General features: G+C 45.9%; 48 protein-coding genes and 10 pseudogenes. 27 read left to right on the top strand and 31 right to left on the bottom strand.

Annotated elements, in window-relative coordinates; all coding sequences use genetic code 11:
- Positions 1-220: 220 nt before the first annotated feature.
- Positions 221-574 (top strand): annotated as a pseudogene (locus KT99_RS22780) (hypothetical protein); the annotation flags it as partial.
- Positions 575-746: 172 nt separating this feature from the next.
- On the opposite strand, the gene KT99_RS07855 reads toward KT99_RS22780, so the two are convergent.
- The 5 genes and pseudogenes from KT99_RS07855 to lptF all read right to left on the bottom strand — a co-directional run bounded on the left by KT99_RS07855 (position 747) and on the right by lptF (position 5,418).
- Positions 747-1,097: a hypothetical protein gene (locus tag KT99_RS07855; protein WP_040571740.1), complete on the bottom strand. Its 351-nt coding sequence runs from the start codon at positions 1,095-1,097 to the stop codon at positions 747-749.
- Positions 1,098-1,210: 113 nt separating this feature from the next.
- A pseudogene (locus KT99_RS07850) lies at positions 1,211-2,471 on the bottom strand (ammonium transporter).
- Between the two features lie 12 nt (positions 2,472-2,483).
- Positions 2,484-2,819, bottom strand: coding sequence for a P-II family nitrogen regulator (locus KT99_RS07845; RefSeq protein ID WP_005498709.1), 336 nt, complete (start codon positions 2,817-2,819; stop codon positions 2,484-2,486).
- 431 nt (positions 2,820-3,250) lie between these two features.
- Positions 3,251-4,309, bottom strand: a complete 1,059-nt coding sequence (lptG, locus tag KT99_RS07840) for an LPS export ABC transporter permease LptG (protein ID WP_005498707.1) — start codon at positions 4,307-4,309, stop codon at positions 3,251-3,253.
- Positions 4,306-5,418 carry an LPS export ABC transporter permease LptF gene (gene lptF, locus KT99_RS07835; RefSeq protein WP_040571730.1) on the bottom strand — a complete coding sequence of 371 codons (1,113 nt, stop codon included), beginning with the start codon at positions 5,416-5,418 and terminating at the stop codon, positions 4,306-4,308. Before lptF ends, lptG begins: the two co-directional genes overlap by 4 nt.
- Positions 5,419-5,639: 221 nt before the next feature.
- On the opposite strand from lptF, the gene pepA reads away from it, so the two are divergent.
- A complete protein-coding gene (pepA, locus tag KT99_RS07830) occupies positions 5,640-7,148 on the top strand; it encodes a leucyl aminopeptidase (RefSeq protein WP_005498702.1) in 1,509 nt (502 codons plus the stop codon).
- Positions 7,149-7,244: 96 nt separating this feature from the next.
- Here pepA and KT99_RS07825 read toward each other — a convergent pair whose 3' ends face one another.
- Entirely contained in the window at positions 7,245-7,652 is a 408-nt protein-coding gene (locus tag KT99_RS07825) for a VOC family protein (RefSeq protein WP_005498700.1), read from the bottom strand.
- A gap of 210 nt (positions 7,653-7,862) precedes the next feature.
- Positions 7,863-8,252, bottom strand: coding sequence for a DCC1-like thiol-disulfide oxidoreductase family protein (locus KT99_RS07820; RefSeq protein WP_005498698.1), 390 nt, complete (start codon positions 8,250-8,252; stop codon positions 7,863-7,865).
- Between the two features lie 337 nt (positions 8,253-8,589).
- Here KT99_RS07820 and KT99_RS07815 point away from each other — a divergent pair, with 337 nt between their 5' ends.
- From KT99_RS07815 to KT99_RS07800, 4 genes are all read left to right on the top strand, one after another.
- A complete protein-coding gene (locus KT99_RS07815) occupies positions 8,590-8,793 on the top strand; it encodes a hypothetical protein (protein ID WP_040571729.1) in 204 nt (67 codons plus the stop codon).
- 481 nt (positions 8,794-9,274) lie between these two features.
- Positions 9,275-9,895 (top strand): hypothetical protein, encoded by a 621-nt coding sequence (locus tag KT99_RS07810; protein WP_005498696.1) that lies wholly within the window; start codon positions 9,275-9,277, stop codon positions 9,893-9,895.
- 896 nt (positions 9,896-10,791) lie between these two features.
- Positions 10,792-11,256, top strand: a complete 465-nt coding sequence (locus KT99_RS07805; RefSeq protein ID WP_005498694.1) for a DNA polymerase III subunit chi — start codon at positions 10,792-10,794, stop codon at positions 11,254-11,256.
- A 21-nt stretch (positions 11,257-11,277) separates the two neighbouring features.
- Complete coding sequence (locus KT99_RS07800; RefSeq protein WP_005498693.1) at positions 11,278-14,193, top strand: valine--tRNA ligase; 2,916 nt, start codon at positions 11,278-11,280, stop codon at positions 14,191-14,193.
- Between the two features lie 146 nt (positions 14,194-14,339).
- On the opposite strand, the gene amrS is transcribed toward KT99_RS07800, so the two are convergent.
- The gene (gene amrS, locus KT99_RS07795; RefSeq protein ID WP_005498691.1) at positions 14,340-15,491 is read right to left on the bottom strand and encodes an AmmeMemoRadiSam system radical SAM enzyme; all 1,152 of its coding nucleotides are present in this window, start codon (positions 15,489-15,491) and stop codon (positions 14,340-14,342) included.
- Positions 15,492-15,969: 478 nt separating this feature from the next.
- On the bottom strand, positions 15,970-17,703 hold the full coding sequence (locus tag KT99_RS07790; protein ID WP_005498689.1) for a methyl-accepting chemotaxis protein: 1,734 nt from the start codon (positions 17,701-17,703) through the stop codon (positions 15,970-15,972).
- Between the two features lie 167 nt (positions 17,704-17,870).
- Between KT99_RS07790 and KT99_RS20660 the strand changes: the two are divergent.
- Positions 17,871-18,732 (top strand): annotated as a pseudogene (locus KT99_RS20660) (ISAs1 family transposase).
- A gap of 287 nt (positions 18,733-19,019) precedes the next feature.
- Positions 19,020-20,552, top strand: a complete 1,533-nt coding sequence (locus KT99_RS07780) for an MFS transporter (RefSeq protein WP_005498682.1) — start codon at positions 19,020-19,022, stop codon at positions 20,550-20,552.
- A 76-nt stretch (positions 20,553-20,628) separates the two neighbouring features.
- Here KT99_RS07780 and KT99_RS07775 read toward each other — a convergent pair whose 3' ends face one another.
- The gene (locus KT99_RS07775; protein ID WP_005498680.1) at positions 20,629-21,201 is read right to left on the bottom strand and encodes an acetate uptake transporter; all 573 of its coding nucleotides are present in this window, start codon (positions 21,199-21,201) and stop codon (positions 20,629-20,631) included.
- 825 nt (positions 21,202-22,026) lie between these two features.
- Between KT99_RS07775 and KT99_RS07770 the strand changes: the two genes are divergently transcribed.
- From KT99_RS07770 to istB, 4 genes and pseudogenes are all read left to right on the top strand, one after another.
- Positions 22,027-22,731: an IS1595 family transposase gene (locus KT99_RS07770; RefSeq protein ID WP_005498678.1), complete on the top strand. Its 705-nt coding sequence runs from the start codon at positions 22,027-22,029 to the stop codon at positions 22,729-22,731.
- 9 nt (positions 22,732-22,740) lie between these two features.
- A pseudogene (locus KT99_RS07765) lies at positions 22,741-23,112 on the top strand (ISAs1 family transposase); the annotation flags it as partial.
- A gap of 132 nt (positions 23,113-23,244) precedes the next feature.
- Entirely contained in the window at positions 23,245-23,655 is a 411-nt protein-coding gene (locus KT99_RS07760) for a hypothetical protein (RefSeq protein ID WP_005498676.1), read from the top strand.
- 264 nt (positions 23,656-23,919) lie between these two features.
- Positions 23,920-24,687: pseudogene (gene istB, locus KT99_RS07755) on the top strand (IS21-like element helper ATPase IstB).
- A 181-nt stretch (positions 24,688-24,868) separates the two neighbouring features.
- On the opposite strand, the gene KT99_RS07750 reads toward istB, so the two are convergent.
- Both KT99_RS07750 and KT99_RS20655 read right to left on the bottom strand, forming a co-directional pair.
- Positions 24,869-25,570, bottom strand: a complete 702-nt coding sequence (locus KT99_RS07750) for a pseudouridine synthase (RefSeq protein WP_005498671.1) — start codon at positions 25,568-25,570, stop codon at positions 24,869-24,871.
- Between the two features lie 21 nt (positions 25,571-25,591).
- Positions 25,592-25,936, bottom strand: a pseudogene (locus KT99_RS20655) (transcriptional regulator); the annotation flags it as partial.
- A 212-nt stretch (positions 25,937-26,148) separates the two neighbouring features.
- On the opposite strand from KT99_RS20655, the pseudogene KT99_RS22775 reads away from it, so the two are divergent.
- Positions 26,149-26,258, top strand: a pseudogene (locus KT99_RS22775) (VOC family protein); the annotation flags it as partial.
- 90 nt (positions 26,259-26,348) lie between these two features.
- Here KT99_RS22775 and KT99_RS07740 read toward each other — a convergent pair.
- Positions 26,349-26,597, bottom strand: coding sequence for a hypothetical protein (locus KT99_RS07740; protein WP_005498668.1), 249 nt, complete (start codon positions 26,595-26,597; stop codon positions 26,349-26,351).
- 571 nt (positions 26,598-27,168) lie between these two features.
- Positions 27,169-27,504: a DUF1971 domain-containing protein gene (locus KT99_RS07735; RefSeq protein WP_005498665.1), complete on the bottom strand. Its 336-nt coding sequence runs from the start codon at positions 27,502-27,504 to the stop codon at positions 27,169-27,171.
- 175 nt (positions 27,505-27,679) lie between these two features.
- Between KT99_RS07735 and KT99_RS07730 the strand changes: the two genes are divergently transcribed.
- On the top strand, positions 27,680-28,150 hold the full coding sequence (locus KT99_RS07730; RefSeq protein WP_005498664.1) for a hypothetical protein: 471 nt from the start codon (positions 27,680-27,682) through the stop codon (positions 28,148-28,150).
- 134 nt (positions 28,151-28,284) lie between these two features.
- On the opposite strand, the gene KT99_RS07725 is transcribed toward KT99_RS07730, so the two are convergent.
- From KT99_RS07725 to KT99_RS07715, 3 genes are all read right to left on the bottom strand, one after another.
- A complete protein-coding gene (locus KT99_RS07725) occupies positions 28,285-29,391 on the bottom strand; it encodes an ACP S-malonyltransferase (RefSeq protein WP_005498662.1) in 1,107 nt (368 codons plus the stop codon).
- A 1-nt stretch (position 29,392) separates the two neighbouring features.
- Entirely contained in the window at positions 29,393-31,636 is a 2,244-nt protein-coding gene (locus KT99_RS07720; protein ID WP_005498660.1) for a thiamine pyrophosphate-dependent enzyme, read from the bottom strand.
- Positions 31,637-31,715: 79 nt separating this feature from the next.
- Complete coding sequence (locus tag KT99_RS07715; protein WP_005498658.1) at positions 31,716-32,891, bottom strand: acyl-CoA dehydrogenase; 1,176 nt, start codon at positions 32,889-32,891, stop codon at positions 31,716-31,718.
- A 165-nt stretch (positions 32,892-33,056) separates the two neighbouring features.
- Between KT99_RS07715 and KT99_RS07710 the strand changes: the two genes are divergently transcribed.
- The 5 genes from KT99_RS07710 to KT99_RS07690 all read left to right on the top strand — a co-directional run bounded on the left by KT99_RS07710 (position 33,057) and on the right by KT99_RS07690 (position 37,458).
- A complete protein-coding gene (locus KT99_RS07710; RefSeq protein ID WP_005498657.1) occupies positions 33,057-33,761 on the top strand; it encodes a LysR family transcriptional regulator in 705 nt (234 codons plus the stop codon).
- Positions 33,762-34,117: 356 nt separating this feature from the next.
- Positions 34,118-34,999 (top strand): MipA/OmpV family protein, encoded by an 882-nt coding sequence (locus tag KT99_RS07705; RefSeq protein ID WP_005498653.1) that lies wholly within the window; start codon positions 34,118-34,120, stop codon positions 34,997-34,999.
- Positions 35,000-35,022: 23 nt separating this feature from the next.
- The gene (locus KT99_RS07700) at positions 35,023-35,436 is read left to right on the top strand and encodes a DUF3019 domain-containing protein (protein WP_232504266.1); all 414 of its coding nucleotides are present in this window, start codon (positions 35,023-35,025) and stop codon (positions 35,434-35,436) included.
- Positions 35,436-36,149 carry a response regulator gene (locus KT99_RS07695; RefSeq protein ID WP_005498649.1) on the top strand — a complete coding sequence of 238 codons (714 nt, stop codon included), beginning with the start codon at positions 35,436-35,438 and terminating at the stop codon, positions 36,147-36,149. The genes KT99_RS07700 and KT99_RS07695 overlap by 1 nt, the downstream gene beginning before the upstream one ends.
- A gap of 28 nt (positions 36,150-36,177) precedes the next feature.
- Positions 36,178-37,458: an ATP-binding protein gene (locus KT99_RS07690; protein WP_005498647.1), complete on the top strand. Its 1,281-nt coding sequence runs from the start codon at positions 36,178-36,180 to the stop codon at positions 37,456-37,458.
- A 10-nt stretch (positions 37,459-37,468) separates the two neighbouring features.
- Here KT99_RS07690 and KT99_RS07685 read toward each other — a convergent pair whose 3' ends face one another.
- A complete protein-coding gene (locus tag KT99_RS07685) occupies positions 37,469-37,750 on the bottom strand; it encodes a DUF1289 domain-containing protein (RefSeq protein ID WP_005498645.1) in 282 nt (93 codons plus the stop codon).
- On the opposite strand from KT99_RS07685, the pseudogene KT99_RS22770 reads away from it, so the two are divergent.
- A pseudogene (locus KT99_RS22770) lies at positions 37,743-37,907 on the top strand (DUF4136 domain-containing protein); the annotation flags it as partial. The gene KT99_RS07685 and the pseudogene KT99_RS22770 sit on opposite strands and share 8 nt — an antisense overlap.
- Positions 37,908-38,240: 333 nt before the next feature.
- Here the strand turns inward: KT99_RS22770 and KT99_RS07675 are convergent.
- The 8 genes and pseudogenes from KT99_RS07675 to KT99_RS07640 form a co-directional block, all read right to left on the bottom strand.
- Positions 38,241-38,456: a hypothetical protein gene (locus tag KT99_RS07675; RefSeq protein WP_420038535.1), complete on the bottom strand. Its 216-nt coding sequence runs from the start codon at positions 38,454-38,456 to the stop codon at positions 38,241-38,243.
- A gap of 166 nt (positions 38,457-38,622) precedes the next feature.
- Positions 38,623-39,756 (bottom strand): annotated as a pseudogene (locus KT99_RS07670) (HlyD family secretion protein).
- A gap of 118 nt (positions 39,757-39,874) precedes the next feature.
- Positions 39,875-40,150, bottom strand: a pseudogene (locus tag KT99_RS07665) (DUF3302 domain-containing protein); the annotation flags it as partial.
- A gap of 380 nt (positions 40,151-40,530) precedes the next feature.
- Positions 40,531-41,502: a D-2-hydroxyacid dehydrogenase gene (locus tag KT99_RS07660; RefSeq protein ID WP_040571736.1), complete on the bottom strand. Its 972-nt coding sequence runs from the start codon at positions 41,500-41,502 to the stop codon at positions 40,531-40,533.
- A 38-nt stretch (positions 41,503-41,540) separates the two neighbouring features.
- A complete protein-coding gene (locus tag KT99_RS07655) occupies positions 41,541-42,170 on the bottom strand; it encodes an outer membrane beta-barrel protein (RefSeq protein ID WP_005498633.1) in 630 nt (209 codons plus the stop codon).
- Between the two features lie 50 nt (positions 42,171-42,220).
- Positions 42,221-43,000: a co-chaperone DjlA gene (gene djlA, locus KT99_RS07650; protein ID WP_005498631.1), complete on the bottom strand. Its 780-nt coding sequence runs from the start codon at positions 42,998-43,000 to the stop codon at positions 42,221-42,223.
- A gap of 64 nt (positions 43,001-43,064) precedes the next feature.
- Positions 43,065-43,751 carry an N-acetylmuramate alpha-1-phosphate uridylyltransferase MurU gene (gene murU / locus KT99_RS07645; RefSeq protein WP_005498629.1) on the bottom strand — a complete coding sequence of 229 codons (687 nt, stop codon included), beginning with the start codon at positions 43,749-43,751 and terminating at the stop codon, positions 43,065-43,067.
- Entirely contained in the window at positions 43,748-44,767 is a 1,020-nt protein-coding gene (locus KT99_RS07640; RefSeq protein ID WP_198402005.1) for an aminoglycoside phosphotransferase family protein, read from the bottom strand. Before KT99_RS07640 ends, murU begins: the two co-directional genes overlap by 4 nt.
- Positions 44,768-44,920: 153 nt before the next feature.
- On the opposite strand from KT99_RS07640, the gene lptD reads away from it, so the two are divergent.
- The 7 genes from lptD to KT99_RS07605 all read left to right on the top strand — a co-directional run bounded on the left by lptD (position 44,921) and on the right by KT99_RS07605 (position 53,982).
- On the top strand, positions 44,921-47,245 hold the full coding sequence (gene lptD, locus KT99_RS07635) for an LPS assembly protein LptD (RefSeq protein WP_005498626.1): 2,325 nt from the start codon (positions 44,921-44,923) through the stop codon (positions 47,243-47,245).
- Positions 47,246-47,369: 124 nt separating this feature from the next.
- A complete protein-coding gene (gene surA / locus KT99_RS07630; protein WP_005498625.1) occupies positions 47,370-48,674 on the top strand; it encodes a peptidylprolyl isomerase SurA in 1,305 nt (434 codons plus the stop codon).
- A 5-nt stretch (positions 48,675-48,679) separates the two neighbouring features.
- Positions 48,680-49,666: a 4-hydroxythreonine-4-phosphate dehydrogenase PdxA gene (gene pdxA, locus KT99_RS07625; RefSeq protein ID WP_005498624.1), complete on the top strand. Its 987-nt coding sequence runs from the start codon at positions 48,680-48,682 to the stop codon at positions 49,664-49,666.
- Between the two features lie 11 nt (positions 49,667-49,677).
- Positions 49,678-50,496, top strand: coding sequence for a 16S rRNA (adenine(1518)-N(6)/adenine(1519)-N(6))-dimethyltransferase RsmA (gene rsmA / locus KT99_RS07620; protein ID WP_005498623.1), 819 nt, complete (start codon positions 49,678-49,680; stop codon positions 50,494-50,496).
- A gap of 99 nt (positions 50,497-50,595) precedes the next feature.
- Positions 50,596-50,976, top strand: coding sequence for a Co2+/Mg2+ efflux protein ApaG (gene apaG, locus KT99_RS07615; protein ID WP_005498622.1), 381 nt, complete (start codon positions 50,596-50,598; stop codon positions 50,974-50,976).
- Between the two features lie 19 nt (positions 50,977-50,995).
- On the top strand, positions 50,996-51,820 hold the full coding sequence (locus KT99_RS07610; protein ID WP_005498620.1) for a symmetrical bis(5'-nucleosyl)-tetraphosphatase: 825 nt from the start codon (positions 50,996-50,998) through the stop codon (positions 51,818-51,820).
- Between the two features lie 134 nt (positions 51,821-51,954).
- Complete coding sequence (locus tag KT99_RS07605) at positions 51,955-53,982, top strand: methyl-accepting chemotaxis protein (protein WP_005498615.1); 2,028 nt, start codon at positions 51,955-51,957, stop codon at positions 53,980-53,982.
- A gap of 150 nt (positions 53,983-54,132) precedes the next feature.
- Here KT99_RS07605 and KT99_RS07600 read toward each other — a convergent pair whose 3' ends face one another.
- The 5 genes from KT99_RS07600 to cgtA all read right to left on the bottom strand — a co-directional run bounded on the left by KT99_RS07600 (position 54,133) and on the right by cgtA (position 57,614).
- The gene (locus KT99_RS07600) at positions 54,133-54,522 is read right to left on the bottom strand and encodes a DUF3718 domain-containing protein (protein ID WP_005498613.1); all 390 of its coding nucleotides are present in this window, start codon (positions 54,520-54,522) and stop codon (positions 54,133-54,135) included.
- Between the two features lie 101 nt (positions 54,523-54,623).
- Positions 54,624-55,106 (bottom strand): type 3 dihydrofolate reductase, encoded by a 483-nt coding sequence (gene folA, locus KT99_RS07595; RefSeq protein WP_005498611.1) that lies wholly within the window; start codon positions 55,104-55,106, stop codon positions 54,624-54,626.
- Between the two features lie 33 nt (positions 55,107-55,139).
- The gene (locus KT99_RS07590; protein WP_005498609.1) at positions 55,140-55,619 is read right to left on the bottom strand and encodes a threonine/serine exporter family protein; all 480 of its coding nucleotides are present in this window, start codon (positions 55,617-55,619) and stop codon (positions 55,140-55,142) included.
- Positions 55,619-56,380 carry a threonine/serine ThrE exporter family protein gene (locus KT99_RS07585; protein ID WP_005498607.1) on the bottom strand — a complete coding sequence of 254 codons (762 nt, stop codon included), beginning with the start codon at positions 56,378-56,380 and terminating at the stop codon, positions 55,619-55,621. Before KT99_RS07585 ends, KT99_RS07590 begins: the two co-directional genes overlap by 1 nt.
- A gap of 61 nt (positions 56,381-56,441) precedes the next feature.
- Positions 56,442-57,614 carry an Obg family GTPase CgtA gene (cgtA, locus tag KT99_RS07580; RefSeq protein WP_040571725.1) on the bottom strand — a complete coding sequence of 391 codons (1,173 nt, stop codon included), beginning with the start codon at positions 57,612-57,614 and terminating at the stop codon, positions 56,442-56,444.
- Between the last annotated feature and the right edge of the window lie 57 nt (positions 57,615-57,671).

Here is a 57,671-nt window from a genome sequence, read left to right as displayed (position 1 = left end):
AATAAACTCACTCCGGCTATCGTTAAAACAGACTTCTCTCAATTGCGCTACTAAGTTCAATTTATCCAGTATCCACCCATAATGCAACAAGATATAGTCATGAACAATAAATAATAAACAAGTATTTGTTATATAAAGATAAAAGATAAACTAGTTTTCAATTAAAGAAGAGGATAGCCGGCAGAAATACCGAGTTAATTAAAATAAACCTAGGTGTTTTATTTTAATTATCCATGGCACCGGTAATCAAACCTATGCCGCAACGGATTATTGGTCCAGGGAATGTATCGACGGTAATTTCGATCAATACATGTGGGATCAAGCCGCCGCGGGTTGTTTGGCCAACCAGCTGCACACATTTATTCAGCATAAGAATATCGATGATCTCATCATGCTCACCCACTCCAATGGCGGCAATATTGTCAGTTGGATGAGCGACTACAACAGCACCAGGCTTAACGGCACTGTTTGGTTCACCGATAAGCAAAAAATGGCAGGAAGAGAACCCCTGAGTCACCAACAAAGCAGACGAGCTTATTTCAATTTCGACAGCTTGATCCGCAACCATATATAGGAGTCAAACATGAAAAACTTGCCATTAAGGTTAGTGACAATATCGAAGTGTTCATCATAGGTCTCAAGCCTTAAGTTTCGATATCCTTGGTGTAGCTTATGTCATGATGACAAATGATGCAGAAAATAAAAGTTACAAGAAGTTAACAAGTCCGTTGTTTTTAACAGCAATATCACTTGATAATTTGCCCAGCCGGATCGCCAACCGCATCCACCTGAATATAGACATCCCGATTCTGATAAGGCCGATAAAATAAGCCTTGGCAGGAATAATAAGTGTAGGGTCTAGCCAGTAAGATACATCCTGAGGGAAGGGCTTGTAAGATCTGGATCTGTTGCTGCATTCTCAGTACTTCTTGCCATTGATGATCCTGTAAAACCTGATCTCTCACGGCAAAGGCATCGAAGGGCTCGCTGGACTTGCGGACCACGACTTGTCCGCCATGGCTTAGCGCCGACAAGCATAGTGCACCTAAGGTGAAGAAGGCTAAACTCGTCTTACCAAGACTGTTAAAAAATATCATCTCTGGCTGCCCCATTCATGTTTACTCTTCTATTCATGATACAAAAAACAGGGCATTATTCCCTGTTTGATTTATGACGAGTCGCGTCTTACAAGTATAAACTCTTGCCTAATTTAACGGGCACTCTTGACTGAAACGAATTCAGGGTAGGCATCTATGCCACAATCTGCAGCATCCATTCCTTTATACTCGTCCTCTTCGGTAACACGGATCCCCATGGTCAACTTAAGTAGATACCAGACCACGAAAGAAGCTGAGAATACCCATGTAAAGATGACGCCAGCCCCATAAAGTTGACCTAAGACAGTCGCATCGGCATTAGACAGCGGCACTAACATCAGACCGAAGAAACCCGCCACACCATGAACCGAAATAGCACCCACGGGATCATCAATTTTCAGCCTATCTAACGCCACAATGGAGAAGATGACCAGGCCACCGGCAATCAAGCCTATCACGGCCGCGAAGGAAATTGAAGGTGATAAGGGATCGGCAGTAATGGCCACGAGTCCGGCTAATGCACCATTGAGTATCATGGTCAGATCTGCCTTTCCCCACACCAGTTTACAGACGACGAGTGCCGACACTGCGCCAAATGCCGCCGCAGAATTGGTATTAAGGAAAATTTTAGCCACCGCGGTTGCATTTTCAGTATCGGATACCAGTAACTGTGAACCACCGTTAAAGCCAAACCATCCCATCCCATCCCATCCACAGAATAAACATACCCAGAGTCGCCATAGGTAAGTTTGAACCCGGAATTGGGTTTACTTGGCCATTTGGACCATATTTACCCTTACGGGCATCCAACAGAATAACACCGGCAATCGCTGCCGCCGCACCAGCCATATGAACGATACCACTACCGGCGAAATCGACAAATCCAGCTTCAGACAGGAAGCCACCGCCCCAGGTCCAATAACCCTCAACTGGATAAATAAAGGCTGTCATTACGACAGAAAATGCTAAGAAAGCCCATAGTTTCATGCGCTCGGCTACCGCACCGGAAACGATGGACATAGCGGTAGCGACAAACACCACCTGGAAGAAGAAATCAGACTCGAGTGCATGATCTGCGTCATCGGCCTGACTGCCAATAAATGTACCAATAGCAGGTAACCATCCAGCTTCACCGTTATCGACATACATGATGTTATATCCCACGATCAGATACATCACACAGGCAATCGAATACAGACACACATTCTTGGTGAGAATTTCTGTGGTGTTTTTGGAGCGTACGAGTCCGGCCTCCAACATGGCAAAACCGGCCGCCATCCACATGACTAACGCACCCGAAATCAAGAAGTAAAAGGTATCCAGAGCGAACCTTAACTCAGAAACTGTCACCCCTAATTTGGCTAAATCTTCCATCACGCTTCTCCCTTATAATGCTTCACTATCGGTCTCGCCCGTACGGATACGGATAACCTGTTCTAGATCGGTGACAAAAATTTTGCCATCTCCAATCTTGCCAGTACGGGCAGCATTGGTAATAGATTCAATTAACAACTCCAGATTTTCGGCCTTGGTCGCAATGTCTAATTTAACCTTTGGAAGGAAGTCCACCTGATACTCGGCGCCTCGATACAGCTCTGTATGCCCTTTCTGACGACCGAAACCTTTCACTTCGGTGACGGTCATCTCGATACCCACTGCAGCGATTGCTTCGCGGACATCGTCCAATTTGAACGGTTTAATGATAGCGCTGACCAGTTTCATGCTGACCTCCAAGGTATGTTGGTTATTTATTTCTACTTTCACCTATTCAATCATCAGACCAAGAAAACAAACCATTAACTTTTAATGAGTTAATAAAGATTAGGTAAACACCATCGAATACAAATGCACCAAACGAGTGCAAATATTCACAGTTCGCACAAATATAGCGCAGACAAATATTCGGGCTTGTCATGGTTATAGCCAGCCTGTAACGGGAGTTAAATTGGATAAATGAGGTGGTATAAAACATTAGATGACTAGGTGACGGATGTAATACGGGGGAGTTTTAGAGTGTTTGATTTTAAAATGTGGATGTTGAAATAGAGATTTTACATGACTCGATACTAATGACACCTTACCGCTTACATAAGGTGTCACATCACACTTATAGCTTATAGCTTATAGCTTATAGCTTAAGACTATTCTGCTAACTATTTCCTAATAAAATAAATCGCTACGCTACTGAATATCAGTGCCGGCATCACGGCGCCGAGGAAGGCTGGCAAGCCATAGACCAGAGTCAGAGGTCCGAAAATTTCACTGCTGATATAGAAGGTGAAACCGGCAATAACACCCAACAATACACGAGCCCCCATGGTCACGGATCTCAGTGGACCGAACACGAATGAGAGCGCCACCAACATCATCACAGCAACGGTGACGGGCTGCATGATTTTACGCCACAGCGCCAACTCATAACGGCCAGAATTTTGGTTGTTCGCCTCGAGATAGTCCAGATAGCCCAGCAAGCCTTGAATAGAGAGAGATTCTGGCTTGACCGAGACAACGCTCAACTTATCTGGTGTCAGTGTTGAATCCCAGCGATACAGGGTCAGGTCGGTCAGTGTCACCTTGTCCTTGGTCAAATCTATTTGCCTGACATCGAGAAGGCGCCAGTGATCATTTGAGTATACGCCGCGCTCTGCATGAATGGTCTTCACTAAGGTCAAGGTGCTATCAAACTCATACAAGGTAATATTACGCAGGCTGTTAATATTTTCCACTTCGCCGATATTAACGAATAAATCACCATCTTTTGCCCAGATCCCACGACTTGATTTGATCAGACTGCCACCGGACACCTTGAATGCTTGCAGTTCATTAGCACGCCTTTCTGCAGCGGGTGCTCCCCACTCACCCAGCACCATAATCATCAGCATGAGTGGCACGGCAGTCTTCATTGCCGACAGAGTGATTTGAAAGCGAGACAAGCCAGCAGACTGCATCACCACGAGTTCCGACCCGGATGCCAGCATACCCATGCCGATCAAGGCACCGAGCAATACCGCCATAGGGAAGAATATCTCGATATCACGAGGAATAAGAAACAGTACATAGATGCCTGCATCGAGCATGGTATAGTTGCCACGGCCAACGACGCGAAGCTGATCCACCCACTTAATGATGCCGGATAGACCGGTGAGGATAAGCAGACACAGGGCTGAGCTGCTGACTAAAGTTCTGGCGATATATAAGTCTAATATTTTCACGCTTTGACTCTCTTGCGCTTAAATATTCCGCTTAGTTTAGCACCGGAAGGACGCTCTTTCCCTAAGAGTAGTATCCCCATGCATAAGGCGGATGCATGTATCCACCACATCCCTAGATACTCAGGTATCACGCCGTCTTCCAGCGCTTTACGCCCGGCAATCATCAGACAGAAATAACCCAGATAAAGTAGCACCGCCGGGAACATCTTGGCGAACTTGCCCTGACGCACATTAACCCTAGCCATAGGCACGGCAATAAGCGTCATTAAAGGAATCGCTAAGGGAATGGCCAGACGCCAATGAAATTCAGCCGTTGCCGCGGGTCCCTCTATATCCATCAACTCATTAATAGGCATCGCGGAAAGCTTACGGCGGCGCTCATCGACCGGTTGCTCCTTGATCTGCATCTGGTAGCTACCGAACTCGATGATCTGAAAATCCACTTTTTTAGGCGTCGCCTGATATTGTACACCATCACTCAGTTGCAAGCGCTGGCCACCGGTTTCATCCTCGATGACCTTACCGCCTTGGGCAACGACGATATTACTGATACCGGATTCATCATCAGGATCTGGTAGTTGTGCTACGAACACCTTGTACAGTTCGTTATTTCGGCCAATTCGTTCGACAAAAAGCACGGCTCTGCCATTGGGGCTGGTTTGAAATCGTCCCTGAGTGATGGCTGCCAGCCCGGCTTCTGACTGAGCATGCTCGAGTACCTGGTTCTGCTTCTCTTCGGCCCAAGGTGTCACATAAACCGACAGAATACCGGTAAAAATCATATTACCTACGGCCAACAACAGGGTCACTCGAGTGATATACCACTCACTCACTCCCACGCCGTGAAGAATAACCATTTCACTGTCGGCATACATTCGGCCATGAGCCATTAAGATACCGAGAAATAAACTCAGCGGTATCACCAAAACGGCCAGATAAGGTAAATTAAGACCCAATAGGGTCATGACTAATGAAGCAGGAAATTCTCCGTCAGATGCATCTGCGAGTACACGAACAAAATGTTGGCTTATAAAAATAGCTAAAAGTACTGCAAGAACGGCTATTTGTGCCTTGAAAACTTCTCGAATCAAATATCTAAATACAATCACAGGCTGGATCCGGTCCTTAAACTTATAATTATGCTGGTAACAGGTTAACTTTCATGTAAACTGTCTACTTTTGGTAGTTTTATAACCAACCATTAACTAAATACGGTATAGAAACACCTAAAAAAACAAACTTCGATGTATCAAATTTAGGCCCGTTTTGGGTATAAGCAGACATTATCTAATAAATAATAAAATTTGTCTTTAAGAATCTAGGAGAGCTCATGGAGTTTAGCGTTAAGAGCGGCAGTCCGGAAAAACAGCGTTCAGCCTGCATAGTGGTTGGCGTATATGAACCAAGACGCCTATCGGGTATTGCTGAGCAGCTCGATAAGATCAGCAAAGGCTACATTAGCAATTTACTTCGTCGTGGGGATCTCGAAGGCAAGCCAGGGCAGATGCTTCTTTTACATCATGTACCTAATGTTCTCAGTGAACGTGTGCTTTTGGTTGGTTGTGGTAAAGAACGCGAGCTCGATGAGCGTCAATACAAGCAGATCATCAACAAAACCATCACTACGCTTAACGAAACTGGTTCCATGGAAGCCGTTTGCTTCCTGACTGAACTGCACGTGAAGGGTCGCGATACTTACTGGAAAGTTCGTGAAGCCGTTGAAACGACACGGAACAGCCTTTACAACTTCGATGTATTGAAAACCAATAAAGAGGAGACTCGCCGTCCGCTACGCAAACTAATCTTCAATGTACCGACACGCCGTGAACTGGCTGTGGGTGAGCGTGCAATCGAACACGGTATGGCCGTGTCAGCCGGTATGCATCTTTGTCGTGATGTTGCCAACATGCCGCCTAACATATGTAATCCAGCCTATTTGGCATCACAAGCTCGCCAAATGGGTGAAGTCTGTGAAAAGCTCACTGTGACCACCTTAGGCGAAGAGCAGATGGCCAAGTTGGGCATGGACTCATACCTGGCTGTGGGCCGTGGCAGTGCCAACGAATCCATCATGACTGTGATGGAGTACAAGGGCGCGGTCGACAGCACTCAGAAGCCGATTGTGCTTATTGGTAAAGGTCTGACATTCGACTCCGGTGGTATCTCACTTAAGCCTGGCGAAGCCATGGATGAGATGAAGTACGACATGGGCGGGGCCGCCGGTGTTATCGGTACAATGAAAGCCCTTTGTGACCTCAATCTTAAAATCAATGTAATCGGTATTCTTGCAGGCTGTGAAAACATGCCATCGAGCAATGCATACCGTCCCGGTGATATCCTCACCACTATGTCGGGCCAAACTGTCGAAGTGTTAAACACAGATGCAGAAGGTCGCCTGGTATTATGTGATGTATTGACCTATGTTGAGCGTTTCGACCCTGAGTTAGTGGTTGATACTGCGACTCTGACGGGTGCCTGTGTTATCGCACTGGGTAAGCACGCTTCGGGTCTGTTTTCTAGTCATAACCCGCTGGCACACGAGCTATTAAATGCTGGTGAGCAGAGTGGCGATCGCGCATGGCGCTTGCCATTGTGGGATGTGTATCAAGAGCATCTTGAAAGCCCATTTGCCGATATGACTAACCTTGGCGGTCGTCCCGCTGGTGCCATCACGGCAGCTTGCTTCCTGTCTCGCTTCACCAAGAAGTACAACTGGGCACACTTAGATGTTGCTGGTACCGCTTGGAACAGTGGCGCGAACAAGGGCTCTACCGGACGTCCTGTACCGCTATTGACTCAGTTTCTAATTAACCGAGCGGGGGTTCCTCAAGGGGAATAAGCTCAGCCTTGATCACTAAGTAATACACTAAAGGGCGAACACATACGTGTTCGCCCTTTTATTTTGTGGTTTCAGTAGCGCTATACTTTCCCCAATTCAGGGAGCGCCTGGCCCAAGTGGCTGACCATAGCTGAACTCGACAAAATTGCCGTCGGGATCCCTGACACCACAATAGTAACCTGCAGGATAACTATCTTCCCGCACACCCCAAACCAAGATCCCCTCTTCCTCGGCACGCATGGCAATTTTATCTACGGCTGCTTTACTCTCCAGTGCAAAACCTAAGTGGGAAAAATCATTCATCTGCTGCTGATGGCCTTCCCCTCCTGGGAGCATCACAATAATAAATTGCGACTCCTGTCCCGGCTCGCAGAGCCAAACGATACGCTTTTCTCCGCTTGGTCGCTCATGTATGACATTCATGCCAGCGTAGGAGCAGTAAAAATCGACACAAGCTTCAAAGTCCATGACGTGCAAAGCGATATGGGTCAGTGCGATCGCCATCTATAATCCCCTTCCGCAATAAAGCCGACGGTTAACGCTTATACGATAAAGCTCAATAACATTCATGACATGCAAGCAGACATAATGGGTCAGTGTAATTGCCATCTATAATCCCCTTCCGCAATAAAGCCGCCGGTAAACGCTTATACGATAAAGCTCGATAACATTCATGACATGCAAGCAGACATAATGGGTCAGTGTAATCGCCATCTATAACCTGCCTTCACATTTAAGCCGCCTGTAGACAGCCTTGCGATACAGCTTTGATAATAGCGGACGCACTAACTTTCGCCCCATCAACCAGGCCAATGGTTTAAGTATCGGCACCCTTAGCATCAGGACTATGTAGGCATCAAGCTCAGATACGACTCTAGGCTGGTTAACATTCTCACATTCGCCAATGATCACATGCAATTCGGTCAACGCCTTATATGGGGCGATTCCCCAAGCCTTTAACTTCTCGTCCTGATCTGTAATATCGAACCAGTAGACCCCATCGGCATGGCGTCCCGCGATACGTGAATACTTGCCTCTATCCTTGATGCATCGGGGGCAGCCACCATCGTAGAGAACATATAAATTTGGCTTATTTTCGTTCATCTATTGAGTTTAGTCGATATATATGGCCCACATCTAATACCATTCCATATAAGTATCTGGTCAGTTCAGATACTTACTCGGAATGGTATAAGTAAAAACTTAGGGTGAAAGTAATCAAAATGTCCTATCTTTAAATTCTGGCTTTATTAAAGATTCAACATAGGGCCTATGCAGTTTTAATTAAGACCTATCAATATTGAACCAGCATCATTAATCCTTATGTTAAGCCTTCTCAAGGTTAAAGGGTTCATTGCTCCACTTCGATATCTTCAAGATTGTTATGCGTTCATTTACTGTGACAAGGCCCTTGATCGAAAGGGTGAATAGGAGAAGTCTTATGGAAAAACTTAGAAAAGGTCCATTGACCATAGAGTTAGGCGGCAAGAAATATCCTGAGTGGGTTGAAAATTCAGCAGGCTACTGGGACTTCCACCGTGCTTTTAGCAACAACAGATATATTGACTCACCCAACAGCCAAATAGGACAAGATGAATGTGTCCTCTCTGAAGCTGGGATATATCGATTAAGGATAACCCACTAAATCCTGCTTACATAAAGTGTATTAGCTTGGAATGAAGCTTGATTACATTTTCTAATCTTGGCTCTATTTATATTGGTATTTGGTAGATTGCCTGAATGTTTTACATTCATAGTAACCTACCGCCTGCCCGGCGAGGATTGTGCACCACCTTCTTTGACAAGGGTCTGCGAAACGCCGGCTCTTGATTGCATAAGAGTACATCTGACCTCCAAGGTCTTAAGTATTCCAGACGCTTTTAAGACATTCCCCATTTTCCTATGAGCCAGCGGTGGAAATGCCGAAAAATGTAGGGAACATTTTCGGCCCGGTTTCGAAAGCTCGCAGCCGCATCTACACCTGGTTATTCACAAGCAACTATTCTCTTCGATTTATCCGCATCACTAATAAATAACGGTGTTGGAGTTGATGAAATATTGTCTTGACCCTCCTTTTATAACAAAGTAATAATTAGCTGTGTTTACTAATCATACAGGGATAGAAAATGGATTTTGATTGGGTAGAGTGGTTTGGTTATCTGGCGTCGTTAATCGTCCTCGTTTCTCTGACGATGACATCAATCATAAAGCTGAGGCTGATCAACCTAGTTGGTTGCCTTGCCTTCGCAGGCTTTGCTTATCTTATAAACTCTTACCCGACGATGTTTATGAACTTTGGTATAGCAGGAATAAATATTTATTTTTTATGGCGATTTTATTCAACAGATGAGCAGTTTAAGCTAATTGCAGCATCGGTCAATACTGAATATTTTGACCATTTCATCTCAGAAAACTTGGCCGATATTGAGACACAGACATCCATCGAGGAGCTCAGAAAGGCCAATACTGTGTTTTATATGCTTAGAAATAACAGTATTGCTGGGGTATTAGTGGGCAACAATAATGAAAAGGGTGAACTGTCTATTTTGCTCGATTATGTCACACCACAATACCGTGACTTTAAGCTAGCAAACTATTACTTTGTATCACACCCCGATGAAATTAAACAGCGTGGTATTAATACGCTCATAGCTAAAGCGGCAACAGTGGAGCACAAAAACTACCTATTCAACATAGGTTTTCAAGTCACCGATGCAGCAGAAGGTATTTATCAGAAACAGCTTTAAAACTGGCCTCAAATAATAGGCCGGCTTCGAATGAAACTAGAGTACATTTTTGTCTTGATTCATTTGATAAAGGTAGCTATTTCCAGTCATTCCGGCAGACCTTTTGAGCCGAAATCCAGCGGCCTTGCTATTGGGATGCGTCATTGAAGGTCGTACCTTCATCGCCACCTACCGCCTGCCCTTATGTGCACTATTTAATTAGAGATGGTTCTGCGAGTCGTTGTAAAGCCTCCCGTGACCGCTCTGCGGCAGCGGCATCTACACTGACTGATTTACAATAAAGGTGCCTCTTAGATTTGAGCTTGATTGCTAGCATGCTGTAACTCATTTTGCCCAAAGCGTGTTAGTTACGAATGAAACTTGAGGTAGTTTTACCTTATTCGCTCCGACCCTGAGGGATCCCCACGAATTTAATAGCATGCTTGTGGATCTCTGACTAAATCTTGCAGTGACTTAATCGCTGCTCGCCAATGAGATTCAAATCGAAGAAGCAACTTTCTCGAAACCAGAACAGGTGTGAACGCGGCTGTGACCTTCGACATCAGGGATGATGTCGCAGAGCCCACAGGGACTGTGCTTGCGGCGTGTCACAGAAGTGTTTGCACTAAAAGGTCGTTCTGTCACATCCTGTGATCACGACATTGGTGCATCTGACCTACTAGGCTATAGGAAATGTCTTATGTATGTCTGGAATATACAAGACCATGCACGGCACCCACGGCAGGCAATAGATAACAATACCGCTAAAAGTCACCATGAACTCTCATGACACAAAACTAAGCTTAACGCTGCACAAAAAGAGGCTGATAACTAACATCCGTTTAGTGTAAAATCCCTCCTTTCGACAGTAAATTAAGCCTATTCACTAAAACTGAAAGCCAAGACTAAGCCTTACTATGCCAAATGCCCTATTTTACGTGATGCCTGATGAGGCCAATAGCCCCACCGAGGCGACGCTGCAGGTACACAGATTAGCCTGTGAGCTTGCACAAGATGCATATGTTAATCAGCAACTGGTTTATGTCCATACTCAGGATAGAGAACAGGCATATGCTGTCGATGAATTGTTATGGCAATTTGAGCCAAATTCTTTTGTGCCCCATAACCTCAAGGGTGAAGGCCCTCTCACAGGTGCGCCGGTGGAAATCGGTTTCGATAGCTTAGGGCCCAATAAAAATCGCCATCTTCTGATTAATCTTGCAGACCAAGTACCCTCATTTGCGGTAAACTTTGGCCAAATTATCGATTTCGTTACCAACGATGCCGGGCATAAGACGATCGCACGCGATCGTTACCGCCAGTATAAGAGCCTTGGAGTGACTTTAAGCACTCGAGACTTAACGAAACAACCACTTAATTAAGTTTGAGAAGCACACACTCCCATGGAAAAAACATACAACCCGCAGTCTATTGAACAGTCCCTCTATCAAGAATGGGAAGAGAAAGGTTACTTCAAGCCACATGGCGACGAGTCCAAAGGCAACTATTGCATCATGATCCCGCCACCAAATGTGACGGGCAGCCTGCACATGGGCCACGCCTTCCAAGATACCATTATGGATACTCTGACTCGTTATCAGCGTATGAAGGGCAAAAACACCCTTTGGCAGGTAGGTACAGATCATGCGGGCATCGCGACTCAGATGCTAGTTGAGCGTAAATTGGCAGCCGAAGAAGGCAAGACACGTCACGATCTTGGCCGCGATAAATTTATCGATAAGATCTGGGACTGGAAGAAAGAATCCGGTGGCACCATCACTAAACAACTGCGTCGTCTCGGCGCTTCTGTGGATTGGGATCGCGAACGTTTCACCATGGACGAAGGCATGTCTGAAGCCGTTCAGGAAGTGTTCGTGCGCTTGTATGAAGATGACCTAATCTACCGTGGTAAGCGCCTGGTTAACTGGGATCCGGCTCTGCACACGGCGATCTCAGATCTCGAAGTCGAGAGCAAAGAGAAACAAGGCAGCATGTGGCATTTCCGCTACCCGCTGGCCGATGGCGCATTGACTGCCGACGGTAAAGACTATTTAGAAGTGGCCACCACTCGTCCCGAAACCATGTTAGGTGACAGCGCGGTTGCGGTTCATCCCGATGATGCACGTTATGCGTCCTTAGTCGGCAAGTTTATCCTGCTGCCAATCGTTAACCGTCTTATTCCTATCGTTGCCGATGATTATGTCGACATCGAATTCGGTACCGGTTGTGTGAAGATAACGCCTGCTCACGACTTTAACGATTACGAAGTCGGTAAGCGTCATAACCTGCCTATGTACAACATCTTAACTTTCGATGCGGCTATCCGTAGCTCAGCCGAAGTGGTTAACACAGATGGCACCAGCAATACCGAATTAGATAACAGCCTGCCCGAGCGTTATGCCGGTCTGGATCGTTTCAAGGCACGAACTGCAATCATCGCAGAATTCGACACCCTTGGACTACTGGGTAAGATAGATCCACACGCACTGAAAGTGCCTTATGGCGATCGCTCTGGCGTGGTTATCGAGCCACTACTGACCGATCAATGGTATGTATCTGTTGCCCCTATGGCTAAGACGGCCATGGAAGCGGTCAAAAATGGCGACATCAAGTTCGTGCCGCAGCAGTACGAGAACATGTACAACTCTTGGATGCGCGATATTAACGATTGGTGTATCTCACGCCAACTTTGGTGGGGACACAGGATCCCGGCCTGGTACGACGAAGCCGGTAAGGTCTATGTTGGCCGCGACGAAGCAGAAGTACGTGCTAAGCATAAGCTTGACGACTCGGTCGTGTTACGCCAAGACAAGGATGTACTCGATACCTGGTTTAGCTCGGCGCTTTGGACCTTCTCGACCCTTGGCTGGCCGAAAGATACCGCAGAGCTTAAAGCTTTCCACCCAACCGATGTATTAGTCACTGGCTTCGACATCATCTTCTTCTGGGTTGCCCGCATGATCATGATGACCATGCACTTCATCAAAGATGAAAACGGCAAGCCACAGGTTCCCTTTAAGACCGTTTACGTGACCGGACTCATTCGTGACGAAGTCGGTAATAAGATGTCTAAGTCTAAGGGCAACGTACTGGATCCGTTAGACATGATTGACGGTATCGATCTTGAGTCACTGGTGACCAAGCGTACCGCTAACCTGATGCAGCCCAAACTTGCTGCAAAAATCGAGAAGAGCACACGTAAAGAATTTGCCGATGGCATTGAAGCCCACGGTACTGACGCCCTGCGTTTCACGCTAGCCTCTATGGCATCCACAGGCCGTGATATCAGCTGGGACATGAAGCGTCTCGACGGTTACCGCAGCTTCTGTAACAAGATCTGGAACGCCTCACGCTATGTGTTGATGAACACAGAAGTGCAGTCAGAAGATCAACACAGCAATGCCCCAGGCGAGCCATTAGATTGCGGTCAGATTCTAACTGACGGCAAGCCGGGTGAAATGGAGCGGTCTCTCGCAGATCGCTGGATCATAGGCCTGTTTAACCAGACGGTTAAAGCCTTTGACGAACACATGGAGAACTACCGTTTCGACCTCGCGGCAAACACCATCTATGAGTTCACCTGGAACCAGTTCTGTGACTGGTACTTAGAGCTAACTAAGCCTGTGATACAGACTGGCACCGAGGCTCAGAAGCGTGGCACCCGCCATACTCTAGTGACTGTACTAGAGCAGATGCAACGTCTGATGCATCCTATGATGCCTTATATCACAGAGACTATCTGGAAGCGTGTACAGCCACTGGCTGGCGTTAGCGGCGATACTCTGATGTTGGCACCTTTCCCTGAATATCAGGCTGACAAGGTCGATGCTCAGGCTATGGAAGATCTCGAGTGGGTTAAGCAGGTCATCACAGCGGTACGTAACATTCGCGCCGAACTGAACATCGCCCCATCTAAGCCGCTTAACGCCCTACTACGCGGCGTCAACGAGCAAGACAAGGCTCGTCTGGAAGAGAACCAAACCTTCTTCAAGACCTTGGCTAAGCTTGAGTCTATGACAATCCTCAGCGACGATGAGGCCGCACCTATGTCCACCACTCAGTTGATTGGTGATATGGAGCTGCTTATCCCTATGGCGGGTCTTATCGATGTGGCTAAAGAAGTCGCGCGTATCGACAAGCTTCTCGAGAAGGCTGCCGCTGAGTTTAAGCGCATCGAAGGTAAGCTCTCTAACCAAGGCTTCGTGGCGAAAGCCCCGGCTGCCGTGATTGAGAAAGAGCGAGCTAAGCAAGTCGGATATCAACGCGATATCGACAAGCTAACCGAGCAGAAAGCAGAGCTGGCGAAACTTGAAAGTTAAAAGAAGTGTCGAGTTCCTAGGAGCGAGAAATTAGGAACAAGCATTTAAAAGAAAGGGCAGTCTAATGACTGCCCTTTTTGTTTCTATGTAGGACCGGCTTCAGCCGGGAGAGGTGCCTAAAGCAGCTCCTACAGGAGGCAGCCCCCCTAACCTATCGAAATTGGGATCCGCTGACGGCCAAAATGCTCGCAAGGCCCATCGAAACGTCCCGGTATTTGGGTACCGCAGTATTGGCACTCGCCGCTATGATTGAGGTGATACTCGCCTAACTCATACCAGTCTCGATTGATGACCAACTTATGACATGACGGGCAGTAACTGCTGCAGCCATCTGTGTCATGAATATTGCCGGTATAGACATAGTTAAGCCCCTGAGCCAGGGCAATTTCTCTGGCCCGCATCAGAGTCGATGCTGGGGTTATGGGCTTGTCTAACATATGAAAGTCGGGATGAAAGGCACTGAAATGCAGTGGCACATCATGACCTAAGTTATCGGCTATCCACTTGGTTTGTTGCTCCAGCTCTTTGACTGAGTCGTTTTCATCGGGGATCAAGAGTGTGGTTATCTCGAACCATACTTGAGTCTCATGCTTAAGATAGAGCAAGGTATCGAGCACATCACTGAGATTTCCGCTGCAAATTTTGTGATAAAAGTCTTGAGTAAAACCTTTCAGATCCACATTGGCGGCGTCCATGTAGCGATAAAACTCGACCCTAGGTTCGGGGCAGATATAACCGGCTGTCACCGCCACCGAGTTTATCCCTAGTTCATGACAGGCCTGAGCCACATCGATGGCGTACTCGAGGAAGATAACCGGATCGTTATAGGTGAAGGCGATGCTCCTGCAGCCCATGCGCTTGGCCATTGCCGCCAATGATTCCGGACTGGCTTTCGAGCCTAAGGTATCGAACTCACGTGACTTACTGATGTCCCAGTTCTGACAGAACTTACAACAGAGATTGCAGCCTGCGGTGCCAAAGGAAAGTACAGAACTACCGGGATAGAAATGATTCAGCGGTTTCTTCTCGATGGGATCGATACAGAAGCCACTGGAGCGACCATAGCTGGTGAGCTTTATCTCATTATCTATGTTTTGGCGCACGAAACAGACCCCACGCTTGCCCTCACGCAGCTGACAATGTCTGGGACATAAATCGCATTGCACCCTACCGTCGTCTAGTCGATGCCAGTACATAGTTTTTACAGTACTGGCTTCTGCAATATTAGTCTGTCCAGTATTGCTATTAACCAGATTTATTTCACCTGTATTGGTACTCGATGTAGACATCATCAGCATGTGTCCGGCTTGACCTATACTTAAAGCCTAGTTTAAAAAGCTTGGGTCAGGTATCAGCAAGCTGGATATCTGCGCGATATCGAAAAACTAACCGAACAGAAAGCAGGAAGGTTAAAAGAAGCTACAAGTCTTAAGCTGTAAGCTCAAGATAGAGCTAAGAAAGCTAAATGCAGTGTCGAGTCACGAGTATAACTTGCTCCCCCGACCAAAGAGAAAGGCAGTCATTAGACTGCTTTTTGTTACCTGCAGCGAAATAAGCAACTGGCAAGGGGGTTATCTATAGAACCTATGTAGGTGCTGGACCTATGTAAGACTGGCTTTAGCCGGGAGGTCCTTTGCTCAAAGCGTAAATCCCAGAAATCCTCTCCTTATCTATCGCAGCTAAAGCAGATCCTACCTGGAGCTGGCTTTATTTACCACTTAGAACTTACTGCTTACAACTTTTATTTTTAGCTCTCGGTTGACGCTATACCTAGGCTTAACTTATCCGGTAACGCTCAACCTCCAACCGCATAGACTCAGCCAGACTAGCAAGCTCACGAGTAGCCACGTTACTCTGCTCCGCACCGGCGGCAGTCTGATCGGAAATGTCACTGATATTGATGATATTTTGATTTATCTCCTCGGTCACCGAGCTCTGCTGCTCGGAAGCGGTGGCGATTTGGGCATTCATGGCATTGATCTGTTCGACGCTGGCGATTATTTGTCGCAGGACATCACCTGCCTGCCGAGATTTTGCCACGCTCATCTGTGCCTGCTCAGTACCACGCTCTATCATCACCATGGAGTCCCGGCTCCCTTGCTGTATACGTTGAATCATCTGCTGTATCTCTTCGGTGGCATCCTGAGTTCGTTTGGCCAAGGTGCGAACCTCATCCGCCACCACGGCAAAGCCCCGTCCCTGCTCGCCGGCACGAGCTGCCTCTATCGCGGCATTGAGCGCCAATAAATTGGTCTGCTCGGAGATCCCCTGGATCACATCCACCGCGCCGCCAATTGCATCGGAATGACGCCCTAGCAGTTTCATCGACTCAGTCACCTGTTCCATTTCCTGAGATAAAGTCTCGATCATGCTGATGCTCTCCCCCACCACCGACTGGCCTTTAACGGCGGCGACATCGGCCTCCCTAGAAGCAATTTCAGCCGCTGCGGCGCTTTGGGCAACCTCTTTCACCGTCGCGGTCAACTCATTGAACGCCGTGGCAATCAATTGCGTCTGCTGTTGTTGCTCGACCACATTTCGCTGAGTCTGGGTCGACACCACGGAGTTTTCTTCGGCCGAACTGGCTAACTTAACCGTCGACAGGAGGGTGTTTTCGATCGCCTGTTGGAATCCAGCCGCAATTCTATCGACCGTAGCGGCAATACGGGTAAACTCATCGTCTCCCCCCAGCTCGATGCGCCGGGTCAGATCGCCGTTGGCGATAGCATCTGCGGTATTTTCCAGTTGCGTGACAGCATGATTCATCCGTCTGATGATCAGCGTCGAGCCTAAGGTGGTAACCAGAATACTGACACCGGAAGATAGCAGCACTAACAGGATGAAGGCGGCAAGATTCTCTTGGGCGCAGATAAACATGCCTTCGCCCTCCGTTATCTGCAATGCCTGAAATTTTTCGGCGACGGCCGCAACCTTGGCGAACTGGGGATTAATCTGTGTCAGAAATATCCGCCCCGAATCTTCATAGCTCCCATCCTGCAGCGCTGCCAGCGCGGGCATGAATCCTGTCGTGGTGATGCCATCAAGGCGCGTGGCCAGGCGTTCGATCAGCACTTTTTCTTCGGCTCCTAAGGAGGCGGGGAGCAGTTTCTCATCGACGATGTAATGCAGCGAGTCGAGAGACGCTTGCACCGCCCGCACATGCCTCTCTAGCGAGTGGTCATGCAGCGCCGCAACCTTAGTGCTAGGATCATGTTGCAAAGCCAGCAGTAATTCACCACGGGCATTGCCCAACTTATCAAGAACCTTACCGATATTGATACTATGCTGCATGCCCTGGGTGTATAGATCCTTGATGGAATTTCCCGCCTCCTCCATCCCGGAAATGCCCTTGTATCCTAAAAAAACGAATGCGATAACCGTCAATAGGACTATCGCTTGCAGCTGGAACCTGATCGACTTCATCCGCCGTCGCGAACCGGAAGTTTGCTGGTGAGCAACAACGACGCCAGCATCGGTCCTCTCTCCCTGAATAGCTAAGCCAACTGACATACAAATTTCCTTTATATTGTTATGATGAAAGCGCCTAACATATAGATTAATGCGAGTCAGATTATTGATGCGAATCACACTTCTGACCACACGGCAAGATCATTATAAATTGAACTTTATGCTCAAGTAGCGATCAGATCACCAAATACTCTTTTTTGGTGATGTTAATGACTGCTACTTTTTTAAAACATTTTGATTCGATTGCGGAACCCCGTATTGAGCGTTGTAAAAAACATAACTTATTAGAGATTATTTTACTCGCTATAAGTGCGGTTATGTCAGGCTCTGAAGGATGGGAAGACATTGAAAACTTTGGACATCTAAAGCTTGATTGGCTTCTTCAACATCGTCCTTTTAAAGCAGGTATTCCTCGGCATGACACTATTGCCCGTGTTATCTGCCGATTAAAAGCGGATGAAAAAGAGATAGCAAAGCTAATCGTTAAGCAAAAGGCTGATTATATTCTAGCGCTTAAAGGTCATCATTCTGGTCTACAGGGTGAATTAGAAGCTTGGTGGCACAAGTGCCAGCGTGAAGGTTTTACAGCCGATAATTTTGATGAACATACGACCATAGACAGCGGTCACGGGCGAATTGAAACAAGACGTTGTCAGCAAGTGCTGGTTAATAAAAGTTGGTTAAATAATAAATATCAGTGGGTTGGCTTAAAAAGCCATTATTAAAGTGACATCAGACGTACATGAAAAAACGACAGGTAAAGAGACCACTGAAACACGTTGGTACATTAGCTCATTAGATTTAAATGCAGAGCAGGCGTTATCTTCTGTGCGAAATCACTGGCAAGTAGAAAGTATGCATTGGGTGTTAGAGATGACATTCAGAGAAGATGAATCACGGATCCGTAAAGGCCGAGGTCCGCTTGCTTTTAATGTGATGAGAAAAATAGCAATGACTTTGTTCAAGCAAGACCAGACAAAACGCGCGAGTATAGTGGCTAAAAAGAAGATGGCAGGGTTGGACGACGAGTATCGCTCAACCCTGTTAGAGTCAGGGATTAAAATGCGCTAGCCGTGCAATTTACAGTTTCAAACTAATATTGGTATATGAATAGGAGTTGCCATCTATCCTAAACATATCCTCAATTTCGCCATTCCTGATAAAGCCAGTTTTGTGCAGTTTATTAGATTGGTTTTGGTGTTTTGCAGTAAATTAGGTAAAGTGTCGGCTGCGATCACCAGTGAACAAGCTAAAAAAAGTCAAAATGCGCGTTTAAAACATAAAATCAACATGGACACATCATTAGTTGCAGGCAGGCTTGATAACACACTAATAATTATAATATTTGAAGGAAGAAGATGAGCAATTCCAAAGATGCTTATGCAGACAATGATCTGCGGGAAGTGAAGCAGCTAGGCATGTGGGCCTCCATAGCCAGCTTAAGTTATATTTTCTGGATAGTCGGCGGCATGGAGCTCGTTGAACGTATTGCCTACTACGGTGTTAAGGCCAGTGCGGGCCTTTATGCAAAAGCACCGGTATCTGAAGGCGGCCTAGGGATCAGCCTCGGCGACTATGGGGTGATTATCGGTATATGGGCCATGATGCAGACCTTTGTCCCGGTATTTACCGGTGGAATTTCAGACCGAGTCGGCTACAAGGAAACCATTTTTGCATCAACGATAATTAAAATTTGCGGTTATTTAGTGATGGCCTTCTTCCCCAGTTTCTATGGTTTCCTTTTCGGTGCCATATTACTCGCCGCCGGTACCGGGATATTTAAACCTGGGATCCAGGGGACCTTAGTCCTCTCAACGGGGAGGCAGAACACCTCGATGGCTTGGGGCATATTCTATCAGGTGGTGAATATTGGCGGCTTCTTAGGCCCCTTGGTAGCCGTGCATATGCGCCAGCTATCCTGGGATAATGTGTTCTACGCCTGTGCGGCTATTATCTCGTTTAACTTCCTTTTCTTGCTTGCCTATAAAGAGCCGGGCAAAGAGGCACGCTTAGAGCGTAACCGTAAGATTAAATCCGGTGAGATACATCAAGAAGTGCTCTGGAAAGATGCCTGGCATGAGCTGAAAAAGCCAATCGTTATCTACTACATGCTAGTATTTGCAGCTTTCTGGTTCCTATTTAACTCACTGTTTGATGTGTTACCGATCCATATTGCCGAGTGGGTAGATACCAGCGTTATCGTGACCTCATTGTTTGGCCCAGAAGGGACATCAAACGGGATATTACAATTCTGGCTGGGACTCGATAACACCGGGACTAAGGTCATGCCTGAAGGCATGCTCAACCTTAACGCTGGCATGATAATGACCTCATGTTTCCTGGTTGCCGCTCTCACGGCTAAATATCGTATCACCACGGCAATGTTGGCTGGCTGCCTGCTGAGTATCTTGGCTTTCGTCGTTATTGGCGCCACTAACACGGCCTGGATGATGGTATTTGCCATCGTCATGTTCTCCTTCGGTGAGATGATGATCAGCCCGAAGAAGAATGAGTTTATGGGTAATATAGCCCCGGAAGGCAAAAAGGCCATGTACCTGGGCTTTGTCATGCTGCCCCAAGGCATAGGCTGGACACTCGAAGGTTTCTTCGGCCCTAAACTCTATGAGATGTATGCATCGAAGGAGATCTTCTCATTAGACCTTCTCGCAGAGCGTGGCATGAGTGCCAGAGATGTGAGTGCTATCCCACAGGGTGAAGCCTTCACAACACTCGTAGCCTACACTGGAGAGCCAGCTCAAGAACTAACGACTCTACTCTACAATACCCACAATATCGGCATGGCCTGGTATATCATAGCTGCCATTGGCACTATTTCCGCCGTAGGTATCTTCCTGTACGGCAAGTGGTTATTGAAATTACAGAGAAGTTAACAAGCTGAGAGGCCGAACTGATTGACAGAAAAGGGGCTAGCGCCCCTTTTTTATTTTTACTACTAAAAATAGCAATCTATGAAGATTTTTTGATTTCACCTACAGGCAAAATAGTGCGACCGTACTCGGCGTTGAGTAGCTGAGCCATGGCGAAGTAGATGGCACTAGCACCACAGAAGATCCCTTCAATTCCAGCTATGGTGCCAATTAACTCACTGCCGGTAAAATCTCTTGCAGCTAACAAGCCGAACAAGATAGTGAGCGATCCAAATACCACCTGTTTAGCCCTAGGGTAACGCAGTGAACCGACAAACATGAAAGCAGTGAAGACGCCCCAAAGTAGCAGATACCAAGCCATAAATCCGGCAGGGCTAGGCTCTGCCAGGCCAAATTTGGGCATAATCAACAGGCCGACTAACGTTAACCAGAACATACCATAAGAGATGAAAGCCGTAGTACCGAAAGTATCACCGCGCTTGAAACACATCATTCCTGCGATGACCTGAGCGATACCACCATAAAAAATACCCATGGCCAAGATCATAGAGTCAATCGGGAAGAAGCCTGCGTTATGGATATTTAATAGTATGGTGGTCATACCGAACCCCATCAAGCCTAAGGGTGCTGGGTTAGCAAGTTGTGTCGACATCGAGTTCCCCTACAGGAAGTAATCAATAGAATAAGTAGCAACGGCTGTGCGTCACGCTAGATTAACTTTGGTTAATCTTAGCGCCGCGGATTCTAGAGCAAGCACTCAGGGCAAGCAAATGCATCCTCTTTATATCTATAGAGGTGTTATCTTTACACAAGAGTAACAATTACACTTTACTTTCAATTGATTAGTAAAATAAAAATCAATATTGAGCAGAAGCAACAAGCAAGCAGCATCAAGGTCACATCTAGAGGGTAAATCGAGATTACGATCACATATTTGCCGGGTTATTACTTTAGTTATTACTGATATTTTATGGCTTCAGGCCTCAATTATCGACTTTGATCACAAAATTGAACATTGCTTGAATTTTTGTTAAATAAATAGCAGAGTGAGGTATAAATAAATTGGCCAATAAAAAAGGGAGCCCAAAGGCTCCCAAGTGGTTCAAGTACTATGAGATGCAGGGATCTCATAGCGGGTCAAACTTTTATAATTTTAGGTTAGTGGGCGCCTCCCATATGCATAGTGTCGATACCATAGGTCTTACCTTCGGCGTGACAAGTTGCACAAGACTCGACAGGAAGATTCGCTGTAGAAGATGGCTCACCGCCTACAATAGCAGACTAAAAAACGAGTTAATTAAATTCGGGATGGAAATGACGGCCTGCAGGGTAGCCATTTTCCATCCCTATTTACCACTAAAGCTAATTAAAAGCGGTAACTTAAATGGGTTCCCTTAAAAAAATTACATGCCTCTGCATATGAGTCAGTTTCAGTCTATTCTTATTGTATAAATCACGACTAGAAGTGATATTGACGATGAAAACGCCTGAAGCTAGTTTTTTTGAATGGCAACGCCAGTTTGGTTCTGAAATTGATTGTTTAAACCACCTTCCCTTAGCGAAGTGGTTTTGGGCCATCTACTTTCTCGGCTCAGATAAAGGCAGCATTTCAGCATTGAGGCTCAGTAAACTCATTGAGGTTAATTGGCGAACGGCAATGGGTCATAGAGACAGTCTATATAGGCTTTCAGGTCTCATTGAAATTGATGATGCCTTCGTTGGGGGAAAGAGAAAGGGTAAACGCGGACGTGGAGCCGCAGGGAAAACGCCTGTGTTAATTGCTGTTGAAAGCAAAGTGAAACGCGCGGGATTTATCGCTATGCAGGCCGTCGACAGTGTTTGTCATGAAGCCGTTAACGATTTTGTTGCTAGGCACTTAAATGCACAGCAAGAAGTTCATATTGACGGACTAGCCGCTTTGAATATCATAGATAACACTCAACAGCATGAAGCTAGGGTTACACCGAGTGAGTTGGTCGATGAATGGTTGCCTTGGGTTCATATTGCAATAGGTAACTTAAAAGCCTTTTTACTCGGCACATTTCATGGAGTTTCGGGAAAATACCTTCAAGAATACCTTAGTGAGTTCTGTTATCGGTTTAACCGAAGAAAAATGGAAAAAGAAATCCCTAATAGGCGGTTAAATCTGGCAATAATTCATGCGCCGGTACATTCGTACTGAGTGAGGTACATAAGCATGAAAACCAATGAAATTACTGCCATTCCTGAGCTTCTGGCGATGCTAGATATAGAAAACAGCATCATCACGCTCGATGCTATGGGATGTCAAAAAGAGATAGTAAAGCTAATCGTTAAGCAAAAGGCTGATTATATTCTAGCGCTTAAAGGTCATCATTCTGGTCTACAGGGTGAATTAGAAGCTTGGTGGCACAAGTGCCAGCGTGAAGGTTTTACAGCCGATAATTTTGATGAACATACGACCATAGACAGCGGTCACGGACGAATTGAAACAAGACGTTGTCAGCAAGTGCTGGTTAATAAAAGTTGGTTAAATAATAAATATCAGTGGGTTGGCTTAAAAAGCATTATCAAAGTGACATCTATTAGGCGACAATTAACTTGGCCAGTTCGCGACAATTAGCTTGTCCGGTTTTGGTCATCTTTAGGCATACATAATTCTTGAGAGATTTATATGCCTGGAAAACCCATAAACCAACTACAGGTTAACCTATATATGTCTTATCGTAATAAACCGAAACAGACTCAATCATCTGCTGCGGCAAAGGCGGGGTTTTCTTCCCGTTCAGCTAGACGAATTGATGCTGGCCAACACAACACCAGCAAATTACCACGTCAATACGCGACCAGAAAAGATCCTCTTAATGGTCTTTTCGAGCAGCATGTTGTGCCGTTGCTTGAAAAAGAACCCTCACTGCAGCCCATTACATTATTCGAAAAACTAGAGGAAATCGCACCGGGGCAATTGGAGCGCTCACAGCTACGCACTTTACAACGCCGAATCGTCATACATGGGCCTGAGCAAGACGTCATTTTCAGGCAGAAACATACGCCGGGGGCAATGGGCATTTCTGACTACACTTGGGCCAACGAGCTAAATATAACCCTCGCTGGCACACATTTTTGATGACCGTGTAGTGCTTTTCTATGGGCATGAACTCACATTAACCTTAGCGCGAATGCATACTCAAGGCGCAACTCGTGGTCGCTCAATAGATTATCATCATGTTATCCATGCATTGGCTAAGAAACGTAATGCTTTTAAAACATCGCAAATCAGGGATGCTCTTATCCCTAAAGGCGGTTTTTGGCCCCGATACGATAGTTGTCCCTATCATCGATAGTCAGCAGCATAGCGTCTCAAGTTATGATGTTCTTCTAGGAGGGCAACATGGCTAGCACTCTCAGTTTACCCCTATTATTAAAAGAGTTACGACTGCCAGCGATAGCAAAGGCGTGGCCCGACATTGCCCTGAAAGCGGTGAAGGAGCAGTGGGAACCCGAGCTATTTCTCGCTCAATTATGTGAAATAGAGGCGACACATCGACAGGAAGTACGCCTAAAACGCTTACTCAAAGAAAGCCAGTTACCGATAGGGAAACAGTTGTCTCAATACGATTTCAGTGAAGTGGTCGGCATTAGCGCAGTTCAAGTTAAACGTAAGGCCAGTGAGTAGAGCTGGTTGAGACAAGGGCATAATATTTTATTATTCGGTGCGAGCGGCCTAGGTAAAACCCACATAGCAGCCGCGCTGGGTTATGCGCTTATTGAGCAATCTGTTCGTGTGAAATTCACGACAGGCACGGCGATGGTGCAGCACTTACAGAAAGCCCGAGAAGGTTTAGGTCTGGAAGATGCACTTAAAAAACTCGATAAATATGAGCTACTCATTTTGGACGACATCGGTTATGTCAAAAAGAGTGATAGTGAAAGTCAGGTTCTATTTGAGCTCATTGCACATCGTTATGAGCGCAACAGCCTAGTGATCACAACGAACCAGGTGTTTAGTGAGTGGGACAGTATATTTGGAGACAATATGATGACAGTAGCCGTGATTGATCGACTGGTGCATCACGTAGAGATTTATCAACTTGAAGGAGAGAGTTATCGAAGAAAAGAAGCCATGAAAATAAACGGCAAAAGCGGCCAACTTAATTGACGCCTATAGGCCAAGCTAGTTGACGTCTAACAATCGAGCTCTGATATTTTTTTAAAGAGTTGCTCAGCATAATAATAAAGTGTTATGAATAACTATTCATAGTTACAACATATCGACATTTTGGGAAGCGTGACGAGAACAGTTAACAGCGAATTAACATTAAAATATAAGTGATACGTCACTATAGCGAGATTTCTTGCGCGGTTAACGATCGACTCATTCCTGGCGTCAATTGAGAGTCCAGTAGGATCTTCCCTACTGAAATTCGATGTAAGCCTATAACCGGATTGCGAAAACGACCAAACATTCTTTTAATTTGGTGATAGCGCCCTTCGACTAAAGTCACTAGCGCGGTGTGGCTATCAACAAGTGCTAACTGAGCAGGCTTGGTGATGATATCTTCGAACTCGAAGTATATACCTTCGGCAAACGCTTTAACGTAAGAATCATCAATGGGGTTTTGCAGGGTTACCCGATACAATTTACCGACCTTATGATGCGGTGACATTAGCTTTTTCGACCAACGACCATCGTTTGTGAGTAACAGTAAACCTGAAGTGTTAAGATCTAATCGCCCCACTATATGTAAGTCATGCTTACTTTTATCAGTAAGCAAATCAATGACTGTTTTGTGCTTGTCATCCACAGTTGCACTCACCACCCCAACAGGTTTATGCAGCATGACATAACTTGGGCTGTTCGATTGCAGCACTTCGCCCTCTAAGCTGACATCAGAAAACTCATCGATTATTTGATCAATATTCCGCGCAATATCACCATCAACTTCAACCAAACCTTTGGCCAATAATAGCCTAACATTTTTTCGGTTAATGCCTGTTTTAACACTAATAAACCTATCGAGCCTTGCACGTTTTGATTGCATGATTATCACCCAAAACCTTGTCTACTTAGCCTGAGTTAATGGTATCACTCTATAGGCGCAGCGTCTGGCTCCCTCGATGATATGCTCTTCACGGGTGACGGTACCTCATCGCTTAATATCGTTTGAAACAAGTTAAGCTCAGAGCGGCAGAAATTAAGACACTTGCTCTCTATGTAAAATTAACTTTTCTAGTCCGCTATCACCAAATACGGTGATAGCGGAATCTATCAACTGAACCGAGAGCTCTTCATGGCGATCGGAGAAGTGGCGATTACTCTTAGCAGTCAGCGACCAAAATCGAGTCTGACGACCACGAGCCGCCTTCTTATCTTCAAAGATCACATCACCATCATCTTCTAAACCTTTCTTCACCCTTACATTATTACCGACCCAAACATAAAGTAAATATTTTTATTTACTTTAGTCTTTACATTACAAAACACTTAATCATTCACATGAAGACGTATTAGCAGCAGACCCGCGAGAAAAAGATCTTAGACAAGGTATAGATTACAGCTTGTATATACTGCACCAGTATAGCCAAGCCTTAACTACAATCAGACATAGACACAAGCATCGATGAATTTAGAAGAAATGTGTATTACTAGATCCCAACGGCTATGAAGTCGAATTCGTGCAGTACCTGAGTGATATCCCGTCACAAAGGAATCGATATGATGAAGCTTAATAGCAGGAACTAGATAATATGGCCATATCCGAGCAAAAAGATACGGCCAAATCTTAGGCAAGATTACAGAAGAGACCTATGTAAAACACATCACTTTAACCAAATAGCTAATGCCAACAAGACGAGATAGAAGAAAAACCCTGAGATATAAGCCGAGAAAAAATCATTTCTGGCTAACCTTTTTTCACTGCTAAACACACCAGGAGCGAAAAGAGGCTTCTGAATTCGCCCAAATGACACGACTCTTAGCACCAGTGCACCCGTCGTGTATAAAACGAAAGAAAGTAAAAAATCCCAGAAAAACCAGAAGAACAGTTCGGCTATGCTCCCCATTAACATATCTTCTCCTTAATCTATTATCGACAAGCATCCAATGTATCCGGCCTAGGTGTAAATGTCATGTTAAGGTTTGTTAACTGGAGGTTGCCTCGAGATGTCCCGCTAATTTGAGACACTCGTCTAAGGATTAATACCATTCCATATAAGTATCTGGTCAGTTCAGAGACTCTCAGTTTTTTCAATTCAAGACACATTGATGAGGAAATGGTTATTCCCTTTTAAGTCAATGTAACGCAGAAGTGGAAACACTGAGAGCCTCACGCTGTGCGGCTGATGTTTAAAGCAAAGGGCAAAGCCCTTTATGCTAGGTTGAATGTCCTCGATATACGACTGCATGGTCTATTTTGTTCCATACAAAATAAGACATTTCCCTGACCCATAGGGATATGGGAAATGTCTTGAAAGCGTATGGAACGCTTAAGACCATGGAGGTCAGATGCAAGAGGTACGAGCCCATGGACGGGTGAAGGTAGAATAATGCAGGAGCAATATAGACCTTGCCTACAGCGCTTTGAACTCCCGCTGAATGTTCAGATACTTACTCGGAATGGTATAGCATATAGATGCCATATCAATCCCGTTCCGATTGATTTTCTTTCACTATTGACGATTCCTTCTGAGCAAAAAATTTGACCCTAAATGAGGTGTCATCGGTAAGAAACTCCACCTTATGCCAATACTTTGGAGGAGATACAGCAATGCCTCCGGCAGGAATAACCAGGGTCTGCTCTATTTCGCCTCGTCGCTCAGTAAAACCATAAAACTTTAACTCGCCGCTAATCACATTGATCTGTCCATAAACGCCGGCTTTAGTATTATGCAAATGCAGGAACATTTTAGGAATATTATTGATGGTGAATACTGGTGTTGATTTGTAGTTAACATAATCACTGGGAATTTGAGCCATAAAGCACCTCTTGATAGCACTGACTTATACCTATTGGTATTAGCGAATTAATAGTTAATGTTCAGACAAGTTACATCAATTTCAGGCTATTAACTAGAAGGCCACCACAGATAGACCAAGAGATTTGAGCTGAAGTGCGTTAGACTCTGACTAAATTTGATAATAGCTTAGTCTCATGACCTCCCCATTTAGCTACACGACTAAATATAGTCTCGATAAAGCCCATTTTAGTGAATGCTTCGATGAATCAGTCACTATTGACACCACGTGGCGCGCCTACACTAAAGCACTAGGCTTCTTTTTCGTCGGTGTCGCCCTATTACTTACAGGCATGAATGCCTATGCTTCCTGGTTTGTTATCGGACTAGGAACATTGGAATGGGGAAATGTGAAGTTTAAAAAGACTTGGTGGCTCTGGCGACAGATGATGAGTAAAGCGGCCGAAAATGAAGTGACCCTAACCTTAGATGAACAAGGGATCGGCAGCCACTCCTTCTATGTTAACAGCCAGATATTATGGGGTGATGTCTCTGAGATAATAGTCACTGCCAGGGGCTTCCTCATCAAACACCCAGCTGGCACCAACTATGTCTCTAAACAAGTACTCAATGAAACCGCACTCGCCTTTATAAACAATAAAGTTTAGATATTTCATCCAATATGACATTTAATGGTTTTTATGCATCTTTGACATTTGCTATTCTTGGTTGATTAATACTCTTGGTTTCTAGCTAATAAAAAAATAATGACAGCGGAGGCTAACTCCGAACGGCCTCCAGACTAACACTGGGCTAATACCTGGCTTCGCTGTTCCTCATTGCCCATGGCTAGCATCTTAGGCGATGTTTGCTGAGCTGCCGCAAACTCACCTTTACTCGTCCAATCAAACCAATTGATATTGATTAACGCCTGCGCTGTGGGCCCGCCTAAGGTGTTACCCGGACCAAGCACGATAACCTTATCCGGGGCAAACTCTTTCACCGCCACCTGCACGGCCTTGGTAAAATCATAGGGCTTAGTGACCTGAGCCCCTAAGGTGTACGCCCTCAACTTAGAACAATCTGTACCATAGGGAGTCCAAATTCTGCCTTCTCCATCGATCAGGGGGATTTTGGGCTTAGAAAACAGCAAGTGTCCCAGAGAGGCAAAGCCTTTCTGGGACACTTGCTCCAACAAGGGTGAATGAAAAGCACCATGATTATATAAACGCATAGGATAGCGTTCATCCACCTGAGGCAAAATCTCCTCGGCTCGTTTCAGCCCTGCTTCATTTCCCGCAAGCACCCGATAGCCTCCAAGATAGATAGAGGTAAATAGCTCACATCCATCTTCATCACAGATGGTCTCGATTGCCCTGTCAATAAGTGAAGATGTTTCACTGTCGCGTCGCCACTGAGCATCTATCTCGGGATAGATGAGTTGGCCGCCAATGAGGCCATCTTGCATCATGGACCCCATGGTATTGATCACCTCGATGGCGGCATCTGCATCGAGGGCGCCGGCGCAGGCCAAGGCAATATACCAGCCCATGGAATTCCCGGTTACCGCCACCACCTCATAGCGCTCGGTATCTATATCCATAAAGTCACATACAGAGCAGGCATAGATGAGGGCTGAGGCATTTTCCCCAGGCGTATGTTGTTTAAAGGAATATTTAGCCGCGCCATCGATTTTAGCTATCCCCGTCTGCTTCAGCTCCGCTCGGTATTGATCTATTGCTGCAATAAATGCCTGTTTATCGGAGTGAAAACGGTGCAGGTATCCCAATTCATCCTTGCTATAGCAACCGCGGCCAGGTGCTACGACAACGACTCTCTCTCGTGGTTTATTCACCGACTGCTCGGCTTGAACGTTTGCCGCCACTTGCTTTTCCATATTGATAGTCATGTTACAGGGCCTCTTTAAGCAACTGATGATTAAGCTCTCTACCCATCAAGGCCAAAGCAGCCTCGACTATGGTATCTGTGCTCGGTAGGGGTAACGTTGCCGCATCGGCTAGCGGGATAAAGCAATCCTCGGCAGTCAATCTGGCCAATGGTGGGCATTCATTGCCGAGTGCCTCATGGAAACCTGTGATTAACGCCTCACTGATGGAGCCAGTTTTTCTACACTCATCGACAATCAGAATGTGATCACACTCATTGGCACTATCAATAATTGCCTCAATATTCAGCGGCGCCAGCCAACGAATGTCGAGTACACGCACCTTAAGACCCGTGGCAGCTAACAACTTCTCTGCCTGACGACTCAGATAGTAACCGTTGGCATAACTGATGATACACAGATCTCTCCCTTCACCATGCTGAGCTATCTCCCCTAACCCAAGTGGCTCCGCTTCTTGTTCCGGCAGATAATGGCTGGACCAGAGACCATCATCTTTACTGTGCAGATCTTTGGTCATATACAGGGCGATAGGTTCGAGGAAGATCACCAGCCTCTGCTCTTCTCGGGCTAAGCGGACGCACTCCCTCAGCATCTCGACCGCATCTCGGCCATTTGACGGGCAGGCGATGATGAGTCCGGGGATGTCCCTGAACACGGCGAAGGAGTTGTCGTTATGAAAATGGCCACCGAAGCCTTTCTGATAGGCCAGGCCCGCGATGCGGATCACCATAGGATTGGTAAATTGACCAGCGGAGAAGAAAGGCAAGGTCGCCGCCTCGCCTCTTATCTGGTCTTCGGCATTGTGTACATAAGCCAAAAACTGGATCTCAGGGATCGGTAAGATACCGTTATGAGCCATACCAATAGCTAGGCCCAAGATAGAGGTCTCATCCAACAAGGTATTGATCACTCGATTAGGACTGAAGCGCTCAACCAGACGTGAAGTCACATGGTACACACCGCCTTTTTTACCCACATCCTCACCACAGACCACAATATTACTGTATCTGGCCATCAACTCTGTCAACGCCAGATTGATCATCTTGCCCATATGCAGAGGCTTGAGCAGAGATTGTTTATCCGCCTTCAATAAGGTGCTTCTGCGCTCCTCATCCAAGTAAGGGACAAATTCTAGCCTACGTTTTGGCGGCACAATGGCTGCCATAGCCTGAGTCACGTCTCTGAGTTTTGGCTTTGTCACCACGATACGCGAAATGGCCTGAATACGCGCCTTGAGGCTGAGATAAACAGAGACGATCTGCTCGCTATTCATCACTCCCGCGTCAATAAGTTGCTGAGCCGTGACCAACAAGGGGTCTTGAGATTCATTATCGAAGATCTGCTGTTTCTTCATATAAGCTATCTCGGCATCACTGCCGGCATGGCCCATCAAGCGAACGGTGCGAACATGTAAAAACACAGGTTTTCGATGCATACGAGCAAAGTCGGCCGCCGCCTTGCTGATCTTGTAACAGTCGAGAATGTCTCTACCGTCACAAGAAAAATACTTAAGTCCCGGTCTCTGACTGAAGTTAGCCGAGATCCAGCCCTTGGGAGTCGGTGTGGATATGCCGATACCATTGTCTTCACAGATAAACACCAGGGGCATGGGCACTTGTTGGTACGCGGCCCAACAAGCCGAATTTATCGCACTCAGGGCACTGGCATGATTGGCCGAAGCATCGCCGAAGTTGCACAAGACTAGGCTGTCTGTAGGCATGTTCGCTGCCAATGACAGGCGCTCTGTTAACGGAATGCTCAAGGCAGCCCCAACGGCTTTGGGAAGGTGAGAGGCAATGGTCGAGGTCTGCGGCGGGATATTGAGACGCTTACTGCCAAGCACCTTATGACGGCCACCCGAGGTAGGATCGTCACTGGATGCTGCAAATGACAGCAAGATATCGTATAGCAAGGTCTCACCTGGGACCTGTCTGCCTCGCTCCAACATGAAGGCACAGCTGCGGTAATGCAGGAATGCCATATCTGTGGGTTTAAAAGCCAGTCCATAGGCGGCATTCCCCTCATGGCCTGAGCTACCTATGGTATAGAAGCCCTGATTGCGCCCCTTCATTTTCCTCGACTCGAGATCCAATAAACGGCTCTTAAGCTGAGACTCGAACATGCCGATAAAATCGCTGTCGGTTAAACCTAGTTTCTGGTGGTCCCAACCTGCGCCGATATCACTAAACTCCTGCTGCTGCACTCGCTCGAGGAAACGACGATCCAATACCTGGGCTCTATCTTCCATAATGCTTACCTATATGATACCAATACCAATTCCAATACCAGAGACAAAAAAGGAGCCTTAGGCTCCTTGTTATTGCGTCTTATCCAAATGCCTGAATGCCGGTCTGCGCTCGACCTAAGATAAGTGCATGTATGTCGTGAGTGCCCTCATAGGTATTCACCGCCTCCAGATTCATGAGGTGGCGTATGACATGGAACTCATCTGATATACCATTACCACCGTGCATATCCCGAGACAGTCGGGCGATATCTAACGCCTTGCCACAGGAGTTGCGCTTTATCAGTGAGATAGCCTCTACCGGTAAGGCATCTTGATCCATCAGACGTCCCGCCTGTAAGCAAGCAAATAAGCCTAAGGTGATCTCGGTCTGCATGTCCGCCAATTTCTTCTGGATCAGCTGATTGGCCGCCAAGGGGCGGTTAAACTGGATCCTGTCCAAGGTGTATTGGCGTGCAGCATGCCAACAGAACTCAGCGGCGCCAAGTACGCCCCAGGCGATGCCATAACGTGCCTTGTTCAAGCAACCGAAGGGCCCCTTCAACCCCTCGACATTGGGTAATAACGCAGACTCAGGTACTTCGACATTATCCATCACAATTTCGCCGGTGATGGAGGCTCTAAGGGAGAATTTGCCTTCAATCTTAGGCGCACTCAAGCCCTTCATGCCTTTTTCCAGAATGAAACCACGGATTGTTCCTTCGAGCTTACCCCAGACAATAAACACATCGGCAATGGGTGAGTTAGTGATCCACATCTTGGCACCATTGAGGCGATAGCCGCCATCGATACGCTCGACGCGAGTCTTCATAGCACCAGAATCTGAGCCAACATCGGGCTCAGTCAAACCGAAACAGCCAATCCATTCCCCTTTAGCCAATTTAGGTAAGTACTTGAGCCTCTGCTCTTCACTTCCATAAGCATAGATAGGGTACATGACTAAGGAGGACTGCACACTCATGGCTGAACGATAACCACTGTCCACTCGCTCAATCTCGCGAGCCACCAGGCCATAGCTGACATAATTAATATTTGAACAAGCATATTTTTCAGGCAAGGTGGCTCCCAGTAAGCCGAGTTCGCCTAACTCATTCATGATCTCCCGATCGAAATGCTCATTTCTGTTGGCCATCAACACCCTGGGCATGAGTTTGTCCTGAGCATAATCGTGAACACTGTCGCGGATCATGCGCTCCTCTTCCGAGAGTAAGGCGTTAAACTGCAAGGGATCGGTCCAATCGAAATGCACTCTTGCCATGATATTGTCCTTTGGTTTATTACTGATTGCGGGAAATAGAGAATGTAGAGTCTACAAAATAACCATTTCCTAATTTTCTTAGCATAGGCATAATTGACCATTAGGAGAAATATTCTTTTTCTTTAGCATCTATAGGACATACCTATATCTGACCTAGAGGTTAACTTGAATCTAAGATCGCTCAGTTATTTTGTCGCCGTGGTAGAGAGAGGCAGCATCAGCGGTGCCGCCAAAGAATGTTTTGTCTCCCAGCCCTCTATCTCAGCCGCGATATCGCAATTAGAGACCCGGCTAGAGACTCAACTCTACCATCGCCATGGAAGAGGTGTCAGTCCGACAGACTCGGGGCTTAGGCTTTATCCCTTGGCGCAGAAACTGCTCAATGAATCTCAGGACATCGAATCTCTATTCAAACAAGCTCAACAACAGACTCCCTTTAGACTCGGATTGATCCGCTCGTTAGGGGTCCATAGGATGAGTGGACTGCTGAAAGATTTTACCCATGCCTGTGCCGATATGGAGTTAACACTTGTGGAAGCCAACGAAGATGCCCAAGCGAGGATTATTACCACCAGCGATTTGACTAGGGGCGAAGACTTTTATCCTATCTGGCATGATGACTATCTACTGGCCATTCCTTCCTCATTCAGTTTGAGTCTACAGACACAAATACGCCTACAGGATTTAGATCAACAAGCCTTTATTCACCGTGCTCCCTGCCAAGCGCTATCGAGTCTGCAACAATTGATGGATCTGGAAGGGATACAAGTACAGGTCCGAGCAAGAATTCAGACCGTCGAATACGCAGTTGGCTTAGTCGCAGCAGGGCTGGGGATCGCCTTAGTGCCAGCTCTTCCCGCTTTTGCTTGAACAGAGAAATATTACCTTTAGACCCCTTCAGGATATCGAGCTTAAGAGAACTGTCGGCTTGGCCCTGCCTAGAGATGCCCGCTTAAATGAGCAACAAGTCCAATTGCTCAAGATATGCAAAAAGCCCAGACATCAAGCGAGAAACGACCAAAAAAAATACCAATAAAGAACACCAAAGCAACACGGATCAACGGCATGATTCACAACATCAAACATAAGTTGTGCGAAGAGGAAACAATGCCCCCTAAACTGTATCACTTTGCATCAAATGAAGTTAAAAACCACCCTAAAGCTACCACAGGTGATACTCTGTTATTCAATATGTTAATTCTGTGATGAGTATATAAACGAGCAAGATGAAAAACCTAAGAGTGCTGCTGCTGACCTGTATTCTCTTTCCTATTTTCGCATGGGCCGACCCCGTCGACTCCTACGGAAGCGAATACCAGTGTATCGAAATAGGCAGATGGGATATAGGCCTGGCACTCGGTTACGGCTCCCGAAGTAATCCTCTTAAAGATTATGACGATATACCTATCTACTTAGTGCCGACCTTCGCTTATTACGGCGATTATTGGTATTTCGACAATGGTAATATTGGCTATACATTAGTCGAAGATGAAAAATACACCATAAATCTGACCACCAGTTTCAGTACAGACAGCGCCTTTTTCCATCGCTGGGATCCCTCTAACATATTTCTTACAGGGAGCAATAACTTCGAGCCAAGTGCTCTTTTTAGCGAGACTCGAGTAACCCTTATGGGAGAAGAGCAAAGCGTCCCCACAGCGAATGAACTCGAGACTCGCCATTTTACCTATCTTGGTGGGGTTGAAGCCTATATATACACTCGCATAGGGATACTCAACCTGTCTCTGGCCCACGACCTGCTCAATGTTCACCAAGGCACAGAAGCCAAATTAAAGTGGCTCTACAACCTGTCGATAGAAGAATGGAAATTTGAACTGGCGCTAGTACTCGATTGGAAAAGTGAAGAGGTCGTTGACTACTATTACGCTATCAGGCCCTCTGAAAATGCTTACTGGAGTCAAAATTACCAGGCAGAATCGGCCATCAATACAAGCATAGAATTGACCAGCCATTATGTATTAGCGAAACATTGGCAACTGCTTTTTCTGGCAAGGTATACACAAATCGCCGATGAAATAGTTGCTAGTCCCCTGCTTAATAAAGATTATACCAGTACCTTTTTTGTCGGCACTGCCTATAGGTTTTAATACACGTGTTGAATCAGGTATTAGTGTTATTATTTAGATTGTTACCCATTGGAGTTCTTACTCTCTCACTACTGAGTGGCTCTGCCATTGCCGCAGATGAGGATGAAGAACTAGGTTCCATACTCACACTTTCCCCTGAGTTTTGCATCACATCTGCAGATGAAAATGTATGCGAACTCACCTTAGTGCTAGAGTGGAAAAATGAATTTTTTAGACCCATCTGTATCTTGTCTGACTATAAAGAGATGGCAAAGTGGTGTGCCGAGTCAGCGGAAACTCATTCATTAACATTGACCATCAGTGCAACTGACGATATTCAATTTGTGATGATTGATAAAGAAACACACCAAACACTAGCTGGAGTCAAACTCAAAGTCACACCGGCCGCAGAGCCAAAAGTGCGACGACGCTACCGCAACCCATGGAGTTTATTCTAATGACCGCCCCCCAATCTACCCATAGAGTATTACTGGTAGAGGATGATATTCGTCTTGCCAATTTGATTGTGGATTATTTAAAGTCGCATGGAATGCATGTTGAAGTAGAACGCCGAGGAGATACTGTATTAACTCGGTTGATCAACTATAAGCCCGATATCATCTTGCTAGATATTATGCTACCAGGAATGGACGGCCTAACCCTGTGTGAGAAACTACCCGATTACTTTGCCGGTCCTATCTTACTGATGAGCGCACTTAGCTCCAATGAAGATCAGATCAAAGGCTTAGAGCTTGGCGCCGATGATTACGTGGTTAAACCTGTGGATCCGGCTCTGCTTATCGCTAGGATTAACAATCTACTACGCCGCACCGCTAAGCCACCAAAAGTAGAATCTCACGGTTTAAGTTTCGGTAAGCTCAGCATAGACCCTCATACGCAAGCGATTCGCTTGGGCGATATCGAGGTCGACTTGACTAGCCATGAATTCGAACTCTTATGGCTACTGGCCTCTCAAGCCGGGCAAGTATTGAGCCGCCAGTATATCTATCAATACCTACTCAATATCGATTTCGATGGTAAAGACAGAAAAATAGATGTGCGTATCTCTCGCTTAAGAAAGAAATTAGGGGATAATATTGACACTCCATTTAGGATCAAGACAGTCTGGGGCCAAGGCTATTTGTTTGCCCCAGAAGCTTGGACTAGCTAGCGACTGCTAATTTTTACGGAACTAAAAGTTGAAACGACTCTTCATTAGCCTGTACCTACTGGTAAGCCTTAGCTTCTTAGGGATAGGCTGGACACTCGACAGTATTTGGCAGAACAGTGTCGAAGACAGTGGTGCAATGGATGCACCACTGGTTGCATTTGCTCAGCTACTGGCAAAATTCCCTCAGCAAGACCGTGAAAAATACCTGAATCAACTCGATCGCAACGCCGAATATCCACTCAAATTAGTCGATGCCAGTCAGATCGCTCTATCGCCAGAGAGTGAGTTAACTGCTGACCACTTACTCATCACATCCCAAGGTGATGATCACCAATTTCACTTCATTAAAGTGGGTCAACAGGTATTGATTGCAGGTCCCATAGAGATCGATCCCCGAGCCCGATTAAGAGGCTTATTTACCCTCTTCTTCTATCTGTCTCTGGCCTTTGTATCCTTGATATGGGTCTGGCCCCTGTCGAGAGATCTCAAGACGCTAAAGAGTGCTACCCGTGAATTTGGTCAAGCCAAATGGGATACCCAAATAGAGCTTTCTCCACGTTCTCAGGTATTACCATTAGCCATGACGTTTAACAAGATGTCGCGACAGATCAGCACACTGATCGAAAATCAAAAGCATTTATCCAATGCCGTCTCCCATGAGATCCGTACGCCTCTGGCCAGACTTAAATTTGCTTTAGCGCTAATGCCACAATATTGCCAACCCAACTCAGATCCAGCACGCAGGAATGAATTTCTCGATGAGATGAAGCAAGATGTCAAAGAGATGGAGAACTTACTGCAAGAGTTACTCACCTATGCCAGCTTAGAGTCTCAACAGAAGGACATTCAATTTGAGCATTGTGCTCTCGAAGTGTTAACAGCGCAGACCATTGAGAAACTCACCTCCTCGATCAGTGCCCCGGTCGAATTTATCAAGCCAAGCAAACCCGTTTATATTATTGGCGATTCCCTTCTGATAGAGAGAGCCATACAAAACTTGATCACCAACGCACAACGATTTGGCCGTCAATCAATTAAGGTCGAAATTAAGCAGAGCGAGCAACAAGTATCTCTATCAATCACAGATGACGGGCAAGGGATCCCAATTGAAGATCAAGGTAAGATATTTGAACCTTTCTACCGCAGTCAATCGGTGCAAAATGGTAATAAAGGACACGGCTTAGGATTAGCGATAATCAAACGTATCATGGACAGACATGAGGGTAAGGTGACAGTCGAAAGCACTGAAGGCCATACCTGTTTTACCTTGTACTGGCCAGCTGTTAAATCAAGCAGAACAAGTCATTAGAGCGTGCGACTCAATCTAATGCAAAATCATCTAGCGCTAAGTTAGCTTCGGCCTTTTCATCAGACCCAAAGTCTAAAACGGGATTAATTTGAGCCTGCTCTTGAGTGAGCTGGGCTTTTCTAGCTTTGAGAATGACCCGCTTTCTACGCCGTATTCTCTGCTTACACAGACGGATCACATCAGTCTTCTTGGCATCAGAAAACTCAAGCCAATTAAATCGCTCATCTCTGCTACGTAAACAGCCTTTGCAGTAGCCTCTGGCATCCTCCCAAACTGATGATCCATTAAGCACTAGTGTGGGCGTCCCTATTGGCAGTGATACGGCTCAAATCCAGACCATACAGATAGATATTATCAACCCGAAAACCAACAAGTTGATCTGGCGCGGCACAGATAAATTTAACTTCAATACCAGCTTGATCAAAAACGCCTGCGGCAGCCAATTCTAATACGTAAATATTGATTGCTTCTCCTTCAGCAGACAGGTCAAATCCCATGATATTTAAGTATTTGAGCTAACTCGTCGGCAAAGCACAGAGGGAGATGACTCGATATAAGTAGCAAGGTCATTTTCAGAAAATATCGCATATTGGCTTACACCACCTCAAATTTAACTATATTGCTGCCTGTAACTGAGTATCCCATAAGAACAGAATATGAACTCATCGAGACAAGCTACTTAAGTTTAAACTGCCCCATTTCAAGCCATAATCGTGTCTAGGCACTACCTGTGGACATTCACGGTTCGGCCCGTAGCCCAGTCTCTTAATGCCTGCAACTTCTCACGCATCAGCACAGACAATGGCCGTGTCTTCATTAACGCCTAGGATCAAGAGTGCCTGTTCGACCTCTGTCTCGGTCGCTTTGCCACTATAGATTGCCGAGATATCATTAGCGGTGGCCACCAGGAAGACATCAGACTTCCTCTCCGCCATCCAGGTCAAGATAGTACAATATCCATTTTGAGCTGCCATCATCGAAGGGGTGGAATCACACAAGACCTAGATGCCTTGCTGAGACGTGGATTTTATCTGACCTAAAATATCGGCTGGCTCGCTGTTGAATTTCTGTGTCTCCATAATAAATTATTTACGTGACTGTGAAATAAATAAAGGGACACTCGATCCCTTTATTTTACTAAAATACCTATTTATTCTTCCATGCTTAATGGAACACGTAGTTCAACCACCCCTGCATTCTCAATAACACCTTACGCATGATGGCCACATGGGAGAAGTGATCGGTATAGATAGCCACTTGTCCCGAAACTCCTGCGGGGAACCTATCTCTTATCTCATGATCATCAAGCTCTATCAAGACGATGACACGGCCACGCTGCATCAGGTGACGCGAAGAGATGAGTGTGCCGGATGATTGAATCTCACCTTCTGCCATTGCGGGTAATATCTTAGCAACCTTGCCCTTAAATACCTGCCCCGGAGCACCATCTAAAATCACCTCGGCCTCATCCCCCTCTTTCAATCTCAACAGCGAGTTTTGCCAAAAAGCACCGGCAAACATCCTCTGCTCATCCGGGATAAAGCTCATCAAGGGGCGAAGTGGCATAGGCACGTAGATACCGGGACGCAAGGCCATCTGAGTCACCATGCCATCGGTTGGCGCCCTGACGACTGTCATATCGAGATCGAACTGGGCTTTCTCCAACTCACCCTGAATACCTGCAACCTTGGTATTGACGCCATCTATATTAGATTCGAAGGCGAGACGCACTCTTAGCTCCTCGGCTCTCACTGCCGTTAGCTGAGCTTCAGAAGAGAGATAGAACTGACGTTTGTTATCTAGCTCAAGTTCGGTAAATGGCGAGTTTACACCGCCCCGTTTCTTGCCCTTAGCATAACGATCGTAGGCCGACTTAGTCCTATCTTTATCGGCAACGGCGCGTGTAACCCTGGCCGTTGCCGCTTTCCATGCAGCCTCCAGTTGCGGCACTTCTTACTCAGCGGCAAGTAATGCGGCACGTTTCTGTTTCACGATAGCGGCAAAAGGAGTCGGATCGAGTCTAAATAACACCTCCCCCTTCTTTATCGGAGTATTAGGTTTAACTTCGACACTGATGACGACACCTTTAACCGCCGGGTTGATTGGCGTTGTGACGAAGTATTCTTTCGCAAAAGGTGTGTAAGGATGGTTATAGTTCATCAAGAGCACGAGCGCGCCAACGATAAAGATACCACCAAGAATAGCCGTAGGCACAGTCCACTTGTTGAGTGGGATGTTAAAAATCTTAAATATCGCGATACAGATAGCGGTGTAGGTAAGAATAAGTAACAGATCCATCTTATACCTCCTTGCCATTCGTTGCAGCCACTACAACAGCTTATTCATTAGGCTTAGTTGAGCCTTATTCTATCGACAGCAGTCGAATCTCTAATTGAGCAACTGTCTTATTAAGTTATTTCACCTCATCCTCTAATGCCAGCTCTCGTTGCACCACATTGTTAAAGCCCCAACCCCTGTCTTCTCGATATAAGGTTGCCCAAATCCACAAGAAAGGCCAAATGGCATGTAAGGTAAACAAGCTCACCCAACCGGCAACATGCAGTGCATCTTGCTGTGGATGATTACGCTCTTTGGCAATCTCGTAGGGAATATCATGAATGACTATGATTCCGTAGAATAGGAATATAGCGACGAAAAAAATCACACCCAATGCAAAGTAATCCAGAAACACGACTCTCTCCTATACCTAAATATCATCCAGTATCCGCAACATTTAGGTCGTCATTATCATTGGTTAATACAAGGTTACAGCGAGAAACATTCTCTCAACATTTCGTTATCAATGCCAGCTATTTCATATTACAGGCTGCAGCATCATCAATCTCTTTATATCTACGCGATAAAAGGTAGCACCAGACTCATAAACCGCCGGAGATTCGGCCTTTACCTATATGCATTGTGGCAGCCAAGTAGACCTAGACTCGTCCATACAGGAGAGAAAGTGGTAAGTAAAACTAAGACTAAAGTCGCTGCGAACCTTGAATATTTGATAAAAATTCGGGCCCCAGTTCATGGGAAATCGTTTTGGGTGACCCGCGCTTTGGACTCGCTTTAATTTACCTGGTTGTTAAATTTGTCTCGAGCCTCATGAACTCCGGATAAGAAACACTCCAGGTTTCGACTCGCGATATTGAGTAAGTTTCGTCTGGCTTCAAGCGTCGCCCATGAATTATGCGGGCTGATGCTGATGTTTTTAGCGCTGAGCAGTGGATTCGTTTTCTCCGGTGGCTCGGTAGATAGCACATCGACGCCGGCAGCCGCTATTTCTCCATCGGCCAAGGCCTGCTTTAAAGCAGCTTCATCGATTAACCCACCTCGAGCGGTATTGATTAAGATGGCACTGGTACGCATCTGCTTAAGGGCTCTGCTGTTAATGATCTTATCGGTAGTCTCGGTTAACGGGCAGTGTAGTGAGAGGATATCGACTGTGGAGATCAGCGGCTCCAGTTCACTCCACTCTATGCCGGCAGGAAGATCGGTTAGCAGACTGCGGGTGTTAACCATGACCTTCATGCCAAACGCCAAGGCTATATTAGCCACCCGCTGACCTATGGTGCCATAACCCATCAAGCCGATAGTCTTATCTTTTAGAGACTGTAAAGGAGACAGGGTGAAACAAAAATCATCACAGTCAGACCATAGGCCGTCAACGACAGCCTCATGATGAAGAGCAATTCTCTGGGTATGATGCAAAATATGGGCGAAAACCATCTGAGCGACAGCATCCGGGCCATAAGCGGGTACATTGGTGACCACTACGCCCTGATTTATTGCGGCATGCAGATTGACAACATTGGTCCCTGTAGCCAAGACACCTATATACCTCAGTTTAGGCAATAGAGTCAGCGTATTCTTATCGATAATGGTCTTGTTGGTGAACAAGATCTCTGCATCCTTTGCCCGGGAAAGTACTTGCTCGGGCTCGGTTCTGTCATAACAGGTCAAGTCACCGAATTGCGCTATCCCTTGCCAGCTTAGATCACCTGGATTTAAGGTATAAGCATCCAGTACAACTATCTTCATCATCAGTCCTTCACTCTATTCTTGACAGCAAACGTCGGTTAGAAAGTGAGCTTAACGCCTGCGTTAACTTGTCCTTGCCACATGATATCGGCATTGATATTCCATATGCACTGACCGCCATTACAAAAAAGTGCGTTATCACTGTTGATGAAAGTAGCATAGCCCCTGGCATCGGCAAACAGTGAAACGGTAGGAGTCACTTCATACTCAAGCCCGGCACCAAACCCCATGGAGAAACGTGACTCATTGGAATAGTCGCCACTAGGACGCATATTCGTCACGCCCATACTCACGGTAACATATGGTTTCAAGTTACCATTGGGAAAGAAAAGCGATCCACCAAGATGAAAGTAATCGACAGTCAGATCTATGACTGAATCCGCACTAAAATTACCGCCACTGCGGAGATCTGTACTCTGACTACTATAGAGGAAATAGATATTACCAGGATCATCTGTGGTGACGCCCAGCATCAAGCCATAATTTGCCGATTCAGCAATTTTGACTTTCCCCTGCTCACTAGTATCCGTCTGAGTCACATCGAACTCGCTGGCTGCAAAACTATAACCAGCAAAAGGGGCAACAAAAACTTCGGCCGATGCAGGTGCTGTAAACAAGGCACCAGTGCCAACCCAAGCCGTGAGCAGTAACTGAGTATACTTTTTCATCTTGCTTCCCTTTTTTGTTATTTCCTAATTCTAAAGTAACACGGTATTAGCTAACGCATACCTCTGTCTGACTTAACGCGATCGTACGCAAGTTGTATATCTTGCGCCTTACGATTAGCCAGCTCCATCATTTCTTTAGGCAGGCCTTTAGCGACTAGCTTATCCGGGTGGTGTTCGTTCATCAGCTTACGATAAGCACGTTTGACCTCTTGGTCCGATGATGATTCGGCCATGCCCAAGAGATCATAAGCATCTTCGATACTCGTTTGACTGCCATTGCCTCCTTTATGGAAGTTAAACTCGGCTTGCCAACGCTTGAGCAATTCGCCTAACTGGCTTCGGCTATAGCCTATCTCCTGGGCTATGGTCAGTAAAACCGCGTGTTCCTTGGGGTCGATCTCGCCGTCAGACAATGCCGTCTGGATCTGAATCTCCAGAAACATCTGCAATAACTCTTTACGCCCCATGGAGATAATTCTAAAGGTTTTTAAACAAGCCTTGATATCGAAATCGCTGGCTTTACCTTCGCTGAATGCTCTCTGAGCCTCCTTCCTTGCCTCACCTTTGAGCTGCATCTGATCCATCAACATGGTCGCGATACGAATATCATTCTCGGTCACCTGACCCGATGCTTTCGCTACATGCCCCATCACAGCAAATGTCGTATTAAAGAAAAGCGTCTGCCTATTGGCACCTTTGCCTATGATGCCACTCAACTGAGCGCTCTTTTTATCAAATAAATGGCCTAACCAGAGACCAATCAGGCCCCCAATGATTCGACCAAACATAAAACCTATGGCGAAACCAAAAAACTTACCCCAAATACGCATCTAAAAACCTTAGCTATCAAAAATAAAATTATCACAGTGACAAATATAAAATACAAAAATCACTCTAGTTTGCTTGTAGTCGACGCTCCAGAGCCTCGAGTCGCTCTATGGTGCCAACATCGCACCAATAGCCAGAGTAATGACTACCCGATACCAGAGACGATGACATCTTCTTCCGCAATAAGGGGGCCAATGGGAAGCCAGCTTCGGGAGTGTCATCGAATAGCGCAGGATGGTATAGACCCAGTCCGGAAAAAGTCAGCGCCGGCTCTGCAGCCGTTTTATGCGCAGCAACCAAGCCATGATGCAAAGGAAAGTCACCCAGAGGATGCTGACTCGGATTGTCCACTAACCAGAGGTGAGCCAATTTACCGGCATTTATCTGCGCCAGAGCAGCCTCAATATCTTCAGGCAGTTCATCCATAAATACATCGCCGTTTATCACCAAAAATGCTTCATCACCCAGCAGAGGCAAGGCATGCTTGATGCCTCCGCCAGTCTCTAATGCACACATCTCCGCACTATAATGCAATCGAATGCACCAGCGATTGCCATCACCAAGCTGCTCTACTAACTTCTCCCCCAGCCAAGCGTGGTTAATCACTATCTCATCAAACCCAGCGGCAGCGAGTCTCTCTATATGATAAACGATCAAAGGTTTACCACAGACACGTACCAAGGGCTTAGGCAGAAAGTCAGTTAGCGGCCTCAACCTCTCACCTCGCCCAGCCGCAAGTATCATCGCCTTCATTGTTTGTCCTCAAATGCGGGTATTAAAGTAGTAGCCACCCAAGCGCTAAAATCCTCTAGCTCAGGATAACGTGCCGAAATGTCCCTAATATAGGTCAGAGTCATGGGAATATCAGCCATGTAGGCAGGCTTGGCATCTCTGTAGTTCAAGCGGGCAAAGATACCAGCCGCCTTAATATGCCTCTGTATCCCCATCAGGTCGAACCATCTGCGGTATGTCTCTAAGGTTACCGAACTGTCGACTAAACCGGCTTGTTGCTGATTAGCATAGTGCTTTTCCATCAAGCCCTCTACCAGCGCATCGGGCCAACGAATATAACAATCGCGTAATAGTGACACTGCATCATATGTCACCGGACCTATAACGGCATCTTGAAAATCAATCACACTCAGCTGCTCAATGCCAAATTCATCGGCAGTAAGCATCAAGTTGCGGCTGTGATAATCTCTATGCATACCCACTTTCGGCTGTTCTTCGGCGTTTACCACTAACAAACCAAAGGCCTGCTCAAGCATCTTTCGGGTATCTGTATCGATAACTAACTTCAGATGATGTTTTATCAACCAATCGGTAAAAATATCTAACTCCCTGTGAACGAAGTCTGAATCATACGAGGGTAAGTCTACTTCAGCGTTTTCCTTGAAGGCAGCAAACTTGTCTAAAAGCGTTAATGCACGAGAGTAATATGCTGCGACACTGTCATCGTTTAACCGAGAAATAAGCTGAACATCCCCTAAGTCACTCAGGAGAAGAAAACCTTCTTCAACATTTGATTCAATAACTTGGGGAACATTAACACCAAGATCACCATAGGCTTTGGCTAACTTTATAAATGGAGTCACAGGGATAAGCTCAGGTGGCGAATCCATTATTATGTAGCTCTTCTCATCATGAAACACCCTAAAGTAGCGCCTAAAACTCGCATCTCCGGAGATAAGAGATGGGTGTAATTGCGTCGCGAAAACTTGGTTTAGCCATGTATTTAACTGAAGAAATCTAAGATCTGACAAGGGCACCTCATGGCTCTTACGTAAAAATTGCTTTATTATAAAGCAAAATGGAATTAGCTAAAAAGCTCATTGTTGATATTTAGCTGAGTTGCCTGATAAAAGTGCAACTTTTCTCACCAATATTTGTCCAGACTAAGAAATCATAATAAACGACTTAAGATGCATATCCGATATTTTTTGGCATTAAGCCTACTTCCCCAATTAGTCTTGGCTGAAGAAACCACCTCCGCGCCCGATGCCAGCATACAATGTCTGGTAGAGCCTCCGGTGCCTAGAATGGCCAACTTAGATCCCGACGCCTCTGAATTAGCGCTGCAAGAGATACACATAGTCTCAGATCGCTCGGAAGCTCAGATGGGCAAGCAAGCCAAATTTAATGGCAATGTCTCATTCAGCCAAGGCGGCCGCCATATAGCCGCAGATGAGGTTATACTCGATCAAGAGAGTGAGCGTCTGAATGCGAATGGAAATTTAGTCTTCCAAGATCAGCTGTTCACCATCACGGCTGATTCACTTGTGGCTCAGATGCGAGATAATAGTGCCATCCTTACCGGCGCACAGTACTGGCTTCATGGTCAACAGATCCATGGTGATGCCGAAAATCTCGAAATAACGCCCGATAACAACTTGCACCTCACTAAGACAAATTTCACCACCTGCCCTCCGGGAGACTCCTCCTGGCTGCTCGAAGCCGAGACAATCAAGATCAACAGTAAAGAAGAGTGGGGAGAGCTTTGGAATGCCAAGCTAAAAATTGGTGGTATACCCGTACTTTATATCCCCTACATGACGATCCCAGTATCGGATAAACGTAAATCCGGTTTTCTTTTTCCGACATTTAGCACCAGCACCACCAATGGTGTCGAGGTTGCGACGCCCTATTATTGGAACATAGCCCCCGAATACGATCTGACTTTTACGCCTCATTACATGTCGGCTCGAGGCCTGTTTCTAAAGACTGACTTTAGATATTTAGCCGGTGATTCACAGCAAGGCCAGATCAATGTCGAATATTTGGGCAAGGATAAAATGTTGAGCAACAACGCAGATCGTTATCTCTATCATTGGCAGCACAAGGGCGCGATCAACGAAAATTGGCGAGTATTAGCCAATTTCACCCAAGTTTCCGATAACAACTATTTCAACGACATGAATTCGGATATCCACTCTGCAACCGATAACCAGCTGTCACGCGTAGGTGAGATCAGCTATTTCGAAAAAAATTGGGACTTTAGCGCCAGAGTGCAGGACATCAAGGTATTGGGAGAAGATGAGATCCCGTATCAGGTTATGCCGCAATTGAACTTTAACTATCGAGCACCATCACTCTGGAGTGGATTAGATTTTGATTTGATGAGTGAAATCACCAACTTCAAGCACCAAGAAAATGAATTTTCCACCGCCACACGTCTCCATATTGAACCGAGTATTTCATTGCCAATCCAGGGGCCCGCGGGATCATTCACCAGTGAAATCAAGTTACTGCAAACCTATTATTGGCAAGATCACCGAGGTAATCCCCAAAACGATGAGCTAGACGATCGAGTCAGCCGCACTCTGCCTCAGGTACGTATCCATGGCAAGGTGAACTTTGAGCGTTTTACAGATTATTTCAATGAAAATTATCGCCAAACCTTAGAGCCACAGTTCCAATATCTCTACGTAAGTTATGAAGATCAATCTAATATCGGCATCTATGATACCGCGCAACTGCAGGAAGATTATTACGGCCTGTTTAGAGAGAGACATTTCTCGGGCCTAGATAGAATCGCCGATGCGAACCAGATGACCTTAGGTTTAACCACTCGTTTATTTGACCAACATAATGTGGAGAAATTTAAATTTAGTCTGGGACAAATATTCTACTTTCAAGATAGCCGCGTCGGCATCAAGGAATCGGCAATGTCGACTCAAACTTTCACCCAGGAAAATACCTCTAACTCAGTTTTAGCGGCAGAATTGAGTACTCAGCTTTATCAAGATTGGTATATGAGTGGCGCAATTCAGTATGATACTAAGCAGAGTGAAAATAAGAAGAGTGAAGTTACCATAGATTTTCGTCCTGGGGCGAACAAGTTACTGCAACTGAGTTATCGCTATGTGCCGGATCTGCTCAACACCAATACCAATGAGTCTGTCGACATATATCAGGCTGGTATGCGGGGCGCTTGGCCTGTGAGTAATAATCTATATTTGGTAGGAAACTGGTACTATGATCTCAATGAGAGTCGCAATATAGAGACCTATGCCGGCTTCCAATACGAATCATGTTGCTGGGCCATACGTTTAAGTTATCATTACCGCATCAAGACCAATTATGAAGATGATTTTAACCCGCTTGTGGATGACAGAGAGCTATTTGAGACAGGAATTTATCTTAACTTCGTCATTAAGGGACTCGGTGGTTCCGGCCCATTAGGTGTAACGGGTATGCTAGATGATGGATTGTTTAACTATAGAAAACCTTTATACCTTAAAAACTAGTTAAACAATTATATGATATTGTTATGAACCATGAGAAAGACTTATAGTCCAATCATGGAATAGATTTTCCAGTCAGCACTAATTTACGCTACAGCTGATATTAATATGCCAAGGATTTTTGTGGATGAAACCCTGTAAACATTTGATTATTGCGATTCTGAGCTTGGCCATGAGCCACATGGCTCTAGCTGAAAACACGACATTAGACCGGGTATCGGTGCAGATAAATGAAGGCATCGTCCTGGAGAGTGAAATCACCAACATGGTGAAAACGGTTAAGGCTAATGCCACAGCGGCGGGTCAATCTCTGCCTTCGGATCAAGCTTTACGAACCCAAGTTATCGAGCGTTTAATCATGACACGCCTGCAGATGCAGATGGCCGACAGGATAGGCCTTCACATCGGTGACCTTCAGCTGGATCAGACCATAGGTAATATCGCCAAGGAGCAGAAGCTCACCGTCGAACAGATGAGACAAAAAATTAGCAACGAAGGCATGAATTGGGGCCAATATCGTGAGCAATTAAGGGAAGAGATCACCTTAGGTGAAATACAGCGCATTCAAGTACAGCGCCGCATTCAGGTATCACCACAAGAGATCAGCAACCTGGTTAACATGATAGAAGAGCAAGGACTGAAACAGATAGAATTCCAAATTGGCCATATTCTGATTGAGATCCCCAATAATCCCACTAGTGAGCAACTGGAAAAAGCCAGTAACCGAGCCAATACAGTATTGGATCGTGTTAAAGATAGTGGAGATTTCCGCCGTATGGCTATCGCCGCTTCCGCCGGCCCAAAAGCCCTCGAAGGGGGTATCTGGGACTATATGAACATCAACGAGATGCCAACTCTTTTCGCTGAAGTGTTATCCAACGCAAAAAAAGGCGATATAATAGGCCCTATCAGAAGCGGGGCAGGCTTCCATATCATCAAGGTAATAGACGCTCGAGGCCTACAGACCAAAGAAGTTGATGAAGTTCGCTCTCGTCACATCCTAGTCAAGCCTTCGCCTATTCTTTCAGAAGAACGGGCTAAGGCCATGCTAGATAAATTTGTCAAGCAGATCCGTGCAGGTGATGCCGACTTTGCAGCCCTTGCTCGCCAATATTCAGAAGATCCGGGTTCTGGGGCCAAAGGCGGTGAACTAGGTTGGGCCGATCCAAGCGTTTATGTTCCGGCATTTTCTCAGGCGCTAAACGAACTTAAGGTCAATGAGATCAGTGAGCCCTTCCGCTCTAGCCATGGCTGGCACATCGTCCAGTTAGAAGAACGTCGTACAACAGATGCAACGGATAAATTTAATACCAATAAAGCACACCAACTCATCTTCCGTCGTAAATTTAACGAAGAATTACAGGCTTGGTTAGACGAGATGAGGGCAGAAGCTTATATCGAAGTTTTTGAAGCTGATTTTAATAGAGGTTAAACGTATTGACGACTAAACGTATTGCCATAACTGCGGGTGAACCCGCAGGTATTGGTCCAGATTTAGTTATTCAACTAGCTCAGCAGGCTTGGCCTGCTGAGCTAGTTGTTTGTGCTGATCCTGATTTATTAACATCGAGAGCCAAGAATCTCGGCTTGCCACTGCAACTTCGGCCCTATCAGCCAAACCAGGCGCCTAAAGCGCAAGAAGCCGGCACCTTGACTATCGTGCCATTCTCCCTGGCTGTTGCCAGTGAATGTGGTAAACTCGACGATCAAAATAGCGCTTATGTCATCGACACATTACGCTATGCCGGTGAGAAGAATATGAATGGCGAGTTCGACGCCGTGGTGACGGGTCCAGTGCATAAAGGGATCATTAACCAGGCTGGGATCCCATTCAGCGGCCATACCGAGTTTTTTGCTAATCAAGCAAATTGTCAGGATGTGGTCATGATGTTATCGGCTCCGGATTTGCGTGTGGCACTGGTGACTACACATATCCCCTTGGCCTACGTCTCTAAAGCGATCACTCGTGACCGTCTACACCAGATAATAAAAATATTGCATAGAGATCTCATCGACAAGTTTGCCATAGAGCAACCCAAGATATATGTATGTGGACTCAATCCCCATGCAGGAGAAGATGGTCATCTGGGCCGTGAAGAACTCGATACCATCATCCCGGCACTCGAAGAGTTACGTAAACTAGGAATAAGTATCGTAGGCCCTCTGCCTGCAGACACCATTTTCCAACCTAAGTATCTCGAAGATGCAGATGTGATACTCGCCATGTATCACGATCAAGGCCTTCCGGTACTTAAATCTCAGGGGTTTGGTAGTTCGGTCAACATTACCTTAGGACTCCCCTACATTCGTACCTCCGTCGACCATGGCACAGCGCTGGATCTCGCCGGAACGGGTACTGCAGACATAGGAAGCTTCGTCTGCGCACTAAATAAAGCCATAGATTTGGCAGTAAAAGCTGGATAATCGAATAGAAAATGAGTAATAGAGTACATTTAGGCCATACAGCCAGAAAACGTTTCGGGCAGAACTTTCTGACGGATCATAATGTCATTAACCGTATCGTTGGCGCTATCGCACCAGACAATGATCATGTCATGGTCGAAATTGGTCCGGGTCTCGGTGCGCTAACAGAGCCCGTTGCCGAATCCATAGATAAGTTGACTGTGGTTGAGCTAGATAGAGATCTGGTTGCACGATTACAAAAGCACCCGACTCTGAAACATAAATTAGAAATCCATCAGGGAGATGCCTTAAATTTTGATTTCAGCCAACTGATAGAGGAAGGCAAGGAACTTAAAATTTTCGGTAACTTGCCTTATAACATCTCTACCCCCTTGATGTTTCATCTGTTCCAATTTGCCGAACACATCAAGAACATGCATTTTATGCTACAAAAAGAGGTCGTATTAAGGCTGTCAGCCACTCCCGGGACTAAGGCCTATGGCCGCTTGACCGTGATGGCTCAGTATCACTGTCAGGTTATGCCGGTACTCGAAGTACCACCAGAGTCTTTTACGCCAGCGCCTAAGGTTGATTCTGCCGTGGTACGACTAGTCCCTTACAAACAGAAACCTTGGCCATGTAAAGATGTCGATTTTCTCAGGCATATGACCACGACGGCTTTCAGCATGCGTCGCAAGACCTTACGTAACAACTTAAAGCATATAATTTCTGATGAAGAGTTCTTGAGTCTCAACATAGATTCATCATTGAGACCAGAACAGATCTCAGTTGAGCAATATGTTGCAATGGCGAACATGCTCTTAGACAAGAAGGCTGAAAAGCAAACTTAGTTGATTCTCTCGGAAGTCTCGATTGTGAATGAACACAAGAAAACATAGAAATAGAATCGGAGGGCTTGCCCTCCTTTTTTTTGTCATTAAAGGTAACTTATGTCTAAGCTCGGGTCGACCATCAAGGTTGAAGTCACAACTGAATATATTGAAGAGCAATCATCTCCCAAAGAGGAGAGATACCTTTTTAGATATACCATCACCATCATCAACCTGGGACAAGCCGCGGTCACATTAGAAAGCCGTCACTGGCATATTACCGATGCAAATGACCATAAGAGTGAAGTCCAGGGCGCCGGTGTCGTTGGTGAAACCCCGAGAATAGAGCCTGACACCGCATACCAATATACCAGTGGTACTGTGCTGGCAACACCGCTAGGTGTCATGCAAGGCACATATACCATGGTGACCGATGAAGGGGAACAGTTTCAAGCAACAATTCATCCATTTAGATTATCCGTTCCAGGTTTACTTCACTAATTTAAAGGCGCTGTACTAGATGGCTAACTATTTTGTCGGCGATATTCAGGGTTGTTTTGCAGAGCTAGAGCTAGTACTTGCTAAAGTTGACTTCAACCCTTCCAGAGATGTGCTGTGGGCAGCCGGCGATCTCATTGCCAGGGGACCGGATTCACTTCCCACCCTAAGATACTTCAAGCAGCTTGATGGTTCGGCTAAGGTGGTATTGGGCAACCATGATCTCCACCTGATGGCGGTTGTGGCAAAAATTAAACGTGTAAACCCCAAAGACCAGCTCGAAGCACTACTGAATGCGTCCGATTTAGGTTCATTGATTGGCTGGTTAAGATTGCAACCTTTGGTACAGGAGCTCCCCGAGCATAATATCGTGATGAGTCATGCGGGCGTCCCTCCCCAGTGGGATATTCAGACCCTAAGAAGCCAGGTTCAACGCGTCAGTAATGCTTTAACTGCCCAAGATTATATTCCAGCCTTGATAGCAAAAATGTACACCATAGACGCTAATGCCTGGGACCCTAATGTCTCAGAGTTACAACAAAACATATATTGTATCAATGCCCTGACTCGCATGCGTTTTCTACACCTTGACGGTGGCCTGGATTTTGATTGTAAGCTATCTCCCAGTGAATGCTCAGATCCCAAGCTGACACCTTGGTTTAACTGTGATGGGTTAATCAAGCAGACGCACACCTTAGTCTTCGGCCATTGGGCCACCGTGATGGGGAAAGTGGCAAGCGAGAACATTTATGCTCTGGATACGGGCTGTTGCTGGGGGGAGCATCTGACGTTATGGCATATGGAGTCAGATCAAATAATTACCCAAAATAAGTTAAAAAAGAGTTAAACTAGCCGATAAGTTGGCCGATATAACAAGAATGAAAACACTTATCTTCTGTCAGCCCTTGAATTTAAAAAACCTTTTTACTAGGGAATTAGTAACTTAATTGTTACAAGAAAATATAATAATCGGAGTACCCTATGAAAATGAATGTCGCTACCCGAGTCATCGGCGGGTTTAGTATTGTCACCCTGTTACTCATCGCTTTAGGTGGAGCTTCTTTATTCACCAATAGTAAACTCAAAACAAGTACCCAGGTACTACAAGAGCTCAGCCTGCCAGCACTCGAATCCAGTAGCCACCTTGTAGAGAGCCTTTCCCTGCAAGAGACACAGCTCCTAACCGCTTACCATAGTAACAATTCGGGTCAAATTCCGGCTATCGAGGCCAAGCTTTCAAAATATCGTCAAACATTTATCAACGAGTTAGCTACATTATCTAACATCGTAAGTTCACATAAACAAGCTGATTTTACTAGGGTTCTCTCAAATTTGCGTCAAAGCTATCTTAGCTTTGAATCCGATGCCGTCAAGATGATCCAAACCAAAGAGAGTACCCTGGTCACCCAAGAGAAATTAGCCTCTAAATTAGAAATACTTGAAGAAATGGCCGACGATACAACCTCTCTTTTGCTGGATCTTATCGATCTTGAAATAAGTGAAGATCCCGTTGAGCAACAAATTGCTGCAATGGCAGGAGATATTGATAATAACCTAAGTGGCATTATCAGTACCAGTTTTGACTTGGTGAATAGCCGTAGTCAGCAACAGCACGAAACCATCACCAGTGAGTTAGACTACTACATAAGAGATATTGGCTATAAGCTTGAGTATATCGAGACTCACTGGAGAGACAAAATTGATGAAACGTTACTTACCGATATCAATAATGAAGCAAAAAAAGTGTTCTCAATGCTTGAAGGCAAAGACTCAATTCAGGCCTTAAAGGGACGTCAATTGAACTTTGAATCTTCTACAAACCAGATGTTAAAACGGGTAGAAGATAACACTCAAAACCTTAATCAGAATATGAGAGCCTTAACCGATGCTGTAGAATCTGTCTCTAAAGAGGTCAGTAACAAGGCAATCAGTGATATTGACTCTGCCAGTATCAATACTATAGTCTTGGTCCTCATTGCGATTATTGTCTCAATTATTGTCAGTATCGCAGTGATCACACCTTTAAAACGCTCACTGGATAAAGTAAACAACGCACTCAAGATTTTAGCTTCCGGAGATCTGACTCACAAATTAGATGATTCGGGCCACGATGAGTTTGCCGAGCTTTCCAAAAACTGTAATCGCCTGGTGGATAGCTTAAGAGACCTTATCCTGGGGATACTTGACCGCTCGAATCAACTTGCAGCCGCCGCAGAAGAAACCTCAGCAATTACGGCCCAGACCACCGCGGGTATCCAGGAGCAGAAGAGCCAAGTCGATCAAGTTGCCACGGCGACGACTCAGTTGAGTTCGAGTGCCGAGCAGGTCAATCGAAGCGCCGATGATGCGCTAATTCAAATTAAACAAGCCGATGACGAAGCGCAACATATGCGCGCCATTGCCGACGAGAATAAACAGACGATCTTAGCTTTAGCCGATGATGTTGCCAAAGCGGCAGTTGTCATCAATAAGTTGCATACCGATAGTACATCTATCAGCTCGATTCTCGATGTGATCCGTGGCATCGCCGACCAGACCAACCTATTAGCACTCAATGCGGCCATTGAGGCTGCACGTGCAGGTGAGCAGGGACGAGGCTTTGCCGTCGTTGCCGATGAAGTACGCAGCCTAGCATCGAGAACACAGGACTCAACCCAAGAAATCCAGCAGATGATTCAAGTCCTGCAAGAAGGCGCTCAAGAAGCCGTTGCCGTCATGGAGCTAGGGCGCGCTCAGGCAAACTCCTGTGTAGAGAAAACCGAGCAGGCTAATCTGGCATTAGAAAGTATCAGTGAAGCCGTTCACAAGGCACATGACTCGGGTACTCATATTGCCAATGCAGCACAAGAGCAGAACTTGGTCAGCCAACAGGTGTCAGAGAAACTCGAGCATATCGCCGCCATCTCGGAAGAGACATCGACGGGGGCCGAACAGACGGCTCAATCAAGTCATCAAGTGGCTCAACTTGCTGAAGAACTGCAAGCATCAGTTAGAGAATTCAAAGTCTAGTTCCTAAATCCTAGATCCTAGATCCTAGATCCTAGATCCTAGGTTTTAAGTTTTAAGTTTTAAAAATACCAATAAAAATGCCGGATACATGAGTATCCGGCATTTTTATTAAGTTCTACTATTTTTTATCAATTCTACAATGAAAACTGATTAACCACCTGCGGTTCTCTTTTTTATCACTGCAGTGATTGCACTCGCACCGTGGCCATTAGCCTCGGCCCAATCTGTAATGGTATTACCATCAGCTTCGGCAGCGGTAAGTTCTGATACTGAGAGGCGTTTAGCGATGAAAGTGCCCACTTTATCTGAACCACTGTTCATTGCGGTTCGCAATAAACTGTTTCCATCACATGTCACACCCGAATAGATATTACGCAGCTTTATGCGATTTTCTTTTAACTTTTTGCGTAAACGATTCTTATCATTTGTTTGGACATAATGACAGATATTCGCAGCGAGTTGATCTGAATTGGCTTGCACTGGCATAGACAATGACGATACGGCGATAATTGCAGCAATGCTTATAGGTAACAGACGCATCTGATACTCCCTCTTATTATTTACTTTTATACTGTAGAGCATCAAACTAGCAAAATTTTATATGCCCCACCCTAAACTTGAAACATAATACCGACGCTAATTTAACATTTCCTCACCAAGTTGATAAAGCTATATTCTACACCTTTATCATTTATTGATGTTTCTTGGCTGATCCGCTGCCAAGATCCATCATCCCACCGGGGAAAATGAGTATCGCCATCGACATCTAAATTGATCTCAGTGAGATAGAGTTTATCGGCTTGACTTAAAAGAGCGGCATAAAGTTGTCCACCACCTATCACCACCAGCTCTTCACATTCTCCAGCCGCTGCAACTGCGCTTTCAAATGAGGTCACACAGGTCACTCCTGCGATGCTCAAGCCTTGTTGACGGCTAATGACTATATTGAGTCTTCCCGGAAGAGCGCGACCTATGGATTCATAGGTCTTACGCCCCATAACGATGGGCTTACCTAAAGTCATGGCCTTGAAGTGCTTGAGGTCTTCAGGAAGATGCCAAGGCATCTTATTATCTTTTCCAATGACACGATTATTAGCCATAGCAGCTATCATGGCGATTTTCATAGTTATCTCCGGGAGATCTGTGACCCAGTAAAATTAAATAATGGATCGACTTCTAAAGTAGAGCAAACCGGGCATGGCTAGGCCTACCGATAAAGCACCAAGAATAAACACCGTTTTTAGGCCATTACTGATCACCTGAAACGTGAGCTCTGGACTGTTCTCTGATTGTGCCGTCAGCTGAACCAGAGCGATAACGGTATTGAAGGCATAGGTTCCAGGGACCATAGGAATAATCGCTGCGACCGCGTACATGAGAGGCGGTGCCAGATGACGTTTGGCAAAGCCAATGGTAATAAGTCCCACAAGAGCAGCAGCCGAAAATGTTGCCCACTCGATGGGCAAACCGATATAGAGCAATAAGGTTCTGCTACTGTGGCCTATCGCTCCCGCTAACGCACAATAGGGAAGGAATCGTTTGGGAACATTAAAGACCATGGCAAAACCTACAGCCGGTATTGCCGAAAACAGCGCATCATTAAGCAAAGAAAAAACGAGTGCAATGATTTGTTCCATCAGATAAATAACCCACCGAGCTGCATCGCCATGGTAATACCAATCACAGACGAGACGGTCAACAGTGTCGCGTGTCCCCATCTTGAAATACCGACATTAAGATGACCCTTAACCATATCGGAAATTGAATTTATCATGGGAAATCCTGGTACTAACATAAGCACACTCGCAGCCATTGGCAATTTTGGGGTTTCAGTAAAAGGAATTTGATAGCCAAGCTGGGAAATTAACGTTATCACGAAAGCCGTTACGGCAAAGTTTATCAATAAATTGAAATGATGTTTGGCAATATAAAGCCTGACGAACATGCCCACCGAAGACGCACAAAAGGTCAGTATCGATGCGGCAAGATCACCACCGAACAGATGACAGAAGCTCGCACATGACAAGCCAATCATAGGCACTAGGTAACGTTTGGGGTAGGTTCGAGGCTGGATCCGGGAAACCCGTTTCCTGACTTCATTAAGGCCATATACGCCTTTCTCAGTGAGTAAGCAGATTCTCTGCAGTTCACAGATAATGGTCATGTTAATACCATGCTCACGGGTGCGCCGAGTAGTAGTGATACAGCGGCCATGAACGAGACTGGTTAATACCAGGGAGTTTGAAGAGATAGAAATTTCGACACTGGCGAGACCCAATGCATAGCCCAAGCGCTGACTGATCTCTTCAACCAGTTCAGAATCAGCGCCATAGGCTAGTAGAAGTTGAGCAACCCGGACAACTTGCCGGGTTATTTCATTTTGAGTATCTGCGTACACATGAATCCCGAAGAATATAAACTCAGAATGGGGCTCCGATTTACACTAAAACCAGTAAGACTTACCTTTGATAGATCACTTTAACATCGTAGTCATCGTCATCGAAATCATCATCATCATCATCTAAGTCATCACTAACGAAGTTTTCATTTAGTTCATCACTATCTTTATGATAGTTATCCCACTTAAATTCAACTTCTTGGTCTTTATCGACGACCTCTTCTGGAGGAAGGGCGTCAATGAAATCGATAAGCTTGAGGCTTAACTCTTGTGTACCTTCACGGTTATAAGCCGAGATTGTGAAGACTTCACCCTCCCACTTAAGCTCTTTCACTATGTGGGCAACACGTTCTTTAAGCTCTTCTTCGAGCAGCAGATCTATCTTATTGATCACCAACCATCTAGGTTTAGCGGCAAGCTTAGGAGAGTGTTTCTTGAGTTCACCAACAATGGCACGCGCCGACTCAACAGGATCACTGCCATCGATAGGCTCGATGTCAATAAGGTGAAGCAGCACACGACAACGTTCTAAGTGTTTCAAGAAACGAACACCAAGTCCAGCACCATCGGCTGCACCTTCGATCAGACCAGGAATATCGGCAATCACGAAGCTCTGACCATGTCTGGGATTAACAACCCCTAAGTTAGGCACCAGCGTGGTAAACGGATAGTCGGCCACCTTAGGTGTCGCTTTAGATACAGAACGAATAAAAGTCGACTTGCCCGCATTAGGCATGCCTAATAGACCCACATCGGCCAGTAACAGAAGCTCAAGTTTGAGACTACGTACTTCGCCAGGTGTGCCCAGAGTCTTCTGCCTCGGCGCTCGGTTAGTACTACTCTTGAAGCGAGTATTACCCAGACCGTGGAAACCACCTTTGGCCACTAACATTTTCTTGCCGTGAGCAGTCAGATCACCGAGAGACTCCTGAGTCTCTTCATCGATAGCTCGGGTTCCAACTGGTACTTGAAGTATCAAGTCTTCACCACCATGACCGGTACAGTTACGTCCGCGACCATTTTTCCCGCGCTCGGCGCGATGAAAACGCTCAAACTGGAAATCGATTAATGTGTTGAAGCTTTCATCTGCTTGCAGATAAACATCACCACCATCACCACCATCGCCGCCATCTGGACCACCATCGGGTACATATTTTTCGCGTCTGAAACTAACGCAACCACTACCACCATCACCAGCTTCAACTCTGATCACAGCTTCATCGACAAACTTCATATCTACTCCTGGCACCACAGATTAAACGAATTATACTCGTTTCTGCTTGGGGTCGCC

The sequence above is a fragment of the Shewanella benthica KT99 genome (assembly GCF_000172075.1).
GTDB lineage: Bacteria > Pseudomonadota > Gammaproteobacteria > Enterobacterales > Shewanellaceae > Shewanella > Shewanella benthica_A.
This window is presented reverse-complemented; position numbering and strand designations above follow the sequence as displayed.

Coding starts and splice junctions, on each gene's coding strand:
- KT99_RS07855 (WP_040571740.1), bottom strand. CDS start 1,097: ATGATATTTTTTAACAGTCTTGGTAAGACGAGTTTAGCCTTCTTCACC.
- KT99_RS07845 (WP_005498709.1), bottom strand. CDS start 2,819: ATGAAACTGGTCAGCGCTATCATTAAACCGTTCAAATTGGACGATGTC.
- pepA (WP_005498702.1), top strand. CDS start 5,640: ATGGAGTTTAGCGTTAAGAGCGGCAGTCCGGAAAAACAGCGTTCAGCC.
- KT99_RS07825 (WP_005498700.1), bottom strand. CDS start 7,652: ATGGCGATCGCACTGACCCATATCGCTTTGCACGTCATGGACTTTGAA.
- KT99_RS07820 (WP_005498698.1), bottom strand. CDS start 8,252: ATGAACGAAAATAAGCCAAATTTATATGTTCTCTACGATGGTGGCTGC.
- KT99_RS07815 (WP_040571729.1), top strand. CDS start 8,590: ATGGAAAAACTTAGAAAAGGTCCATTGACCATAGAGTTAGGCGGCAAG.
- KT99_RS07810 (WP_005498696.1), top strand. CDS start 9,275: ATGGATTTTGATTGGGTAGAGTGGTTTGGTTATCTGGCGTCGTTAATC.
- KT99_RS07805 (WP_005498694.1), top strand. CDS start 10,792: ATGCCAAATGCCCTATTTTACGTGATGCCTGATGAGGCCAATAGCCCC.
- KT99_RS07800 (WP_005498693.1), top strand. CDS start 11,278: ATGGAAAAAACATACAACCCGCAGTCTATTGAACAGTCCCTCTATCAA.
- amrS (WP_005498691.1), bottom strand. CDS start 15,491: ATGCTGATGATGTCTACATCGAGTACCAATACAGGTGAAATAAATCTG.
- KT99_RS07790 (WP_005498689.1), bottom strand. CDS start 17,703: ATGTCAGTTGGCTTAGCTATTCAGGGAGAGAGGACCGATGCTGGCGTC.
- KT99_RS07780 (WP_005498682.1), top strand. CDS start 19,020: ATGAGCAATTCCAAAGATGCTTATGCAGACAATGATCTGCGGGAAGTG.
- KT99_RS07775 (WP_005498680.1), bottom strand. CDS start 21,201: ATGTCGACACAACTTGCTAACCCAGCACCCTTAGGCTTGATGGGGTTC.
- KT99_RS07770 (WP_005498678.1), top strand. CDS start 22,027: ATGAAAACGCCTGAAGCTAGTTTTTTTGAATGGCAACGCCAGTTTGGT.
- KT99_RS07760 (WP_005498676.1), top strand. CDS start 23,245: ATGTCTTATCGTAATAAACCGAAACAGACTCAATCATCTGCTGCGGCA.
- KT99_RS07750 (WP_005498671.1), bottom strand. CDS start 25,570: ATGCAATCAAAACGTGCAAGGCTCGATAGGTTTATTAGTGTTAAAACA.
- KT99_RS07740 (WP_005498668.1), bottom strand. CDS start 26,597: ATGTTAATGGGGAGCATAGCCGAACTGTTCTTCTGGTTTTTCTGGGAT.
- KT99_RS07735 (WP_005498665.1), bottom strand. CDS start 27,504: ATGGCTCAAATTCCCAGTGATTATGTTAACTACAAATCAACACCAGTA.
- KT99_RS07730 (WP_005498664.1), top strand. CDS start 27,680: ATGACCTCCCCATTTAGCTACACGACTAAATATAGTCTCGATAAAGCC.
- KT99_RS07725 (WP_005498662.1), bottom strand. CDS start 29,391: ATGACTATCAATATGGAAAAGCAAGTGGCGGCAAACGTTCAAGCCGAG.
- KT99_RS07720 (WP_005498660.1), bottom strand. CDS start 31,636: ATGGAAGATAGAGCCCAGGTATTGGATCGTCGTTTCCTCGAGCGAGTG.
- KT99_RS07715 (WP_005498658.1), bottom strand. CDS start 32,891: ATGGCAAGAGTGCATTTCGATTGGACCGATCCCTTGCAGTTTAACGCC.
- KT99_RS07705 (WP_005498653.1), top strand. CDS start 34,118: ATGAAAAACCTAAGAGTGCTGCTGCTGACCTGTATTCTCTTTCCTATT.
- KT99_RS07695 (WP_005498649.1), top strand. CDS start 35,436: ATGACCGCCCCCCAATCTACCCATAGAGTATTACTGGTAGAGGATGAT.
- KT99_RS07660 (WP_040571736.1), bottom strand. CDS start 41,502: ATGAAGATAGTTGTACTGGATGCTTATACCTTAAATCCAGGTGATCTA.
- KT99_RS07655 (WP_005498633.1), bottom strand. CDS start 42,170: ATGAAAAAGTATACTCAGTTACTGCTCACGGCTTGGGTTGGCACTGGT.
- djlA (WP_005498631.1), bottom strand. CDS start 43,000: ATGCGTATTTGGGGTAAGTTTTTTGGTTTCGCCATAGGTTTTATGTTT.
- murU (WP_005498629.1), bottom strand. CDS start 43,751: ATGAAGGCGATGATACTTGCGGCTGGGCGAGGTGAGAGGTTGAGGCCG.
- lptD (WP_005498626.1), top strand. CDS start 44,921: ATGCATATCCGATATTTTTTGGCATTAAGCCTACTTCCCCAATTAGTC.
- surA (WP_005498625.1), top strand. CDS start 47,370: ATGAAACCCTGTAAACATTTGATTATTGCGATTCTGAGCTTGGCCATG.
- rsmA (WP_005498623.1), top strand. CDS start 49,678: ATGAGTAATAGAGTACATTTAGGCCATACAGCCAGAAAACGTTTCGGG.
- apaG (WP_005498622.1), top strand. CDS start 50,596: ATGTCTAAGCTCGGGTCGACCATCAAGGTTGAAGTCACAACTGAATAT.
- KT99_RS07610 (WP_005498620.1), top strand. CDS start 50,996: ATGGCTAACTATTTTGTCGGCGATATTCAGGGTTGTTTTGCAGAGCTA.
- KT99_RS07605 (WP_005498615.1), top strand. CDS start 51,955: ATGAAAATGAATGTCGCTACCCGAGTCATCGGCGGGTTTAGTATTGTC.
- KT99_RS07600 (WP_005498613.1), bottom strand. CDS start 54,522: ATGCGTCTGTTACCTATAAGCATTGCTGCAATTATCGCCGTATCGTCA.
- folA (WP_005498611.1), bottom strand. CDS start 55,106: ATGAAAATCGCCATGATAGCTGCTATGGCTAATAATCGTGTCATTGGA.
- KT99_RS07590 (WP_005498609.1), bottom strand. CDS start 55,619: ATGGAACAAATCATTGCACTCGTTTTTTCTTTGCTTAATGATGCGCTG.
- cgtA (WP_040571725.1), bottom strand. CDS start 57,614: ATGAAGTTTGTCGATGAAGCTGTGATCAGAGTTGAAGCTGGTGATGGT.